This window comes from Gluconobacter sp. NFX36 (assembly GCF_049887835.1).
GTDB classification, from domain to species: Bacteria; Pseudomonadota; Alphaproteobacteria; order Acetobacterales; family Acetobacteraceae; genus Gluconobacter; species Gluconobacter japonicus_A.
In genome coordinates this window covers 1-49,995 of the sequence record NZ_JAGEKJ010000017.1, presented here as the reverse complement: position 1 = coordinate 49,995, position 49,995 = coordinate 1, and the positions used below count along the sequence as shown (strand labels likewise).

General features: G+C 58.6%; 40 protein-coding genes and 1 pseudogene. 21 read left to right on the top strand and 20 right to left on the bottom strand.

What is annotated here, in order from left to right:
- The 4 genes and pseudogenes from J4P41_RS13700 to J4P41_RS13685 form a co-directional block, all read left to right on the top strand.
- Positions 1-215 (top strand): hypothetical protein (locus tag J4P41_RS13700; RefSeq protein ID WP_426067576.1); only part of this gene is annotated, 215 nt, incomplete at its 5' end.
- On the top strand, positions 157-1,029 hold the full coding sequence (locus tag J4P41_RS13695; protein ID WP_426067575.1) for a quinone oxidoreductase family protein: 873 nt from the start codon (positions 157-159) through the stop codon (positions 1,027-1,029). The genes J4P41_RS13700 and J4P41_RS13695, both read left to right, overlap by 59 nt.
- Positions 1,030-1,312: 283 nt before the next feature.
- Positions 1,313-1,880 (top strand): annotated as a pseudogene (locus tag J4P41_RS13690) (IS5 family transposase).
- Positions 1,881-2,005: 125 nt separating this feature from the next.
- Positions 2,006-2,932, top strand: coding sequence for a LysR substrate-binding domain-containing protein (locus tag J4P41_RS13685; protein WP_426067574.1), 927 nt, complete (start codon positions 2,006-2,008; stop codon positions 2,930-2,932).
- A 12-nt stretch (positions 2,933-2,944) separates the two neighbouring features.
- Here the strand turns inward: J4P41_RS13685 and J4P41_RS13680 are convergent, their stop codons facing one another.
- Positions 2,945-3,676 (bottom strand): class II aldolase/adducin family protein, encoded by a 732-nt coding sequence (locus J4P41_RS13680; protein WP_426067573.1) that lies wholly within the window; start codon positions 3,674-3,676, stop codon positions 2,945-2,947.
- Between the two features lie 261 nt (positions 3,677-3,937).
- Here J4P41_RS13680 and J4P41_RS13675 point away from each other — a divergent pair, with 261 nt between their 5' ends.
- The 3 genes from J4P41_RS13675 to J4P41_RS13665 are packed head-to-tail and all read left to right on the top strand — an operon-like array spanning position 3,938 to position 7,103.
- Positions 3,938-5,179 (top strand): flavin-containing monooxygenase, encoded by a 1,242-nt coding sequence (locus J4P41_RS13675; protein WP_426067572.1) that lies wholly within the window; start codon positions 3,938-3,940, stop codon positions 5,177-5,179.
- Positions 5,180-5,194: 15 nt separating this feature from the next.
- On the top strand, positions 5,195-6,373 hold the full coding sequence (argE, locus tag J4P41_RS13670; protein WP_426067571.1) for an acetylornithine deacetylase: 1,179 nt from the start codon (positions 5,195-5,197) through the stop codon (positions 6,371-6,373).
- A gap of 52 nt (positions 6,374-6,425) precedes the next feature.
- Positions 6,426-7,103 carry a DUF1028 domain-containing protein gene (locus J4P41_RS13665; protein WP_426067570.1) on the top strand — a complete coding sequence of 226 codons (678 nt, stop codon included), beginning with the start codon at positions 6,426-6,428 and terminating at the stop codon, positions 7,101-7,103.
- Positions 7,104-7,118: 15 nt separating this feature from the next.
- On the opposite strand, the gene J4P41_RS13660 is transcribed toward J4P41_RS13665, so the two are convergent.
- The 8 genes from J4P41_RS13660 to J4P41_RS13625 all read right to left on the bottom strand — a co-directional run bounded on the left by J4P41_RS13660 (position 7,119) and on the right by J4P41_RS13625 (position 17,640).
- Positions 7,119-8,732 (bottom strand): GMC family oxidoreductase, encoded by a 1,614-nt coding sequence (locus J4P41_RS13660; protein WP_426067569.1) that lies wholly within the window; start codon positions 8,730-8,732, stop codon positions 7,119-7,121.
- Between the two features lie 5 nt (positions 8,733-8,737).
- Entirely contained in the window at positions 8,738-11,095 is a 2,358-nt protein-coding gene (locus tag J4P41_RS13655; protein WP_426067568.1) for a TonB-dependent receptor, read from the bottom strand.
- A gap of 71 nt (positions 11,096-11,166) precedes the next feature.
- Positions 11,167-11,580: a RidA family protein gene (locus tag J4P41_RS13650; RefSeq protein WP_023941591.1), complete on the bottom strand. Its 414-nt coding sequence runs from the start codon at positions 11,578-11,580 to the stop codon at positions 11,167-11,169.
- A 146-nt stretch (positions 11,581-11,726) separates the two neighbouring features.
- The gene (locus J4P41_RS13645; protein WP_426067567.1) at positions 11,727-13,118 is read right to left on the bottom strand and encodes a purine-cytosine permease family protein; all 1,392 of its coding nucleotides are present in this window, start codon (positions 13,116-13,118) and stop codon (positions 11,727-11,729) included.
- Positions 13,119-13,146: 28 nt separating this feature from the next.
- Complete coding sequence (locus J4P41_RS13640; protein WP_426067566.1) at positions 13,147-14,493, bottom strand: hypothetical protein; 1,347 nt, start codon at positions 14,491-14,493, stop codon at positions 13,147-13,149.
- Positions 14,490-15,818 carry a histidinol dehydrogenase gene (gene hisD, locus J4P41_RS13635; protein ID WP_426067565.1) on the bottom strand — a complete coding sequence of 443 codons (1,329 nt, stop codon included), beginning with the start codon at positions 15,816-15,818 and terminating at the stop codon, positions 14,490-14,492. Before hisD ends, J4P41_RS13640 begins: the two co-directional genes overlap by 4 nt.
- Positions 15,819-15,853: 35 nt before the next feature.
- Positions 15,854-16,621, bottom strand: coding sequence for an SDR family NAD(P)-dependent oxidoreductase (locus J4P41_RS13630; protein WP_426067564.1), 768 nt, complete (start codon positions 16,619-16,621; stop codon positions 15,854-15,856).
- A complete protein-coding gene (locus J4P41_RS13625) occupies positions 16,615-17,640 on the bottom strand; it encodes a zinc-dependent alcohol dehydrogenase (RefSeq protein ID WP_426067563.1) in 1,026 nt (341 codons plus the stop codon). The genes J4P41_RS13630 and J4P41_RS13625 overlap by 7 nt, the downstream gene beginning before the upstream one ends.
- A 265-nt stretch (positions 17,641-17,905) precedes the next feature.
- On the opposite strand from J4P41_RS13625, the gene J4P41_RS13620 reads away from it, so the two are divergent.
- Genes J4P41_RS13620 through J4P41_RS13600 form a run of 5 tightly spaced genes read left to right on the top strand, consistent with a single transcriptional unit; the run spans position 17,906 to position 24,556 of the window.
- The gene (locus J4P41_RS13620; RefSeq protein ID WP_426067562.1) at positions 17,906-19,291 is read left to right on the top strand and encodes a purine-cytosine permease family protein; all 1,386 of its coding nucleotides are present in this window, start codon (positions 17,906-17,908) and stop codon (positions 19,289-19,291) included.
- Entirely contained in the window at positions 19,288-20,895 is a 1,608-nt protein-coding gene (locus J4P41_RS13615) for an amidohydrolase (RefSeq protein ID WP_426067561.1), read from the top strand. Before J4P41_RS13620 ends, J4P41_RS13615 begins: the two co-directional genes overlap by 4 nt.
- On the top strand, positions 20,882-22,030 hold the full coding sequence (locus tag J4P41_RS13610) for an alpha-hydroxy acid oxidase (protein ID WP_426067560.1): 1,149 nt from the start codon (positions 20,882-20,884) through the stop codon (positions 22,028-22,030). The genes J4P41_RS13615 and J4P41_RS13610 overlap by 14 nt, the downstream gene beginning before the upstream one ends.
- Before the next feature lie 60 nt (positions 22,031-22,090).
- Complete coding sequence (locus J4P41_RS13605; protein WP_426067559.1) at positions 22,091-23,575, top strand: aldehyde dehydrogenase; 1,485 nt, start codon at positions 22,091-22,093, stop codon at positions 23,573-23,575.
- Positions 23,576-23,614: 39 nt separating this feature from the next.
- Entirely contained in the window at positions 23,615-24,556 is a 942-nt protein-coding gene (locus tag J4P41_RS13600; protein WP_426067558.1) for a 2-hydroxyacid dehydrogenase, read from the top strand.
- 12 nt (positions 24,557-24,568) lie between these two features.
- On the opposite strand, the gene J4P41_RS13595 is transcribed toward J4P41_RS13600, so the two are convergent.
- Entirely contained in the window at positions 24,569-25,942 is a 1,374-nt protein-coding gene (locus J4P41_RS13595; RefSeq protein WP_426067557.1) for an aminotransferase class III-fold pyridoxal phosphate-dependent enzyme, read from the bottom strand.
- A 44-nt stretch (positions 25,943-25,986) separates the two neighbouring features.
- Here J4P41_RS13595 and J4P41_RS13590 point away from each other — a divergent pair, with 44 nt between their 5' ends.
- Positions 25,987-26,841 (top strand): helix-turn-helix transcriptional regulator, encoded by an 855-nt coding sequence (locus J4P41_RS13590; RefSeq protein WP_426067556.1) that lies wholly within the window; start codon positions 25,987-25,989, stop codon positions 26,839-26,841.
- A gap of 8 nt (positions 26,842-26,849) precedes the next feature.
- Here the strand turns inward: J4P41_RS13590 and J4P41_RS13585 are convergent, their stop codons facing one another.
- Complete coding sequence (locus J4P41_RS13585; protein ID WP_374195568.1) at positions 26,850-27,119, bottom strand: 2OG-Fe(II) oxygenase; 270 nt, start codon at positions 27,117-27,119, stop codon at positions 26,850-26,852.
- A 1,187-nt stretch (positions 27,120-28,306) separates the two neighbouring features.
- Here J4P41_RS13585 and J4P41_RS13580 point away from each other — a divergent pair.
- From J4P41_RS13580 to J4P41_RS13570, 3 genes are all read left to right on the top strand, one after another.
- Positions 28,307-30,697 carry a TonB-dependent receptor gene (locus J4P41_RS13580; RefSeq protein ID WP_426067555.1) on the top strand — a complete coding sequence of 797 codons (2,391 nt, stop codon included), beginning with the start codon at positions 28,307-28,309 and terminating at the stop codon, positions 30,695-30,697.
- A 65-nt stretch (positions 30,698-30,762) separates the two neighbouring features.
- The gene (gene hutU, locus J4P41_RS13575) at positions 30,763-32,439 is read left to right on the top strand and encodes a urocanate hydratase (protein ID WP_426067577.1); all 1,677 of its coding nucleotides are present in this window, start codon (positions 30,763-30,765) and stop codon (positions 32,437-32,439) included.
- A gap of 67 nt (positions 32,440-32,506) precedes the next feature.
- Positions 32,507-33,709, top strand: a complete 1,203-nt coding sequence (locus J4P41_RS13570; RefSeq protein WP_426067554.1) for a hypothetical protein — start codon at positions 32,507-32,509, stop codon at positions 33,707-33,709.
- Here J4P41_RS13570 and J4P41_RS13565 read toward each other — a convergent pair.
- Together J4P41_RS13565 and hutC are read right to left on the bottom strand one after the other, a co-directional pair.
- Positions 33,648-35,156, bottom strand: coding sequence for an HAL/PAL/TAL family ammonia-lyase (locus tag J4P41_RS13565; protein WP_426067553.1), 1,509 nt, complete (start codon positions 35,154-35,156; stop codon positions 33,648-33,650). The genes J4P41_RS13570 and J4P41_RS13565 overlap by 62 nt on opposite strands.
- A gap of 93 nt (positions 35,157-35,249) precedes the next feature.
- The gene (hutC, locus tag J4P41_RS13560) at positions 35,250-36,035 is read right to left on the bottom strand and encodes a histidine utilization repressor (RefSeq protein ID WP_249197610.1); all 786 of its coding nucleotides are present in this window, start codon (positions 36,033-36,035) and stop codon (positions 35,250-35,252) included.
- A 64-nt stretch (positions 36,036-36,099) separates the two neighbouring features.
- Between hutC and J4P41_RS13555 the strand changes: the two genes are divergently transcribed.
- Entirely contained in the window at positions 36,100-36,684 is a 585-nt protein-coding gene (locus tag J4P41_RS13555) for a HutD/Ves family protein (RefSeq protein ID WP_426067552.1), read from the top strand.
- Between the two features lie 3 nt (positions 36,685-36,687).
- Here J4P41_RS13555 and hutG read toward each other — a convergent pair whose 3' ends face one another.
- On the bottom strand, positions 36,688-37,491 hold the full coding sequence (gene hutG / locus J4P41_RS13550; RefSeq protein WP_426067551.1) for an N-formylglutamate deformylase: 804 nt from the start codon (positions 37,489-37,491) through the stop codon (positions 36,688-36,690).
- Between the two features lie 19 nt (positions 37,492-37,510).
- Positions 37,511-38,881, bottom strand: coding sequence for a formimidoylglutamate deiminase (locus J4P41_RS13545; RefSeq protein WP_426067550.1), 1,371 nt, complete (start codon positions 38,879-38,881; stop codon positions 37,511-37,513).
- A 132-nt stretch (positions 38,882-39,013) separates the two neighbouring features.
- Here J4P41_RS13545 and hutI point away from each other — a divergent pair, with 132 nt between their 5' ends.
- On the top strand, positions 39,014-40,243 hold the full coding sequence (gene hutI, locus J4P41_RS13540) for an imidazolonepropionase (RefSeq protein WP_426067548.1): 1,230 nt from the start codon (positions 39,014-39,016) through the stop codon (positions 40,241-40,243).
- 388 nt (positions 40,244-40,631) lie between these two features.
- Here the strand turns inward: hutI and J4P41_RS13535 are convergent, their stop codons facing one another.
- Both J4P41_RS13535 and J4P41_RS13530 read right to left on the bottom strand, forming a co-directional pair.
- Entirely contained in the window at positions 40,632-41,597 is a 966-nt protein-coding gene (locus J4P41_RS13535) for an alpha/beta hydrolase (protein ID WP_426067547.1), read from the bottom strand.
- Positions 41,598-41,617: 20 nt separating this feature from the next.
- On the bottom strand, positions 41,618-42,538 hold the full coding sequence (locus J4P41_RS13530; protein ID WP_426067546.1) for an MBL fold metallo-hydrolase: 921 nt from the start codon (positions 42,536-42,538) through the stop codon (positions 41,618-41,620).
- A gap of 77 nt (positions 42,539-42,615) precedes the next feature.
- On the opposite strand from J4P41_RS13530, the gene J4P41_RS13525 reads away from it, so the two are divergent.
- Positions 42,616-43,584, top strand: coding sequence for a LysR substrate-binding domain-containing protein (locus J4P41_RS13525; RefSeq protein WP_426067545.1), 969 nt, complete (start codon positions 42,616-42,618; stop codon positions 43,582-43,584).
- Between the two features lie 55 nt (positions 43,585-43,639).
- On the opposite strand, the gene J4P41_RS13520 is transcribed toward J4P41_RS13525, so the two are convergent.
- Positions 43,640-45,184, bottom strand: a complete 1,545-nt coding sequence (locus J4P41_RS13520; protein ID WP_426067544.1) for an FAD-dependent monooxygenase — start codon at positions 45,182-45,184, stop codon at positions 43,640-43,642.
- A gap of 278 nt (positions 45,185-45,462) precedes the next feature.
- Positions 45,463-45,915, bottom strand: a complete 453-nt coding sequence (locus J4P41_RS13515) for a MarR family winged helix-turn-helix transcriptional regulator (protein ID WP_426067543.1) — start codon at positions 45,913-45,915, stop codon at positions 45,463-45,465.
- 67 nt (positions 45,916-45,982) lie between these two features.
- On the opposite strand from J4P41_RS13515, the gene J4P41_RS13510 reads away from it, so the two are divergent.
- Both J4P41_RS13510 and J4P41_RS13505 read left to right on the top strand, forming a co-directional pair.
- Positions 45,983-47,497: an FAD-dependent oxidoreductase gene (locus J4P41_RS13510; protein WP_426067542.1), complete on the top strand. Its 1,515-nt coding sequence runs from the start codon at positions 45,983-45,985 to the stop codon at positions 47,495-47,497.
- 322 nt (positions 47,498-47,819) lie between these two features.
- Positions 47,820-48,800 carry an MFS transporter gene (locus J4P41_RS13505; RefSeq protein ID WP_426067541.1) on the top strand — a complete coding sequence of 327 codons (981 nt, stop codon included), beginning with the start codon at positions 47,820-47,822 and terminating at the stop codon, positions 48,798-48,800.
- A 490-nt stretch (positions 48,801-49,290) separates the two neighbouring features.
- Here the strand turns inward: J4P41_RS13505 and J4P41_RS13500 are convergent.
- Positions 49,291-49,995: hypothetical protein (locus J4P41_RS13500; protein WP_426067540.1), on the bottom strand; the 705-nt coding region annotated here is incomplete at its 5' end.

Sequence of the window (49,995 nt, the reverse complement as noted above, 5' to 3'; positions counted from 1 at the left end):
GGCGATGGACCGTGATCTGCTCAAAACGCAGAGCGAAAGTCACCCCGGAAACCCTCAATCAAAGCGCCAAAAAACTAAAATCATCAGACAAGCGCATCAACAAACAGTTCTTCGATCCCTCCACCTTTGTCTCGGCCAGGTTATACTTTGATCAAAATGCATGCCGCGACGGTCAATCAACTTTCGGGGCAAATTCGTCGAGGTCTTTTCAATAAAGCCAAGGCGCCTCTGGTTCTGAGCAATGACGGCGCAGGTACAGTAGAGGGTAGCGACCTCTTTCAACCTGGAACGCGTGTTGCAATTTACGGCGGTGGCCAATTAGGGATCACGGAAGACGGTTTGCAACAGGAATATGTATCCGTCAAAAACAGTCATGTTTTCGAATTGCCTGACACGATCAGTTTGGACGAAGGCGCGGCGCTCCCTATCAATTATGTAACTGCATACCAGGCTTTAACACGCGTTGGACGCATTGAACCGGGGCAGACGGTCCTGATTTCAGGAGCAGCCGGAGCAGTCGGTCACGCCTTGATCCAGCTTTCGCGAGCTTTGAGGGCGAGGCCTGTTGCAGTCGTTTCCAGTCCCCTGAAGGCAGAAGCTGCCCGTAAAAGTGGGGCGGCGGCGGTTGTAGATCTCTCAACTGAGATCCTGTCGGATGTTGTATTTTCCCTTACGGCGGGCCAGGGAGCCGACCTCGCATTCGATCCAGTTGGCGGCTCGCTGCTGAAGGAACTGATAAAATCAGTGCGTGAGCGGGGTTCAGTTGTGTCCATTGGATTTGCTGGCGGCGCTGAGGCCTGTCTGGATCTGGCTGAAGTCGTCATTCATGAAAAGCGCCTGCTCGGATACGACGCTTGGCTGGAAACGAACGAGGCCGTGTCCAATGCCTTCAGCGCTATTCGGGCTTTTATTGAGGTGGGGGCGGTTCGCCCGGTCATCGATAGCGAATGGAAACTGGAGGAATACGAGGAAGCTTACAAGCGTCTCGCATCCCGACAGGCTATTGGGACTATTCTTCTCAAAGCGTAAAAGTGGGGTTCTCTAAGGTCTTTGAAGTTGATCTTGTTTTTTATCAGAATAATTTAAGCACGTCTGCTATCGGGAAAGCTAATCAGAAGTATGTATGTCCGGTATGAGGGCAGCTTAGGGGGCAAGCGGAATGTCTGCTAACAGCTGCATGAATATTATAGCTGACGTCCATAGCGGCGGCGTTTCTCGAACCTAGGTCACGTTGACAAAAGATCTATACGATCAGCTTGAGATCTGATTCACTTCCTGCCTGTAGGGCTAGGAGTAGAGAGAACAGGCATGAATTGGTCCGCTTCTGCCTTCTGAGCGTGGACGTTGGGCGCGCCCGTCCGGAGATAACCGCCGTTTTCTCAATGGTATGCTGCACATCCTGCGTACTGAAGCCCTTGGCGGGACATACATGAGCGCTACGGGAAATGGAATTCGGTCTGTGTCCGGTCTCGCCGCTGGGCCGAACAGGTTGTTTGGGATGCCCTGCTGCAAATCCTTGTAGACCTTGGCCTGGCTGATGACTGGTAGCATAGCTCGACAGCACCGTGGTTCGTGCCCATTCACAGGCCACTGGCGCAAAAGGGGGGGGCTCATGCGGAAGCTTTTGGTCGATCACGCGGCGGCTTTACGAGCAAAATCCACGCCCGATGCGACAATCAGGGACGTCCTCTTGGCTTTGTCCTCACCGGCGGGCAGGTCTCGGACTATAAAGCCGCAACCGCATCGAGCGGATGTTCAACCACCTCAAGCAGATGCGCCGCATTGCGACCGGCTACGACAAGACCGCCTTGTTCTTCATGAGTTTCCTCAATATCGCCGCAGCAAGGCTCTGGATTGGATCTTGTGTAAACGTGACCTGAATTGATCAGATTATGCTCTAGCTAGGACGCCCAAATATAGTCGAGAGTGAAATTTTTTTGTATTCGTTCCAATCATAACGATATTCCGGTTATGCGTCCCGCGTCGAATGAGTTAGGCTGTCATAATGCGTTATACACTCCGGCAGTTAGAGTACTTTGTAGCGGCCGGGGAGGCCGGCTCCATCCGGCATGCGTCCGAGCGCCTTTCGATTTCCCAGCCTTCCATCTCTACGGCGATTTCCCATCTCGAGCTTGAACTGAACGTCCAGCTCTTCATCCGTCACCACGCACAAGGCTTGTCCCTTACAGCCGTGGGACAGATTCTGATGGAAGAGGCCAAGCGCGTGTTGGGGATGGCTGAAAATCTTTATTCTTTGGCTGCGGAAACCACGGATCAGGTGAGGGGGACGCTCTCGGTGGGTTCGATGGTCACGCTTGCCCCCATGATCATGCCTGAACTCGTCCACAGTTTCTGTACGCGCTACCCTGCCGCCGAAATCCGTCAGGTGGCGTCTAATCACGAATGGCTGGCCGAAAAACTCAAACAGGCCGAAATTGATATCGCTATCACGTACGACCTGCATCTTCCTCCCGGGATCGAGTTCATTCCTCTGGCCAGCCTTCCGCCTCATGTCCTCGTCAGTGAAAACCATCATATGGCGCAGCGTTCGTCCGTGGATCTGGCCGAGCTTGCAGCCGAGCCGATGATCTTCCTCGACCTCCCTCTCAGCAGGCAGTATTTCAACGCCCTCTATCACCAGGAGGGCCTGCAACCCAATATCTACGCCCGCTCCGCCGAGCAGGAAGTGGTACGGACCATGGTTGCAAACGGCTATGGCTATACGCTGGCGAATGTCCGTCCGTGCTCCGATATGGCCCTCGACGGCAAGAAGGTCGTCCGCGTGCGGCTGTCAGGCGATCACCGCCCGATGGTCATTGGCATGGCAACATGGCAGGGCGTCCGTAAATCGCGCCTGCTGGACCTTTTCGTCCACCATTGCCGCTCCTCGATTTCCGACACGGCAATCCCCGGTATGAAGCCTCTGGCCTAGGACCGGCCCTGATTATTCGGCGTAATCGGGCTCTTCTCGCTCAAGGATAAGCTTCATTTCCTCAAAATGTCTGATGGAAAAATCCCGGATCTTTTCCCAGTCCCGCGCCGTTCTCTCCGCCACGTCGTCCGACAGAACGGAAAGTTCACGGCCTGTGGAGTAGGCAGTTACAAGGATCTGGCACGCGCGTTCGATTGTGTACATGTCGTCGAACGCTTCTCCAACCGTCTCCGCAACGATCAGCACGCCGTGATTGCCCATCATCAGTCGCGTTCTGTCTTTCAGAAGAGATGCCAAACGCGCGCCTTCCGCCTCGCTGTCTGCCATGCCTCCATATTGGGTGTCCACGGCAACCCGGTTGAAATAGCGGGCCGTGTTTTGGTCGATTGGAAAAATCGTAGGATCACGCAGCGTAGAGATTGTCGTGCTGTAGATCGGATGCAGATGCATCGCGACCTGCGCCGCCGGATTCAGACGATGCAACTGTCCGTGAATTGCCCACGCAGTCGGGTCCAGATCGCAGGCAGCCAGACTGTCGGCATTGTTCGTATCGACCAAAACCAGATCGCTCGCCCGGATACGCGAAAAATGCCGCCATTTCGGATTGATCAGAAAGCGCGATCCATCTGGTGAAACCGACATACTGAAATGGTTTGCGACGGCCTCATGCATTCCAAGCCGGGCCGCAAGACGGAAGGCGGCGGCAAGATCAATCCGTGCTTTTTTCTCGTCATGTGCGGTCATGAAGGCGATCCCTGAGAAAGATGGTCTGAAATATCAGTCTTCCCGATGTTCTAAAGAGTCGCCGATGGACGGCAAAGACGGATTTATCAAATGCATCCCCCCGTTTTTCCGATGCAGCACACCGGAAAACTCTTAGGAAAAGACTAAGCAACGATAATTAATTCGATTGTTTCTAGAGGCATATCGTTTCCATACAACAACGGAGAGGTCTTCCTGAGTTGTGGAAGAATTCTTCTGTCAGTCCAGTAGGAAATGTCCAGCATGACAACGGAAAACGTCGATACCCTCATCATTGGCGCGGGCCAGGCCGGCGTGGCGATGAGCGAACACCTGGGCAAAAGAGGGGTGCCGCATCTCGCTGTGGAGCGCGGAAACATTGCTCAGAGATGGCGTGCCGAACGCTGGGATTCCCTTGTCGCTAACGGTCCCGCCTGGCACGATCGTTTTCCGAACCGGACATTCGACAAAACAGCGCCCGACGGCTTCGCCCCCCGTGCCCAGATTGTCGACTATTTCGAATCCTACGCCACCCAGATCAACATGCCCATTCGCTGCGGCGTCGAAATACGGCACCTTCGCAAAGCCGCAGACGGCATCGGATTTGAAGCGCAAACGGCAGATGGTATCATCAGGGCCCAGAACGTCGTCGTCGCAACCGGACCGTTCCAGAAGCCGTCCTTCCCCGACATCATCCCTGCAGAGTTCGATGTGCACCAGATGCACTCGAACAGTTATAAAAATCCTCAGCAGATTGCCGACGGAGGCGTTCTGGTCATCGGGGCAGGGTCGTCCGGCGCACAGATTGCGGACGAACTGCGCGCTTCCGGTCGGGACGTCTGGCTGTCCGTCGGTCCGCATGATCGTCCGCCCCGTCGTTACCGTGGCCGTGATTTCGTCTGGTGGCTTGGCGTGCTGGGATTATGGGACATGAAAGTTCCCAGCCCCGATACGGAACACGTCACCATCGCCGTCAGCGGCGCTCATGGCGGCCACACTGTCGACTTCCGTGACCTCGCCGCCAGCGGCATGACTCTGCTGGGCCGAACCGAGAGCTTCGAGAATGGCTGCCTGCATTTCGCTCAGGATCTCCGGAAGAATATCGAAGGCGGCGATGCCAACTACCTGTCGATGCTCGATGCCGCAGATGTCTATGTCACGGCAAACGGTCTGGATCTTCCCGAAGAGCCCGAAGCCCGTAACATAGGCGCCCTCCCGGCCTGCGTTACAGATCCAACCCTGAGCCTCGACCTGAAAGCAGCCGGGATTAAAACCGTCATCTGGGCCACCGGCTACAAATTCGATTTCAGCTGGATCGACATCGACGTTCTCGATGCCCGCGGCGCCCCCCGTCACGACCGTGGCGTCTCCGTCGTACCGGGCCTCTATTTCCTAGGGCTGGCCTGGCTGTCACGGCGCGCCTCTCCCTTCATCTGGGGCGTATGGCACGATGCGGACTATCTCGGACAGCATATCGCAGACCGCCGTCTGTCTCTGGCAGGCTGACGGCGGAGGCGCCCGGTGTCCGTTTCCGAAATCGAGAGCATCCTCTCGTCACTCATCGGCTTTCCCAGCGTCTGCGGACTGCCGAACGGAGAGATCATAGCCTGGATCGAGGCGCATCTTCTGGCCTGCGGGGCGCAGGTGCGCTGCATCCCCGGAGACGCCACCAATGGGGTCCCGGGTCGCTACAGCCTGTTCGCCACGATTGGCCCGAAGGTGGCAGGTGGCATCGTCCTGTCCGCCCATGCGGACGTGGTCCCCGTCACCGGCCAGAACTGGTCGTCGGACCCGTTCGTCCTCACACAGCGCGAAGACCGGTTGTATGGCCGGGGGAGCAGCGACATGAAAGGCTTTCTGGCCTGCATGCTGAACCTTGCCCGCAAGGCTAGCGCGGACGACGCGCCGCCGCTCAAACGCCCGCTTTACCTCGCTATTTCCCATGACGAAGAACTCGGTTGCCTCGGGGTCCGCTCACTGATCGAAGGCATCCGCGAAGACGGCGAATTCGACGATCTGGATGCACTCGGCTGCATCGTGGGCGAGCCGACAGGCATGCAGGTTGCCGTCGCCCATAAAGGGAAAATCGCGTTCGAAATCATCTGCCACGGACAGGCTGCTCATTCCGCAAACCCGTTCCTTGGAAAAAGCGCCATCACCCTCGCAGGCGACATGGTCGCGGCGCTCTCGCGGTTGCAGGACCATATTCGTCAGACCGAACAGCATGACGCACGCTTTGGCGTTCCATTCTCCACCGTGCAGGCAGGCCTGATTTCCGGTGGAGCCGCCCTGAACATTGTCCCGGACCTCTGCACGATCACAGCTGAACTGCGCCTTCTGCCTCGCTATGAAGGCGCCCCCTATCTGGCATGGCTGGAAGACGCCGCCCGTCAGGCTACGGAAAAACTCGGCGGCGGCGAGATCGAACTGCGGATCACGAATGCCTATCCCGGCCTGAACGCTACTGCCTCGAGCGATATCTGCTCCGTTGCCCTGCACGAAGCCGGGCAGAATCAGGTTGGCGTCATTGATTTCGGCACTGAAGCGGGGCTTCTGGGGGAACAACTCGGACTGGACTGCATCGTCTGCGGTCCCGGTTCCATCGCGCGCGCCCACAAGGCCGACGAATACATTACCCTGCCCGAACTGGCCGACGCAGAACGCTTCCTTGACGGGGTGCTCGACCATCTCAGACGATGAGCGGCCCAGATGAGCGGCACAGACGCCGCGCGCTTCATGAAAGACACCGCCCATGACCTTTTCCATTGTCGCCCGCTGTGAGCGCACCGACCAGTTCGGGATGGCGGTTTCGTCGTCTTCTCCCGCCGTTGCCAGTCGCTGCGCCTTCGCTAGAGCAGGCGTCGGCGTCGTCGCCACCCAGAACATCACCGATCCCCGCCTCGGCCCCGCGGGGCTGGATCTGCTGGAGCGAGGTGCAACCGCAGCGGAATGCCGGGACATTCTGATCCGCGGCAACGTATTTGCGGCATTCCGGCAGCTCGTCGTCCTCGATCGCACCGGCAGCACCGCACTCTGGGCCGGAGAGCAGGTTCTGGGCTGCCACGCCGAGATTGCCGGAACCAATGTCGCTGCCGCAGGCAACATGTTGGCCAGCGTGGACGTCCCGGCTCTCATGAAGGACGCCTTCAACACCTCCAGCCGGTCGCTGGACCTGGCCGAACGGCTGATCCTCGCCATGGAAGCCGGTCTCTCAGCAGGCGGGGAGGCCGGTCCGGTCCATTCCGCGGGGCTGATCGTCGTGGAAGAACAGAGCTGGCCGCTAGTGGACCTGCGTGTGGACTGGAGCAACGCTCCGCTCACCGATCTGCGGAGCCTGTGGACACTCTGGCAGCCTCAGATGCGCGACTACGTCACGCGCGGCCTCAACCCGCTTTCCGCACCTTCGTACGGTGTGCCGGGGGACCGTTAAGGCCCCCCGTTTTTCTCAAACGGCGTCTTGCAGAATCATCCGCGCCGCCTTTGCTCCGATCATCATGCTCGGGGCGCTGGTGTTGCCGCTGATGAGCGTCGGCATGATCGACGCATCCGCCACCCGTAGCCCCGAAATACCGCGCACCGTCAGGCGCGGAGTTACAACCGCATTGTCATCTACGCCCATGCGACATGTACCGGCAGGATGAAAGACCGTGGCCGCACTTCGCCGCAGATACTCCAGGATCTGAGCGTTGTCCGCCACGTCCTCGCCGGGTGCGACTTCCGTGCCACGGGTTCCGTCAAAGGCGCCCTGGGCCAGAATGTGCCGTGCCGCACGGATGCCTTCACACAAAACGTCCAGATCGTGCGGGTCCGATGCGAAACTGAAATCAATGACCGGCTGGTTTGAGCCATCCGTCGCCAGCCGGATGCTGCCCCGGCTTTTGGGCCGCAGAACACAAGTATGGATCGCAATCCCATGCCCCCATTCAAACAGCCGCCCACGCGGACTGCGATAACCGGGCACGAAATGAAACTGGATATCCGGCACGCCATCGCGGGCGAGGGACGTGCGCGCAAATCCCCCGGCTTCGACATAATTCGTGGTCAGCCACCCCTTGCGCCCGAACAGGAACCTGAACGGAGACATCAGCACGGACGGCAGCGACCGACCGGAAAATCCCAGTGTCCGATGATCGCTCGAGCGCACCGTAACCAGCCCGTCCAGATGGTCCTGAAGGTTCTGGCCCACGCCCGGCAGGTGATGCACCGGTGAAATCCCCGCCGCGATCAGATCCGCGCTGCGCCCGATCCCGGACGCCATCAGGATCTGTGGAGAGCCGATCGCCCCTGCACACAGCACGATTTCCCGCTCTGCTCGCAGCAGCCGGGTTGTGCCGTCCTGAACGACCACGACGCCCCGCGCCATCCGGTCCTCGATCACCAGATTGCGCACCTGCACGCCCGACATCAGGCTGAAATTCGGCCGCTTCAGGATCGGATGAACGAATGCCCGATACGCACTCAGCCGATAGCCATTGCGTTGCGTCACGTCATACAGGCCCACCCCTTCCAGCGTCGGGCCGTTGAAATCGGTATTCTCCGGCAACCCCGCGCTGACACCGGCCTGAACGAAACGGCGCGACAGCGGATTGACGTCGCGCGGCGTCGTGACATCCAGTTCGCCTTTGAAACCGTGATACGCCGGATCAAGCTGCCGGTGACAGTGTTCGAGGTCTCGGAACTCGGGCAGAACGTCGTCCCATCCCCAGCCTGTACAGCCCAGAGCCTGCCAGTGATCGTAATCCGTGCGGTCGCCCCGGATATAAATCATGCTGTTGAGCGTGGTTGACCCGCCCAGCGCCTTGCCGCGCGGCACATGAATGCGCCGCCCCGCTAGATGCTCCTGCGGGGTTGAGTGGAACTGATAGGCGAAGCGCCGGCTTTTGTAGAGCGTTATCGTCCCGGCTGGAATGCGGATTCTCGGCGTATGGTCGCTGCCCCCCGCTTCGACGAGACAGACGCTGAAACGCCCATCGGCGCTGAGGCGGTTGGCAAGCACGCACCCCGCAGAACCGGCGCCCACGACGATGAAATCGAAAGACCGAGAGAGATCGTTCTGCATGATCTTCAGAACCCCGTGGAAACGGTCGCAAGACAGGCGAAGGACGGCGCCACATAATAGCTGGACGTTCCCGCAACCGGCCCCGTGCTGTAAACGCCAGACAGATAGTGGCTGTCGCCCAGATTGACGATGTTCAGACGGATGCTCGGCTTCTTGAAAAATCCGATGTCATGTGTACGGGCGCCCAGCATCATGTCCACCTGCTTGTGACCTGGAATGCGTTCGTCATTCATGAATGTGCCGTATTCCTTGTCGACATATTTCATGGATACGCTGCCGAAGAACGTGCCGTCATCGTATTGAACGCCAATCGCCGCCATCCAGCGCGGTGCGGACGTTGCGATCTTGCCCTTCGTGGCATAGGTCACGCCGCCCATCGTGATGTTGTTGTCGTTGGTCGCATAAAGATATTCCGCCGACACATACGGAGAGAAGTGATGCCAAGGCGTAAAGCCCAGTTCCGCATCCACGCCCCGCGACGTCATTCCGCCCGCATCAAGGAAGTACGGAACGGCATTGATGTACTGGTTGATGGCGTGGTGAACGAAGTTATAGTTGAACAGCGTCACCGACCCCGTGACCCAGTTGTTGTGATATCGTGCGCCCAGTTCCTCGGCGATGCTGTATTCGTCCTTCAGATGCGTGTTCGCCGTCTGGTAAAGGCTAGCATCATACGGGCTGTTATACTGGTTGTAGAACGCAGACCCCATCGGAACGCGGAAACTCGTCGTCGCATTGGCGAAAAGCTGGATGTTGTCATTCACCTTGTAGCTGAGTGACATGCGCGGGAGCGGTTCGGCCGAGTTGTAGCCGACGGCATATTGCGGGCCGGGCTGCTGGAGCGTCCCGTTGCGCGCGGTCATGACTTCCTTGAACCCGACATTGATATGCAGCCGATCATTGAGCAACCGCACTTCGTCCCCGACATATAGCCCGACCATCTGCGTGATCGTATGATATCGCCAGCCATTGAGAACGGTCCCGTCCGTCAGCTTGAGCAGCGAGTTTGAAACATTTCCCGCTGCGTCCAGCCCGGAGAACGGCTCGCTCACATTCATGTCGCTGTAACCGTACCACGCACCTGCCACCAGATGATTGATGCCGGAATCGTAATGTAGCGCCGCATTCAGCCCAGTATAGCTCTCGCGTCCATACCAGTCCCATTTCGCGGCGACATTGCCATCCTGGGAATAGGTGTTGCCCGCAAGTTGGCCATTGATGGGCTGCGTGCCGTCATAATAGGTACCGCTCGTCGGGATCGTATAAACGCCCAGCGGATAATTTCCCGATCCGTGATAGAAATACGGCGTAATATCCAGCGAAAGCTTGTGGGTCAGCGCCAGATGGGACTGGCTGCTCAGGAAATAATCCGTCCAGTTCGTCTGGAACCCCTTGTAATAGTTGGAATCGCCGAACTTGTAGGTGCCGTCCAGATTGATCCCGCCGCCAAGCCCACTCTTGTTCCAGGCTGCCAGCGAAGGCGTGCTGTACCAAGCCGTGTTCTCGTTGTTATAGGTGAAAGACAGGGATGTATAGCTCTCCGGTGCCCAGTCCTTGATCGCCTTGAAATCCATATGTCGGCGGAGGTTCCGCCCTGGCCCACGCCAGGCCCGGCTGGTCAGGTTCGAAAACGACGCAAAAGCCCGCAGCCCCGTATGTCCGATCTCCCCGGTATCGTACCGCAGAAATTGCCGGTTCATCTGATGCGACCCATAGCTCACATCCACCTGTCCGGAACGCGTATATTCCGGATTGCGGATCCGCACGTTCATCGTACCACCCGCAGAATAAACGGTCGGAATTTCAATATCCGGCGCGCCCTGCTGGAGTTGGACACTCTCCATGTTCTCGCTGTCTACCCATTCCGACGAGTTCGGGGTGTAATTGTCTGGGTCGTTCATCGGCGCGCCTTCGAAGATGTAGCCGATTTCCTGCTGGTTGAGGCCGCGGACGCTGACGGAGGACTGATCGGTGACACCGAAAGGGTCTCCCATGGCGACGTTGGCGCCGGGGGAGAGGGTGACGAGGGCCAGGGTGTTGGAGGCCGGAGACTGTTTGGCGATGAATTCGTGCGAAACGGTGCTGACGGAGCGGGCCGCAGTTTCGCGTTTGATCAGGCCGCCGCCGGGCCTGTGGCGGCTGACAGAGACGCTGATCGTCTCTCCGGGACCAGTGTTGTCCACGGCGGTGCGTTTTTGACGCGCCGGGGCTGGGGCGGACATTGCAGCATAGGGCTGGGTGCTATGAGCAGGGGAATGATGTTTGCCTAGGGCCGCAAAGGCTGTTTTCGTGCCTCCTCCCAGCAGAAGAATTGTCGAGGAGAGAAGCAAACAATGGCGTGAAAACAGGGATTTCGTCTGCATGGCGGTACCTCGGCATGAATGGCCCGTGCGGCGCGGGACGTACGTTAAGGGAGGAGGGCTTGGGGTGTTGGTCAGCCGGGGATGACGGCGATAACGTCCACTTCGATCAGCCACTCGGGGCGGGCAAGGGCGACGACGACCAGTCCTGTGAAGACGGGGAAGACCCCTTTGAGGTGCTGTCCGAGGACGCGATAGGTGGCTTCGCGGTAGCGGATGTCGGTGAGGTAGACCGTGACCTTGCAGATATGGGACAGGTCGGAGCCGGATTCCTTCAGGAGAAGGGTGATGTTTTCCATGACCTTGTGGGCCTGTCCGACTGGATCGCCGACGCAGACGTTTTCACGCGTGTCGAGGTCCTGCGGGACCTGTCCGCGGACATAGACGGTGTTTCCTGCGACGACGGCCTGGCAGAGGTCGTTGTCGAGGTTTTGCTCGGGATAGGTGTCCTTCGTATTGAAGGGGCGGATTCTGGTGTGAATGGGCATGGAATTGTTTCCTCAAACTCTTCGCGCCTAATGCGAGTTTGGTGCGATAGAGGAATGGTTGCAATTCGGTGCGATGAGTTAAAGAACGGATGTATGGGGAAGCGCTTCGGAAAAACCGAAGAAGACGTCCGCAGCGAGCTGGGACGTCAGTTCCGATGTCGTGCCAGTGCCAGATAAAGCACGCCAGGGACGAAAATTCCGATGATCCACGAGATGTCGATACCGCCAAGGTCGCGGGCGAGCGACCCGGTATAGAGGCCGTTTGACAGAAATGGAATCTGTACGATGACGCCGATGGCATAGCACAGCAGAGCCGGGCGGTTGGCGCGGCCGTAAACGCCGCCATCATGCCGAAACAGAGAGGGAATATCGTAAGCTCCGTGCCGGACCAGATAGTAATCGACGAGGTTGATGGCCGTCCACGGAGACAGGACTGCCAGAAGCAGCGCGATGACGTTGTCAAGGATTTGCAGTACGTTTCCGCTCAGATTGATCGTGATGACGGCGCAGCATAGACAAAGCGTGAAGGCGGCGACGGCGCGGGAGCGGCTGGTCGGGGCCCAATTAGATCGGAACGTCTGCAGAAAGGTCAGGGATGAGAGGGCGGCGCAATAGATCTGCATAGTGCAACTCACCAGCGTCGAGATCATGATGATCGCGAACAGTACGATTGGCAGGAGCGGAGACCAGGGCCTGACGGCGTCGTACATGCTTCCTGAAAAGCCGGTGCTACCGAGATAGGAGCCGATGAAAGTCGGGAAGGAGGTGCCAATGACGCTGCCGGTCAGGCAGACGAGAAACGCCGTGCGCTCTCCGGTCGAGGAGGGGAGATAGCGGGTGTAATCGGAAACATAGGGGGCGTAGGCGATTTGCCACAGGACGCCGAGCGACAGAGCCGTCAGGAAGTCGTGGAGGGTGGGGGACTGCCAGAACGGCAGGGCGAGATGACCGCCGGATGCGGACATGTAGGCTAAGGCTAGCAGAACGAACGTGATTGCGGCGATGGGAATGAAGCCGGAGATAAACCGTTCGATTACGTTATGACCGATCGCACACAGGGCGCCGATGACGATGACGGAAATCCAGATGGGGAACTGGCTGACGGAGGGGCCGAAGACCTGCACGATCTGTTCGCGACTGATGGCGAAGAAGGTCGAGGTGAAGCCGACATACATCAGGATGATGATGGCAATGATCAGCAGGCTGCCGGTGGAGCCAAACTGACCGCGTGTCTGCTGCATCTGTGGGATGCCGAGATGGGGACCCTGTGCGGCGTGGAGGGCCATGAAGACGCCGCCCACCAGGTTGCCCGAGAGAATTGCGAGGAGGGACCAGCCGAGGGAGAGGTGGCAGATGGTCGGGTATAGCAGGCCCGTCATGACGGCCATGATGTTCTGGTTGGCGCCGATCCAGACCATCAGCAGCGACCAGGCGTTGCCGTGACGGCGGTCTTCAGGAATGGGAAAGATCGTTTCGTTTTCAACGGCAAAGGCCGATGTTGCAGTTTCCTGAACGGTCTTGTTGTGGGACGGGTTCATGAAGGCAGGATCTTTCCCGTTTTCTGGTTCAGAGATCGTTCCACTCTGGCACTGTATTGACAGGGTCGATAGCCCACAGAAAGCGCGAGAGGGTATCCGCGCCTTCGGGTTCGGCACCGCACATCAGGGCGATTGCCAGACCGGTCAGGGAGGAGGCGGGTGTGTGGCGGCCTATGGGCTTTTCTTCCGACCTGGCGCAGAGATCCATGACGAGGGTGGGGCAGCAGAACAGGCCAGAGCGGATTGTTTCGCGCCAGTTGTTGGGGAGTGCATCACGCTGCGCCAGACCTTCCAGCAGGGGGCGCCACAGGAGGCGGGCCTTGTCCTGAAGGAAGGCCTGTCGCAGGGGCGGAAGCGACCAGTTTGTCTTGATGAACGCCGTTCCGTTGCTGATCCGGATTTCGGGGCAGGTTTTCAGCTCTGCGGAATGATAGAGCCAGTCCGCATGGGCGAAAATGTTGTGAAACGTGGCCTTGATTTCTGCGAGCAGGGCCGGAATGTGGCGTCCGGCGAAAGCGGGGTCGAACAGGGTCAGACTGGTGGTTTCGGGGTTGAACCAGACATTCGCGTTATGGGCGTCTCCATGGGCTACCACGCCGCCGTTTTGGGCAAGCGTTTCGGGAGATAAGTTTTCGAGCGCGTTGTAAAAGCAGTCTTTCAGGGTGCGGTCGTAGCGAATGCCGTCGATCACCCAGTGCAGTTCGAGAAGTTCGCTTCCGGTCAGGGTTGCGTCCGGAAATGTGAAAGTCCGTTCGGGGGCAAAGAATTTCTTTGCGCGGCTGCCGAGCGTGCCGGGCGGTTGGTTCGGGGTGGTGAGGCGATGATAAAAGAGCTGGTGGATGGGTTCGTCCGCGCTCTGTTGGCCGGTGATCGGGTGCCATGAGCGCAGGTAGAGCGTGGCGCTCAGGGCGTCCAGGTCCTGCTGGGCGTATCTGAGGGACGGGGCGTCTGCGCCGGGCAGGGGCGTGTCTCCGTCAACGGCGCGGGCGGCATCGGCGAGCTTTGGGATGGTTTTGAGCGGGTAGAGCAGGATCTGCCGCCCGACACGGCGGCAGACATGGGCGGGCATATCGACCGGAAATCCTGCTTCGAGCAGGATTTCGCCCCTGTAGAATTCCTGAAGGACGGAGTCTTCGTTTTCTTCATGGTGGAATTTAAAGAAAAACCGTTCCCCGGTGTCACGGATCATGAATCCGTTGACGGAGTTCAGGCTGTAATCGTCTGCGCCGAGTGTAACGTCCGTGATGTGGAAGCCGAATTCTTCCGCGATCATGCGCGACAGGAGGTCCGCAGCCAGAGCGGGATTTCCGCTCCGGACCGCGGCAAGGATGCCTGCCGCGCTAACGGGTTCGGCGCTGGCTGCTTCGGGTTTCATCGGGGTTGGATCTTCGGCATGGGGCGGGCTGAGGAGACGGCACGGGCATGGCCCGAGAAGTTTTCGTACCGGGCGAAACGTTCCGCATGGCGCGCGGCTTCGGGGTACGCTTCGGGCGAGACGCGTGCGAAGGACATGCGCTTCATGAAGTCATGGACCGAGAGCGGGGAGTGTGTGCGGGCGGCGCGGTTCGTGGGGAGTACGGCGTTCGGGCCGAGGACGTAGTTGCACAATGTGACGGGTGAGGCGGTGCCGAGGAGGACTTCGCCTGCGTTGCGGATGCGGCCGAGATTCGCCATCGGATCGACTGTCAGGATTTCGAGATGTTCAGGTGCGTAGGCGTTTGTGAAATCGACGGCGGCGCTGAAGTCTTTGGTCAGGATCACGCCGCCATGGGCGCCGCCCAGAACTGTGCGGGAGAAATCGGCGCGCTTGGGGTCCATTTCGGCCCAGTGCGCGGGCAGGGCGGCGATGACGCCTTCGGCCACGCGCCGGCTGCTGGTGACGAGCCAGGCGGAGGAATCCGGGCCGTGTTCGGACTCGATGATGAGGTCCAGCGCGGCGAGAACCGGATCGACGCTGTCATCGGTCAGAATGATGCTTTCGCTGGGGCCTGCGGGGATGCCGGGGTCGATCCGGTCGGACAGCAGGCGTTTGGCGGCCACGACATACGGGCTGCCGGGGCCGACGATCTTGGCGCAGGCGGGTACGGCTTCTGTTCCGAAGGCCACGGCGGCGACGGCCTGTGCGCCGCCGCATTTATAGACTTCCTCGACCCCGATGAGGCGGGCGGCCACGAGGGTTCCGGCGTCGACGGTGCCGTCGGGGGAGGGAGGTGTGACGATGATCAGGCGCGGGACGCCCGCCACTTTTCCGGGGATGGTCGTCATGTTCACGACGCTGGGGAAGCTGCCCTTGCCGCGCGGGACGTAACAGGCCACGGAGTCGATGGGTATGTTGCGGTCTCCGGCCCAGATGCCGGGCTGGACCTCGATCATCCAGCTGTCTTCCGGCTTCTGTGCTTCATGAAAACGGCGGATGTTCCTGATGCCGTATTTGATGGATTCGAGGACGTCTGGTTCGATGCTGGCGAAGGCGGCGTCGAACTCTTCCGGCGTGGCCCGGATGCTCATTTCGGGGGCGGTCACGCCGTCGAAAGCCTGTGCGAAATGACGTAGGGCGGCGTCGCCTTCGGTGCGGACGCGCTCGATGATCGGTTTGACACGCTCGAAAAACACCGACAGGTCGCTCTCTGTTCGTTGCAGCAGGGCTTCGGGGATTGTCCCGGTCTGGGTCAGATCATGGAAGGTGATGTTTTCAGACATCGGGTCTCTCTTTTCGGGGCAGAAGGTTGGAGGGATCAGAGCGCGGCGAGTGTTCCACCGTCCACGTACAGAACCTGTCCCGTGATGTAGGCGGAAGCTGTGGAGCAAAGGAATTGTAGGGGGCCTGCGAGGTCATCAGGCAGTCCGAAACGGGCGAGAGGGATGCTCGACAGCATCTTTTCCCGCCATGCGTCGTTGCGGAAGAACGTGTCGGTCATGTCCGTATGGAAGTAGCCGGGCGCCAGGGCGTTGACCCGGATGCCCCGAGGCGCCCATTCGACGGCGAGGCTGCGTGTCAGGCCAAGGATGCCGGATTTCGATGCGCTGTAGGGGACGGCTTTTGCGACGCCCGCAGCCGAGGTGAGGGAGGCGAGGTTGATGATGCTGCCTCCGTCCGGCATCAGGCGGGCGGCCTGCTGGGCCACGAAGAACGGACCTTTCAGATTGGTGTCCAGAAGGCGGTCCCACAGGGCTTCGTCCACGTCGTCGCAGGCACGGAGGGTTTCGTCACCGGCATTGTTGACGAGGATGTCGAGCGTTTGGCTTTCGTGGGCGATCCGGGAGAAGGCCTCGCGGATCGTGTCGAGTTTGCTGACATCCATGACGAGCGGATGCAGGGTCAGACCGTTGGAGAGGGCTTCGGAGCGGGCTGCCTCAAGGGTGTCGGCGTTGCGTCCGGAAATCCAGACGTTTGCGCCGCAACGGGCGAGGTGCAGGGCCATGGCTTTGCCCAGGCCGCGTCCGCCGCCGGTGATGAAGGATGTTTTGCCTGCCAGCGAGAAGAGGGGGGAACTCTCTACCATGTTCCGTCCGTACCGTTGGGGGCGATCAGGGTTTTCAGGCGTTTTTCCGAGCCTGAGAGCAGGTGGGTATAGAGAGCTGGAAGATCTGTGAGGGCTGCGGCCGGAGTGATCAGGCGGTCGAGAAACGGAATGAGGCCGGGGAGCCGCTGGATGGCCTCGAGCATTTCATCTGCAAAGGCGCTGACGCCTCGGATGTCGAGTTCCCGTTCTACGACCACGTTGAGGTCGATCCGGGGCGTGTGATGGAAAATGCCGGCCAGCACGAGCCTGCCGCCCGGAGCGAGGCGCTGGCAGGCCATTTCCACAACGGGAGCGGCTCCGGTGGCGTCGAGAATAAACTCGGGGCCTTCCGAGCCGAACATAATGTTCCAATCTTCTGCGTCTAGAGGGAGAGGGGTCGTGCCGATGGTTTCGGCGAGGAGTGTCTGGCGCCCGATACTGCGTTCAAGCATATGGACGTCATGGCCCTGCTGCCGAAGCAGGAGGGCGGCCAGTCCTCCAATCGTGCCACCGCCGCAGATGACGACCGGAGAACCTGGTGTCGGCGCGAGGCGGTTGACGGCGTGGAGGGAGACGGAAAGAGGCTCGACGAGGGCGCCATATCTCAGTGGGAGTGTGTCGGGGAAAGGCAGGACTTGAGTGGCTGGGAGAATCACCTCCTGTGCAAACCCGCCGTCGCAGCTTTCTCCGACGAAGCTGAGGTTCCGGCAGAGGTTTCTTCGTCCTGACCGGCAACGCTGACAGGTTCCGCACCCGACTCTTGAATCCGCGATGACGTGTGTGCCGACTGTCAGGGAGCCGCAGTCGCCGCTGGTTTGCGTGATTGTTCCGGAAAATTCATGCCCCGGTGTGATAGGACAGCGGGAAAGCCATTGGCCGGTCCGGAAATTATGCAGGTCGGACCCGCAAATCCCTGCCGCCTCGACCCGGATGCGGACACAGCCATCCGGTAGGTCCTGCGATATCGGGACAGGAAGAACCTGAATGTCTCCGATGCCTGAAAAACGGGCAGCAAGCACGAAATTCTTCCTTTCCCACCAGACTGAGGTCGGGCCTCATCTTCCTTTTCGGTATAGATATAATGAAGTCGGAATGAAAAGAGCGATCCGAGGGATCTGCGCGTAGCTTTTTCCGGGGTAAGGCTTCAGGAAATATGCATCAGAAACACATTACCAATCCGGAAAAATGTGTGTTTTATAATGATCTGATGTTGCAATAAAACGTGGCAATATCAGCATCTTTCCGTATGGCGGATTGACTGGCAGAAGGACAGAGGGTGGCACGATGGAGACCATTGGCACACTTGAAGCAGAGACGATCTACCCCATTTCTTCGGATCGTCGTCATGGGAGTGCCCGAGACCTGTTTACGGTCTGGTTCGGGCCGAACCTCATGATGCTGACGGTCGTGACCGGGGCGTTGGCGACGACGGTTTTCGGGCTGTCTCTGGTTCCTGCGCTACTGGCGCTTCTGGCGGGCAATCTGGTGGGCGGCATTTTCATGGCGCTGCATGCGGCTCAGGGGCCTCGATTAGGTGTGCCGCAGATGATCCAGACGCGGGGGCAGTTCGGGCTGTTCGGGGCGGTTCCTGTGACAGCGGTGATTGTGCTGATGTATGTCGGGTTTGCGGCCTCAAATCTTGTTCTGGGAGCGGAGGGGCTTCAGTCCTGTTTTCCGGGGCTGGGGCGGTTTCCGGCCATTCTGATCATCCAGATCCTGTCCATTGTTCCTGCCATTCTCGGATATCATGTGATCCATGTTGCGGCGCGTATTCTGACGCTGCTGTGCGGGGCGGCCGTGATGGTCTGTCTGTGGCAGATCATGGGCGTGCACCCGGCGGTGCACGACGTGACGGTGCCGTCATGGGGCGGGACAGGTATTCTGCGCACCCTGTCACTAGCGGCTTTATGGCAGATTGCGTATGCGCCTTATGTTTCGGATTCGTCACGATATCTTCCGGCCGGGCCGAAAAGTGAAAAATATGCGTTCGTGGCATGTTTTTCAGGGTCCGTTTCGGGGTCGATGCTGGCCATGGGGCTGGGGGCCGCGATCGGGATCGTGGCAGGTGGGGCGCATGTCATTCAGACGCTTACGGCGATCTTGGGCGTAACCGCAGTGCCGGTTCTATTGGCGCTGTCCATCGGTATCGCGGTGGCGAATGCCATGAATGTCTATTGCGGGGCGCTCTCGACGCTGACCGTAGCGCAGACGTTCACGCCGGACCGTCATTACGGAAAAGGTGCGCGGCTTGTGGTGACTGTAGGGCTTCTGTCGTTGGCTTTTGGTATGGCCACGCTTATGGCCGACCAGTTCATGACGGTTTATAGCGAGTTTCTGGAGCTTCTGATGTCAGTCATGATCCCGTGGACGGCGATTAACCTGACAGATTACTATATTCTCCATCATGGAGATTATGATGTGGCCTCTTTCTTCAAGAAAGACGGCGGGATTTACGGGTATTACAACATGCCAGCCTTGTTCTGTTACGGGATCGGGGTTGCGGTTCAAATTCCGTTTCTGGCGACCAATCTTTATATGGGAAGTGTGGCCAGAATGCTGGGAGGCGTGGATGTTTCCTGGGTGGTGAGCCTCATTCTGACGCCAATGATCTATATCGTTGCGGAGCGGACGTTCCGGCGGAAAGTTCTGCCTGCGGGAGAGCGGGCATGACGCTTTTATACAATGCGCGGATTGCGCTTCCGGGCGATGAGCGATTTGAAGGCGCGGTCCTTCTGCGCGATGGGCGGATTGCGGCAATTGGCGAGCGTCAAGCGTTGCTCGATGGCTGCGGGGCGGATGTGGAGCAGGTGGATCTAGGGGGCGCCTGTGTCCTTCCGGGGTTTGTGGACAGCCATCTTCATCTGTTGATGGGGGCGGAATATCTGTCGAATATCGGCCTGCGGGACGCCAGAACGATGGCGGAAGTCGTGGGGCGGGTGGAGGCGTTTGCCGCTGCGCATCCGGAGCGGGAATGGCTTGTAGGGCTGGAATGGAGCTACGGCTATCCGGATCTGCCGCCCGAAGGTTTTGACCGTGCGATGCTTGATGCGGTGGTGCCGGACCGGCCGGTTTTTCTGAGGTCCGGCATGGCGCATGCGGCCTGGGCCAACAGCAGGGCGCTCGAACTTGCGGGCATTGATGCGTCCACGCCGAACCCGGAGGGCGGGGAAATCGTGCGCCGTCCGGATGGGTCTCCGACGGGGTGGCTCAAGGAAGAGGCGGGTAAGCTGGTCGGGGCGCATGTGGTGCCCATGGATGAGGCGCTGGTCCGGGATGGGCTGGAGCGCGTTCTGAAGGAAATGGCGCGTTGCGGGATTACGCGGGTTGAGAGTGCGGCCTATGACGAAGGGCTGTTTCCGGCACTTGCGGAGATGGAAGCCTCCGGTGCACTGACCTGTCGGGTTGGGGTGATGGTTGAGATGCCGCCACCGGAGCTTTCGGAAAAGCGGTTGGCCGAGATCGTGGAACTGCGTCGACGGTATCATTCGCCAATGTTGAGTCTGGATGGAGTGAAGTTCTTTCTGGATGGCGTTCTGGAATCGCACACGGCCAGCATGCCGCAGGGCTATGCGGACCGACCGGACGAGACAGGAACGCTGGTCTGGAAACCAGAGGCCTATCAATCCGCTGTGCGGCGGGTATCCGAGGCTGGGTTTCAGATCTGGACGCATGCGATTGGCAGCGGGGCGATCCGGCTTGCGCTGGATGCCTATGCGCAGGTTCCCGAAGCGACGCGCTCCCTACGGCATCGCGTCGAGCACGTGGAAATTCCGTTTGCTGGGGATATTCCCCGGTTCAAAGAGTTGGGTGCGGTTGCCTGTCTTCAGCCTGTGATGGTTGCGCCGTCCGATGAATGGATGGGGATGGACGGGGTGTGGGCGCAGCGGGTGCGTGAGAGCGAGCAGGAGCGGGCGTTTCCGAACCGCTCGCTTCTGGATGCGGGCAGTGTCGTGGCGTTCGGGACGGACTGGCCGATCGTGTCGCTGTCGCCACTTCGGGGGATCAGCAAAGCTGTGACCCGCCGAAGCCTCGCGGGAGGCGCGGCCTTCATTCCGCACCAGTCCATCAGCGTTGACGAGGCCCTGTATGCCTATACGGCGGCGGGGGCTTTTGCCTGTCATCGTGAGGGGCAGGAAGGGAGCATCGAGGTCGGGAAACTGGCGGATCTGGTGGTGCTGAGTGCGGACCCGATTGATGTGCCGCCCGAGCGGATTTCGGAGATTGCGGTTCTGATGACCGTTCTTGGGGGGCGGGTCGTTTATGACGCGCGTTGATGACGGTGTCTTTTCCCATGTTGCGGCGTCCGCGCGGCGGCGTCTTCCCCGGCTGTTTGCGGATTATGTCGATGGGGGCGCGCATGGGGAATGGACCATGGCGCGGAACCGCGAGGCTTTTCGTGAATGGGGGATTGTGCCGCGTGGGCTGAAGAACGTCGAGACCGTGGATGCAGGTGTGCGCTGTTTCGGGCAGGAGTGGGGAGCGCCCTTCATGCTCGCACCAGTCGGTTTTGCGGGGATGCTACATCCGGACCGCGAAGTGGGCGCCGCGCGTGCTGCGCTGCGCTGCGGGGTGGGGATGGCCGTTTCCACTTTCTCCATTGATCCGATGGAAGCGGTTGCGAAAGTGGGTGGGGCGCCGCTTGCGCAGATCTATGTTTTCCGGGACCGGGGCCTGACGCGGGACATGCTAGCCCGTGCGGCGCAATGCGGCATGGACGGTATTATCGTGACGATTGATACGGCTATTACGCCGGTGCGGGAGCGGGATGTGCGGAATGGATTCCGCCATCTTTCGCGGCCCACTTTGATGCAGATGGCGGGCATGATGGCCCATCCGCGCTGGTGTCTGGGCATGGCGAGGCGCGGGACGCCGGCAATTGGAAATCTGGCCGCCTATACCACGGCGCAGGGTATCATGGGGCAGGCCAAGGATATGGCTGCGCAGATCGACCCCACGCTCGACAAGGCCGGGCTTGAATGGCTCCGGAGCGAATGGAAGGGACGGCTTGTTGTGAAGGGCGTCATGCATCCGGAAGATGCAGGGAACGCCATTGCGGCAGGTGCGGATGGGGTGATCGTCTCCAATCATGGTGGACGGCAGATGGACCCGTCTCCGGCGACGCTGGATGTTCTGCCGCAGATTGTGGACGCCGTTAAGGGCAGGGGCGATGTCGTCCTCGACAGCGGCATTCGCCGGGGCGGGGACGTTGTGACGGCGCTGGCGCTAGGGGCGACGGCCGTTTCCATCGGACGTCCGTGGGCCTGGGCGCTGGCCGCAGGCGGTGCGGCCTCCGTGGAGAAAGCCATCCGCGCGCTGTCGCAGGAAGTGGTGGATATTCTGGGCCTGGCCGGTCTTGAAGATATCGCCGCCCTGCGCAAGCGCGGGCCGCAGGCTCTGTGGAAATTATAGTCCGACATGTTCGGGCCTGAGGGCCCGCAAGATGTTTGAAGACGGAAGAGAGCATACCGGATGACGAAAAATACCGAGTTTTACACGAAGCGTGCTGCCGAACTGTCGTTGCGCAACGATTGCTGGGTTGACGGACGGTTTGTTCCGGCTCTCTCCGGTCAGCGGTTCGAGACCATCAATCCGGCGACAGGCGCCGTTTTGGCGCAGGTGGCGCGGGGCGACACCGGGGATATCGACCGGGCCGTTGTCAGCGGGCGGGCCGCCTTTGGAAGTGGGGTCTGGTCCGGTCTGACACCGGCGGAGCGCAAGACCGTTATGCTGCGCTGGGCGCAACTTGTGCGGGACAATCTCGAAGAACTGGCCCTTCTGGACACGCTGGATGTTGGTAAGCCGATTTCCGATACGCTCACGATTGATGTGCCGGGGGCTGCGGCCATTCTGCAATGGCATGCTGAGGCCATCGACAAGCTGTATGACGAGATTGCACCGACGGGCGGGCGGGATCTTGCGATGGTGCGCCGGGTGCCGCTTGGGGTTGTAGGTGTGGTGGTGCCGTGGAATTTTCCGCTGGATCTCGCGATCTGGAAAATTGCGCCGGCTCTGGCTGTGGGAAACTCAGTTGTTCTTAAGCCTGCCGAGCAGTCTCCGCTGTCCGCATTGCGCCTTGCGGAGCTTGGGTCCGAAGCCGGTCTGCCAGCGGGCGTTCTGAATGTCGTGACGGGGTTAGGGCATGAGGCGGGGCGCGCTCTGGGGCTGCATCCGGATGTGGACTGTCTGGCCTTTACCGGTTCGACGGAGATCGGAAAGCTCTTTCAGGGCTATGCCGGTGAGAGCAACATGAAGCAGGTCTGGCTGGAGACGGGCGGGAAGAGCCCATGTCTGGTATTTCCTGATGCCGATTTGGAGGCTGCTGCGGACAAGGCAGCCTGGGGTATTTTCTTCAATCAGGGGCAGGTCTGTTCGGCGAATTCGCGTCTGTTGATACATGAAACGATCGCGCAGGATATGATCGGGCGGCTGAAGGCCAGAGCCGAGGCTCTTGTGCCCGGTAATCCGCTGGACCCGTCTACGCGGCTGGGGCCGATGGCGACGGTGGAGCATGCGGACCGTGTTGCCGGTTTCATTGAAGCCGGACGTCAGAGCGGCAGGCTTGTGACGGGGGGAGGGCAACTGACCCATGGGGCATCGCGGGCCTATATCCAGCCGACGGTTTTTGCGGATGTTGCGTCGGACGCCACGATTGTGCGCGAGGAGATTTTCGGGCCTGTTCTGGTTGTCCAGACGTTCCGGGACGAGGATGAGGCGGTGGCTCTGGCCAATGATACGCCTTACGGTCTGGCGGCGTCCGTCTGGACCCGGGACATCACGCGGGCTTTGACAGTTTCGGACAGGCTGAATGCGGGAACGGTGTCGATCAATACCGTTGATGCGCTGTCTCCGATGACGCCGTTCGGGGGAATGAAGCAGTCCGGTTTCGGACGTGACCTCTCGCTTCATAGTTTCGATAAATATTCTGCTCTGAAGACGGTCTGGATCAAATACTGATCCGTTCGGGCGCGTGTTGGGGTTTTGCGGAGAAATCTGATGGTAACGCTTGCAATCAGTGCAGAAGGGCCGGGCGTCTGGGAGAGCTGGCGGAATGCTTTCCGTGAGGTGGCGCCCGGTATCCGGACGGTGTCGTGGTTTGATCCGGCGTTTGATCCGTCCAAAGCCGATTATGCGCTGGTCTGGGACCCAGCTCCTGGAGAAATGGCGAAAATGCAGCATATGCGCGCCATTTTCTGTAGTGGGGCGGGAGTGAACCACCTGGTGGGTCGGAAAGATTTTCCGAAGGATGTCATGCTGGTCCGTATGGGGGGAGACCAGACGGCGGTTCTGATGGCGGATTATGTGCTGTGGGCGATCGTTTCGCTGCTGCGTGATGCGCGGACCTGGGCCTTGCAGCAGGAGAAGAAAATCTGGCGTCGCAATCTTGAATACCGCACGAGTGCGGAGACCACGATCGGGATTCTGGGATATGGCAATCTGGGGTCGGCTGTGGCGCAGCGCCTGTCAAAGGCCGGGTTTCAGGTTTCGGCGTGGTGTCGCCGGGTGCGGCCGATTGAGGATGTTCCGCTGTATTTCGGAGAGGACGGCAAGGTCGATTTTCTGGGAAAGACAGATATTCTGGTTAATCTTTTGCCAAGTACGCCGCAGACGCGCGGTCTGATTGATGCGGAGTTGCTGTCCCATCTGAAGCCGGGGGGCAGTCTGATCAATGTGGGGCGTGGCGAGCAGGTGGTGGCGGAAGACCTGATTTCAGCGCTCGACAGCGGGCGGATGCTGGGGGCTGTGCTGGATGTTTTTGCGCAGGAGCCACTGCCGCAGGATGCTGTTTTCTGGGAGCACCCGAAAGTTTTCGTGACCCCCCATGTTGCGGCCGAGGCGTCCTGCAAAATGCAGGCGGCTTATGTCGCCGGGGCTATCGGCGAGATCGAGGCGGGGAAGACTCCCGCCCTGACCTATCATCCTGACTGGGGATATTGAGAACGCTTACCTTCAGGCTTTTGAAAGGTCGTGCATGACCTCCGTAATGCTTTCGCGGAGGATGTCTCCAATTCTGGCGATCTGCTCTTCCGACAGGATCAGTGGTGGGGATAGAATCAGGATATGTCCAAGCGGGCGGGCGACGAGGCCTTTTTCCTGAGCCTTGCGCGCGACCAGCATGCCAATGTTGAGCTTGGCATCGAAGAGGGTTTTGCTGGTCCTGTCCCTGACGAATTCTATGCCCATCATAAAATGGCTGCCGCGGACTTCGCCGACGATGTCGAGATCTTCCAGCGTGCGTAATGTGTTTTCAAACAGCTTGCCCGTGACGCGTACCCGTTCCGGGATCTGTTCGGCTTCCATTAGGGCGATATTCGCCAGACCGGCGGCGGCGGCGGCCGGATGGCCGGCATAGGTCATGCCGTGGGTGAAGACGCCCTCCGGCCCGGACACCACATCGTAGATTTCGTCGGTCATGATCGTGGCGGCGAGGGGCTGATAGCCGGAGGTGACGCCTTTTGCGATGGTGATCATGTCCGGCTGGGTATCGAAAACCGCTTCGGAAGCGAAGAAATGTCCGAGACGTCCGAACGCCGTGACGACTTCATCGGCTACAAACTTGATATCGTATTCCCGACAGACGTCCTGAACGCGCCGGTGGTATCCTTTGGGCGGAACGATGACGCCGCCAGCTCCCATGATGGGTTCGCCAATGAAACAGGCGATGTTTTTGGGGCCAAGGCGTTCGATTTCATGGCGCAGGTCGGCGATGAGCAGATCCGTGAAGTCCGCCTCTGTCATCCCGTCGCCTTCGCGCCAGTAATGCGGTTTTTTCAGGTGATGGACGATCCCTTCGGCTTTTGACCAGCCTTTGGAATAGGCGGGGGTGGTCATTGCGATGGAGAGATAGGTCGAGCCGTGATACGCGCCGTGGCGGCTCAGGACGAGTTTCTTTTCGGGTTTTCCTAGACGCTCGTAATAATGATGCAAGATGCGCACGGCGCCGTCATTGGCATCCGACCCTGAAGTGGAGAAATGGACGTGATTCAGGTTTCCAGGCGCCAGTTGCGCCAGTTTTTTGGCCAGTGCGGCGGCTGTGGGGTGCGTGAAGGTGTAGAAGGTGGAATAAAAATCCAGCGTTGAGAGCTGGTTGGAAATGGCGTCAATGATCTCGGGGCGTCCGTGACCCACGTTGACGCACCACAAACCGCCAATGCCATCAATCAGTTCCTGACCGTTACTGTCACGAACCATGACGCCCTTTGCTGCAACGATTGCGGTGCGGGCATGGGGTTTCTTTAGACTGTCAAGATCCGCCCAGGACTGGACGAGATGGGTATCTGCCGCGAGAATGTCTTCGGTGGTGTAGGGTAGTGCAGACGGCATGTTCAGGTCCTCCATCTATAAGGGCTGTGCGGGTGCAGCTGCTGATGTGTGATGGTAGGCTCTGTGTGGATGGGACGTATATTGCCCTGAAGGGGTATAGCCGGATGTTTTGTCAGCAGGAACAGCAGCTTGGGGCGGTGATTTCAGCGCTGATGACTCCTGCGTTCGAGCAGTATCTTGTGGCGTGGCTCGAGAGTTGTGTCCCGATCGATAATCTGACGATCCTTTCCTATGGGAGAGATGGTCGGCCGAAGTGCCTGTTGACGCACTCAAAAGAAAAAAATGTCCATGCCCGCTTTGACAGTGCGTATTGCACGGGGATCTATCTGCTTGATCCGTTTTTTGTTGTGGACAGGGCCGGGGCGCCTTCGGGACTATATTGTCTTGAGGATGTTGTTCCCGATCATTTCGCTGCGTCGGACTATTACCTGAAATATTACCGGGATACGCATATTCTGGACGAGATGACGTATCTGGTCCGGATATCGGCGGATGTTTCCATTCATATCTGTCTCGGGCGCGATACGAGTTCGGGAGAGACATTTGTTGCGGCGGAGTGGGAAAAAGCTCTGGCCATTCAGCCTGTTGTAGCGGCGCTGGCGGGGAGACACTGGTCAGGGCTTGAAGCTGCGCCGATCGCACATGCGCAGGATACCATGACGGAGTTTCGCGAGCAGTGTGAAAAGACGTATGGCATCGTGCTGACGGCGCGGCAGTCACAGACGGCTTTGCTGATTTTGCGGGGACATTCTTCACGTTCGATTGCAAGGCTCATGGGAGTGAGCGTGCAGACGGTGAAAGTGTTTCGCAAACAGATCCATACGCGCTGTGCCGTCTCCTCGCAGGCGGAGCTTTTTGCGATGATGATGCCTGTTCTGGTCAGGCTGGGTGAGCAATAACGCTCCGGTTAGTAGACGAAGGGTAGGCAGGCGTATCTCCGGCCGGATGTGACGGGTTGGACTGCATGCAGGAGCGCGCAGGAAAATATGACGGCTCCGCCAGCATTGGGGCGGAAGGTCTGTGGGCCGAATTCGGGGAAAATCAGTTCTCCGCCGGCGTAGTCGTCATTGAGGGTGAGGGAGACGGCGAACTGGCGGTGGGCGGAACTGGGGACGGTATTGTCCCGATGCGCGTCGAAAAAGCCTTTATCCGTGGCGTCGTAGGAACTGATGAGCATTCTGTCCATCTGGGTAGCCGTGAATCGGAAAGCCCGGAAAATCTCGGGGACGACACGGCGGATGATACGGTTTTGCAGCTCCGTGACGATGCCCCGGTCGCGCAGGGACGTGTCCCGCCTGCGTTTGAAATCCGGGGCGACGGTGCGGACCAGATGTCCTGCGGCATTGGAGGTCAGGATGGGAGAGGGCTGGGGATTGTGGGTGTCGTGATACCGGATCAGGTCCTGGCAGAAGGCCGGTTCCAGAACGTGGTCCAACATAAGAACCGGGACAGGCATGCTGCGCTGCGGGGCGGTGGCTTTCTGGAGTAACGTCGCGAAAAGCGTTTCTTCCAGACCGGGGCGGTGGAGTTGCGTGTGGACGACATGCATCATCGGGTCGAGTTCTATCCAGCCCGGTGGCGTGTTTTCAGCAATTCCGAACGTCCGGTGGCAGATACGATCGATATCGTAAAGGAAACAAACCGATCTGAGATCGGACCGGTTTTTTAGAATGGCCGTGTCGACCCCGTCGAGGGTGACGCCTAGAAACAGGCAGTCCCTGCGATTCAAGACCTCCGGATATCGGGAGAGGTGCTGGAGGACGCTTTTGACCTCGGGGTCAGTTGATGAGGAAAAGAAAAACAGCAGGATTCTGCGTCCGCCCATCATGTCAAAGGACAGGCCCCCGGAGTTGGTGCTGGCTTTCTGTATGAAAGGCGGTATGGGGTCACCGGTTTCAGCCGTGGTCCAGGACATGCGCGCTCTCGGGAAGGGGCAGATATGGCGAGCATGCCCAAGAGAGGAGCTTATCGCAAGATGTATTTGCCTATACAACTCTCATAAGAGAGAAAGAGAAGGTCTTTGCGAATCCTGTAAAAGTTAGTTCATTCTAAAATTTTCTATAAAAAAATATAAATTTATTCAATGATATAAAAGATTTTCTTTAGCGAGTGCCATGATGGGTGAGGTTGACGGCGTGTCGTTGATGGTCGGTGGAAAATTTGTCGGGTTAGGGCATGAGATGGAGCGAAGAAAATTTTTCGAAGGTGGAAATATATTTTTAAGTTATTGTTATTGCTTGAATATTACTCTTTTTCTGAAGAAAAATTAGACATATCTTTGTCGTGTTGGTGAAAAAGATAGGTTGCATATGCAACCAGACATGACATTGTGGTTTCGATACGAAATGATTTCGAGCAGGTATCATGCCAATCGCAAAACGCCGTCGTGCTTGTGTAGCCCTTTCCACCATGACGTTTCTTGCGTCGACCTCTCTGGCTGGAGCTGCACCGGCAACATATGCGCGTTCGCTGTTGCGGGCTCATACTGCTGGAGCGTCAACGAAGCGGAAGCCTCATCCAGTCAGTGCGCGAGGGCCGGAGATTATTTCCGTGCATGCTGCGGGGGCAAACGGGGCATATGGCAAGGTCCGGCATATTGCGGGCGGGGGGCTGATGGCCGTTCAGACGGGCGGCGACATGCGCAGTACCGTGACTTCGGAATATATCAATAAGCAGGCGTCGACGACGACGGCCTATCAGGCTGTTTCTCTGGCTCCGGGCGCTAATCTTTCCCAGAGTGACCCTTACGGTTTTGCGGCCAATTCGATGCTGAGCGTACGCGGGTTGGGGGGCAACGAAATCGGGCAGGTCTGGGAAGGAATGCCGGTCAACGATATCGAGACCTATAATGGCTATCCGACATACTGGGCGGATGGTGAAGACATTGATTCCGTCAGTCTGACGCAGGGGTCCTCGTCCATCACGGCGCCGGTGGTCAATGCTTCGGGCGGGCAGGTGACGACGCTGATGCGCGATCCGTCTCACAAGATGGGCGGGTTGGTCGATTACAGTTACGGCACGCTGAACCTTCAAAGGTTCTTCGGACGTTTCGATACCGGGGATATCGGGAATACGGGTCTTTCGGCCTATGTGTCGTTTTCCAACGGAACGGCCAAGAATTCCCTGGGGCCGGGGCGTCAGATGCGTCGGCATATCGACTTCGGCTTCAAGAAGGAATTTGCAAACGGCGATCGGATGAAGCTGGTCGGATCGTATGTTGACATGAATTACATGTACAATCCGAACCCGACGCTTGCCGACTGGCAGACTTCGGGGCGGAGTTATTCATGGAACGGGACATTTACACCCGGAAGCTCGGATTACTGGCGGCAGAACCGCTGGAAATGGGAGCAGATCATGATGAGTCTGCCCTCCGACTTTACGCTTCCGAGGAAGGTGAAGCTCAATGTGACGCCTTATTTCCTGTATGCGATGCAGAATTCTCCGGCGTCTTCCACGCTGTCGTCTGACGGCAACTATTACGGAACGGAACCTGTTTCCGTGACCATTCCGGATGCCCAGGCGTCGGGCGGGAGTGTGAGAAGCGATTACGTAGGCGTGCAGTCCGTAGGCGGGTTCAACGCGTCCCTGTCCCGTCAGTTCGGGGTGCAGAAAGTGACGCTGGGATACTGGTATCAGTATAGCGTTGATGATCTGTCGATGCCGTTTTCGTCGGTCGATGCTTCAGGCAATCCGGCTTCGGCCTGGAGCCTGCGGAACGTGACCATGAGCAATGGTCAGCCGTATCTGGCGGAGAAGGAGCATACCGTCACGCAGACGAATGCGCTCTACTTGCAGGATGAGATTTCGCTTCTCAATGATCGTCTGAAGATTGTGGGCGGCATCAAGACGCTGATGATGAGCAAGGCCGGGACCAATGGTCTGCCGGGCACGCAGTATCATGTCGGGGCCAATAACTTCCAGCCGCTGCCGCGCGTTTCGGCGACGTACAAGATTGATTCCCACAATCAGGTCTTCATCAATGCCAGCACCAATACATTGATGCCGATTGATGACACCCTGTACAATTCCTATTCGGGTGGGGCGATTTCAACGCAGGGCAATCCGGGGATCAAGCCTGAATATTCGATTTCCGAAGAGCTGGGATATCGCTATCAGGACCGGATCATTCATGCCAGTCTGGCCCTGTTCAACTACAACTTCACGAACAGGCAGGTGTCCAGCCTGCGTTACGTCAATAACGTTCCGGTCTATTCGACGATCAACGGCGGCGGACAGACGTCGCGCGGTGTGGATTTCGAAGCGGGGCTAATGCCGTTTCATGGCTTTTCGCCTTATGTGTCGGTCGAATATCTTCATGCGACGATCGACAATAATATTCAAGTCGGAAACGATTATCTGCCGACGGCAGGGAAAACGGCGGTTCGCAGCCCGTCGTTTCAGGGATCTTTCGGTCTTGTCTATGATTACAAAAATTTCTTCGGAACGTTCTCGTTCAAATACACAGGGTCGCAGTATTCGACCTTCATGAACGATGAAAAAATGCCCGCTTACAAGACGTTTAACCTGTCTCTAGGGTATCGTCTGCCGAGCGTCGGTTTTGTCAAACATCCGGAAATCCGGGTCGCGTTCATCAACCTGACGGATGAGAAAGTCCTGTCCGGTATTGCGTCGCCCCAGCTGAATGCTCAGACCACCCGTGGCATTTACGGGACATCCATTGATGGAAGCTCTCCCGGATATTACATCGCGCCGCGATTTACGACGGCGATGACCGTGGCTGCGGGCTTCTGAACTTTTCCAAACCTCTTTCTGTTTCTCTGAAAATGGAGACCTTACTCATGGTCAATTCTCCTTCCGTGTCGTCCCGTCTGTCGAATGATCGTGTGATCCGTGCCGATCATGGTGCCGAGATCAGTGCAAAGTCGTGGCAGACCGAAGCGGCCATGCGGATGCTGATGAACAATCTCGATCCGGACGTGGCGGAGAAGCCGTCGGAGCTTGTGGTTTATGGTGGGATTGGAAGAGCAGCGCGGAACTGGGACTGCTATGACCGGATCGTGGAAGCCCTGCGAGAGCTGGAGGATGAAGAGACGCTGGTCGTTCAGTCTGGCAAACCGGTTGGTGTGTTCCGGACGCATGCCAATGCACCGCGTGTTCTGATTGCGAATTCCAATCTCGTACCGCACTGGGCGACCTGGGAGAAATTCAACGAGCTCGATCGAGCGGGGCTGATGATGTACGGCCAGATGACGGCCGGATCCTGGATCTATATCGGAAGTCAGGGGATTGTTCAGGGGACGTATGAGACGTTCGTTGAGATGGGGCGCCAGTATTACGGTGGCGACCTCAAGGGCCGCTGGATTCTGACGGGTGGTCTGGGGGGGATGAGCGGTGCGCAGCCGCTGGCTGCCGTGATGGCGGGGGCGTCCATGCTGGCGGTGGAATGTGAGCCGTCGCGCATTCAGAAGCGTCTGGAGACGGGCTATCTGGACCGGCAGGTGCAGGATCTGGATGAGGCGTTGCAGATCATTCATGAGGCCTGCGCCAAGGGTGAGGCGGTTTCCGTGGGTCTTCTGGGTAATGCAGCTGAAGTCTTTCCGGAGCTGGTGCGGCGTGGCATCCGTCCGGATGGTGTGACGGATCAGACATCCGCGCATGATCCGCTGAATGGATATCTTCCAGCTGGGTGGTCGCTGGAGAAGGCCGAGAAGCTGCGGATTACGGACCCGGCGGCGGTTGAGAAAGCCGCGCGGGAGTCCATGAGGCTTCAGGTCGAGGCAATGGTGGCGTTTCATCGAATGGGGGTGCCGACCTTCGATTACGGCAACAACATCCGCCAGATGGCGCTGGAAGAAGGGCTGGAAGATGCCTTTGCGTTTCCGGGATTTGTGCCGGCCTATATCCGTCCGCTGTTCTGCCGGGGGATCGGTCCTTTCCGCTGGGCGGCGCTGTCGGGCGATGCGGAGGACATCTACAAGACGGATGCGAAGGTCAAGGAACTGCTGCCGGACGACAAGCATCTGCACAACTGGCTCGATATGGCGCGGGAGAAAATCCAGTTCCAGGGTCTGCCATCCCGGATCTGCTGGGTGGGTCTCGGGGACCGTCACCGGCTGGGGTTGGCGTTCAACGAGATGGTGGCCAAGGGTGAGCTGAAAGCGCCGATCGTGATCGGACGCGATCATCTGGACAGCGGTTCGGTGGCTAGCCCCAATCGTGAAACGGAGGCCATGCGCGACGGGTCCGATGCCGTTTCCGACTGGCCTTTGCTGAATGCGCTGCTCAATACCGCGTCGGGCGCGACATGGGTGTCGCTGCATCATGGTGGTGGTGTTGGAATGGGCTTTTCGCAGCATTCGGGCATGGTGATCGTGGCGGATGGTACGGACGATGCCGCCACCCGTCTGGAGCGTGTGTTGTGGAACGATCCGGCGACAGGTGTGATGCGCCATGCCGATGCAGGCTATGACATTGCCGTGGCCTGTGCACATGAAAAGGGCTTGAACATGCCCATGATTACGACCAGAAAATAATATTTCGGAGGCGCATCTTTTCGGGGGCGCGCCTTTTTTTGCTTCTGACAGGATAACTGCGATCATCATGACAGGAATACAGGCTGTCCGTTATCTTCCGGGGCGGCAGCTTCTGCTTCTAGCGCTGGGGCTCAGCATCTGCTCCGGCTGTGCGTATCTGGGCTCGTCCGTCATGCCCTTTCAGATTGATGCGCTGATGTCGGGGCTGCATCAGTCCGCCAGTCGGGCGGGGATGTTCGGCTTTTTCGAAATCATGTCCTTTGCGGTTTTCATGGTGTTGCTGTCCCGTCTGACGGGACGCGTTTCGGTGGTCATGACGGCGTTTCTAGGTGCGGGGCTGGCGGTTCTGTCGTCCCTGCTGACAGCGACGGGTCTGTCTTCTTCGGCGTGGACGTGGGGCTGTGCGCTTCTGTTTGGTCTGGGGGAGGCGCTGCTGGGGCGGTCCTATGTCTGTGCGGCGTCGGCGAGTGAAAACCCTGACCGGATGTATGCCATTTCCAATGGCGGGGGGCTGATCGTTCTGGTGGCGGTGATCGACGCCATCCCTTACGCCACGCGCAGCTTTGGTGAACTGGGGGTTTTTGTCGGGATCGCGGTCATTGTTACGCTGATTGCGCCGTTCATGGTGACGCTGCGCCATGCGCCGCCATTGCCGGTCCGTCAGAGTACGAAAAAAAAGCGTCTGACGCGTGGCGGGGTAGCGCTGCTGTTTATCTGGGTCGGGTCGTCTCTGGGATCAAGCATGGCGTGGTCCTTTGCCGAGCGGGTCGGACGGGCCATTCATCTGTCAGCCGATTATATCGTTTTTCTCTCGACGGTGGGGATCGTTTCCAGCGTTCTGGTCAGCTTCACTGTCGGTGCGCTGGCGCAGCGGCTGCGGCGGGAGATCATTCTGCCATTAACATTGATCGGGACGGGCGTCGGCGGCTTGCTGGCATGTTCGGCTTGGGATCCTTGGAGCTATACGGCGGGCGTCGTCATCTACTGGAACTGTTCCATGCTGTCTTATGCGTGGCTGCTGGGAAGTGCGGCCGCGCTGGATCATACGGGTAGGGTCGGGACGTTCTGTGGCGGTATGGACCGCATGGGATATGCTCTGGGAGCACCGCTGGGAGGGCTGATTATCGATCATGCCTCTTTCACGATGCTTGGCATTGCCGGGTGTGTGGCCTGTGTGGTCAGCCTTCCGTTCGGGCTGCCTGTTCTCCTCAGAGAGATCCGGGCGTCCGGCCCGGAGGGGCGGCCTGCATCAGGGCTTCAAGCTGGGTGATATCGTCCGCTAGCGGGTGATCTTCCTCGTAAAGGGGAAGGATGGCCCGCACGCTGTTGTAAAGCTCCAGCGTGCGGGGGGCGACTTTCCCGGTGAGACCGGCGAGGTCCATGGCCTGACAGAGGGCCAGAAGTTCGATCGCGAGAATGGATCGTGTATTGGCGACAACGTCCCGTGCCTTGAGGGCCGCTGGTGTGGCGTGGACGAGGATGTCTTCCTGAAGACCTGAGGTAATGCCGCCATCCAGACTGGCGGGGAGGGCGTTGCGGCGGTTGGCACTGACAAGCGAAGCCGCCGTGTATTGCGCGATCATGAAGCCGCTTCCCGTGCCGGAATCGCTAGACAGGAAGGCCGGGAACGGGCTGAGCAGGGGGTTGACCATGCGGTCCAGACGACGTTCGGAGACTGCACCCAGAGAGGCCAGTGCGATGGCGGCTTCGTCCATGACGCGGGCAATGCTGGCGCCGACGGCATGGGCTTCGGAGAACGCGCCGATGCCTGTTTCGTCCTCAATGATGGCGGGGTTGTCGGACAGGCTTTGCAGTTCCTGTGTGACGGTGTGGCGGATGCCGGTCAGCGCGTCATGGACCGATCCATGAATATGGGGGATGGCGCGCAGGCTCAGAGCGTCCTGTGTGCGCTGGCCTCGGGCGTCTGCGATCCGGGCGGAATCTGCCAGATTCTGGTTGAGGGCCTGTGAGACGGCGCGATGGCCGGGCAGGATACGGAGGTTTGCTGAGCGTGGATCAAAGGCGCGCTGTTGTCCGCCAAGGACGTCAAAGGTTGCGGCGGCGATCCTGTCTGCCCAGTGGAGGCAGGTGGCGGCTTCTTCCGTGACGAGGCTGGCAATTCCGGTGGCGCAGGAGAGGCCGTTGACCAGACACAGCCCTTCCTTGGCTTCAAGAACGAGCGGGATGAAACCGAGCTGTTCCAGCACCTCGGCGGCGGCCTGTTCCGTGCCATTGGTCCGGAGCATTCCGTGACCGATCAGGGTCAGGGAAATATGAGCCATGTGTGTGAGATATCCGACCGATCCGTCCCGTGGCACGATTGGCAGGCAATCGTGGTTGAGGAGGGCGACGAGGCGATCGACGATCTCCGCGCGGAGGCCGGAATAGCCCAGGCAGTACTGGTTGACGGCGCAGGCCATGATGGCGCGCGTTGCTTCGGCGCTGAGGGGAGGGCCGAGCCCCGTGGCGTGGCTGAAGAGGATCTTGCGGGAGAGGGTTGACTGTTTTTCCGGTGTGATCCGCGTGTCTGATAGTCCGCCGACGCCCGTATTGAGGCCGTAGGCGGCGGACTCGCTCTCAACAAGAACACGGAGGCGCCGGTTGGCGTCGTTAAGCCGCTGCCGCGCCCCCTGCGACAGCTGGATCGTTTTTCTGTTCCGGGCGATGTCGCAGATGTCCTGCGGAGAGAAAGGCTGATCGAGCAGGAGTTCGGTCACGGCGGGTCTCTTGGTTGTCTATACAAGAAGGAACTTTAGATGCGTCGTGTCGGGGGCGTCAATCCGCCGGGCGTTGTTTTCAGGGGGTTGTCTTTAGGGGCGGTAGCGACCACCGAAGCTGTAGCGGTTACCGGAATAGGTGAAGATGCCCTTCATGACGACGCGGCCGTCGACCCAAGTGCGGCGCATCAGTTGCAGGCAGGCTTCCGGTTCGTCGAGTTGCAGAAGGGTGCAGATGTCCTGTGGGGGCGTGACGGCAAAGACCACATGTTCGATCTCTTCCGGCCCGGCGATGCCGTAAAGATGGCGGTGCGGATTGATGCGGGTGAAATCCTGTTCCAGATAATCCGGGGCGAAATGCGGAGAGACGTAGCGCTCTTCAAGCTGAAGGGGCACATCGTCTTCGTAATGGACGATCAGGGAGCGGAACAGGCGTGTGCCGGGGCGTTGTTCGAACGCCGTGGCCAGATCGCTGTCGGCCCGCACCGTCTCCACGGCGATGACTTCGGCGCGGTGCTGGTGGCCGCTGGCGACGATGTCGTCGATGATATCGCGGATTTCCAGAAGTTCGACGCGTTTGGCGGGCTGGGCCACGAAAGTGCCGACCCCCTGTGCGCGGCGGACGATCCCTTCGGCTGTCAGTTCCCGCAGCGCCCGGTGGATCGTCATCCGGGAAATGCCGAGCTGTTCGACGAATTCATGTTCGGAGGGGAGGCGGTGGCCGACTTTCCATTCCCCGCAGTCGATCCGTTCGATGATGAAGGCTTTCACCTGCTCGTAACGTGCGATGGTCTTCGTCTTGTCCAGGATCTGCGACACGGCGCCCGCTGCCTTTTCTTCTCTTGAGGACTGGTCTGCCCTCTGTGGGCGGGAGAGCATTTCTGATCCTGCCGGGTTGTTGTACTTACATATGAGACACACCCCTAAGCAGGCGTATGACCATATGAAGCCGGATCCGGAAAATGACAATCTTTTCCCGCTGTCCCGTGGGCCGCAGCCAGTTGAAAACCTCGTCGCGCAGGCGTGGAAAAACGGTGGTGGCCTGACGCGGGTCATTGTTTCTGGCGAAGAGTGGCGTCTGAGCGTTGCGGAGATTACGCAGGATAGCGCTTTCTCGCGGTTTCCGGGAATTTCGAGGCAGATTGCGCTGCTGACGGGGCAGGGCGTGCGACTTCGTCTTTCGGACGGGACTGAGCGGAAGGTTGCCCGGGTCGGCGAGATTCTGACGTTTTCCGGCGATCTGGATGTGGAGGCCATTCTTGTGGACGGGCCGGTTCAGGTGGTGAACCTGATGCATCCTGCGGACCGCCCGTGGCGGATGGAGGCGGTTCAGGGCGGGGATGCTTCGGGTTTTGAAGTGTCTGCGGCGCGCGCGGTGGTTGTCGCGCAGGGGTGCTGGGTGTTTGAGGGGGCGTCGGGGCAGCCCCGGACCTGCGTGGCCGGGGCGTATCTGGTGCTGCCGGAAGGGAGTGGCGGGCGGCTGGAATCGGACGGGGACGGCCTTTTGTATTGCGTTGCCCCCGGTTGATGTTCAGGAGCTTTCGGGGTGCCAGTCTGCGGCTGTTGCCAACAGGGGTTCGATGGCGGCCGAGAGGCTGGTGGAGGCCTGAAGGTCGATGGGCCAGGGGTCCTGTTCTGAGGCCAGATAGGTGGACTGGGCGATTTCGAGTTGGATGGCGTGGATGTTGTCCGCTGGCTTGCCGTAATGGCGCGTTGTGTAGCCGCCTTTGAATCGGCCGTCGCGGACATGGGTGTAGGCGGTGAGCGTTTCTGCGCGGGCGATAAGCGTTTCGGCCAGTGAGGGTGCGCAGGAGGCCCCGCTGTTGGTGCCGAAGTTCAGGTCCGGCAGGCGTCCTTCGAATAGCCTGGGGATTTCGGAGCAGATGGAATGGGCATCCCACAGGATCGCCCATCCGAACTGTTCCCGGAGGCGCATCAGTTCGGCCTGTACGGCGTCGTGATAGGGCTGCCAGTACTGGTCTGTCCGTACGGCGATTTCGTCGGCATCCGGCTCCTGACCGTCCTGATAGATGGGCTGTCCGTCAAAGCCCAGCAGCGGCACCAGGCCCGTGCTGGGCCGCCCGGCATAGAGGGCGGCGTCATCCCGACCGCGGTTCAGATCCACGACATAACGGGAGAAATTTGCGCGCAGGATGCCGATCCCTTTTGACAGTGCGAAGGCATAGAGATGCTCCATGTACCAGTCGGTATCGGGCAGTTTTCTGCCGCGCGGGGTCATACGCTCTTCCATGCCCGGCGCCAGACGGTCGCCCGCATGGGGGATCGTGATCAGGATCGGGAGGGTGCCGGGGGTAAAGGAGAAAACGGTCGTCATGGTTCTGATCCGGAAAATCTCAGGCAGCCATCAGGGTGCGCAGGGTTGCATGAAAAGCCCTTGTCAGGCGGGCTTCGTCGGGGTGGTGGCCATCGGTGATGCGCCATTGTCCGGCACACATGACGTGGAGGACGGGGGGGCTTGAAGTGGCGAAAATGGCGGAATCGAGAATGTCGTCGTTCTGAAGATCGGGCAGGGACAGGGCCTGTTCGTCGAGGACGCACAGATCGGCGCGGGCGCCGGGTTGCAGACCGCTGAGGGGCAGGCCGGTGGCCTGCGCCCCCCCGGCGAGGCTCTGGCGGTACAGCCATGCGCCGATCGACCCCTTGTGGTCCGGGGGGAGGGCCACGCAGCGTTTCTGGCTTTGCAGACGCAGGCCATATTCCAGAAGACGGAGCTCTTCCCATGGGCTGAGCAGGACATTGCTGTCGCTGCCGATGCCGAAGTGCCCTGACTGAGCGACATAGGCTTCGAACGGGAAAATGCCGTCTCCCAGATTGGCTTCCGTGATCGGGCAGAGACCGGCCACGGCCTCGGAGCGGGCGATGGCGGTGACTTCCGCGGCCGAGAGATGGGTGGCGTGGACGAGGCACCAGCGGGCATCGACGGGCAGATGACACATCAGATGTTCTACGGGGCGCTGTCCCGTAACGGAGAGGCAGGTTTCCACCTCGCGCTGCTGTTCGGCGATGTGGATATGGATCGGGGCGGCGGGGCCTGCTGCGTGGAGCAGGTCGCCGAGGGTGTGGATGTCCACGGCGCGGAGGGAGTGCAGGCCGATCCCGGCTGTCACCAGTTGTGAGCCGCGCCAGTCGGATTGGAGGTCGGACAGGATGCGGGCGATCGTGTCCGGGGTGCTGGCGAAGCGTTTCTGGGTGTCGTTCAGCGGGCTGCCGTCAAACCCGCCACGGGCGTAGAGGGTGGGAAGGAGCGTGATGCCGATGCCTGCATCGGTGGCGGCTGCGGCGACGCGTGAGGACATTTCGGCCGGGGACGTATAGGGGCGTCCGTCGACAGCGTTGTGCAGGTAATGGAACTCGGCAACCTGCGTATAACCGGCCTTAAGCATCTGCATATACAGGAAGGCGGCCACGTCCTGCATCTGCTCCGGGGAGATGCGGTGTGCGAGCTGGTACATGCGCGTGCGCCATGTCCAGAAGGTGTCGTCCGGGTTCTGTCTCCGCTCCGCCAGCCCTGCCATGGCGCGCTGGAAGGCGTGGGAATGCAGGCTGATCTGCGGAGGCACGACCATGTCCAGAAGCTGCATATCCGGGCCAGGTGTACTGTCGGGGGTGAGGGAGGCGAACGTCCCGTCAGCGGCGATGGTGATCTGGACGTTGCGGCGCCACCCCTGTGGCAGGAGGGCCTGTTTTGCAAACACTTCGGTCATCACGAAATTCCAGGTTGCAGGAGGGGAAGCGCTTTGGGCAAGCAGGTTCCGTTATCCGGCCAGGATCATAATGGGATTGACTGATATGTATATACATATATCACCATAACCGGAACAATTCGGAGAAGAACCATGTGGGACGTCCTTTGGCTCAATGTCCATCTTGCGACGGGTGATGAGGCTCTTGTCACGGCCGGGGATGGGTATGGATGTATCCGCAATGGTGCCGTGGGCGTGCGCGACGGGGCGATCTGCTGGATTGGCGCGCAGGCGGATCTGCCGGATGTGCCGGAAAATCTGGCCATCCGGATCGAAGACGGGCGTGGCGGCTGGCTGACGCCGGGGCTGATCGATGCACATACGCATGTCGTGTTTGCGGGCGATCGCAGTCGTGAGTTCGCGGAAAGGCTGAACGGGGCGTCCTATGAGGAGATTGCGCGCAAGGGCGGCGGTATTCTCTCGACGGTTGCGGCGACGCGCGCGGCATCGGAGCAGGAGCTTCTGGAGGCGTCCCTCAAGCGGGTGCGTACGATGATCCGCGAAGGCACCACGACTCTGGAAGTGAAGTCAGGCTACGGACTGACCCTTGCGGACGAACTCAAACAGTTGCGGGTGGCGCGGGCGATCGGTGAGCAGCTGCCGGTCCGTGTGCACAAGACGTTTCTAGGCGCGCATGCGGTGCCGCCCGAATATCAGGGACGTGCGGAAGCGTATGTGACGTTTCTGGTCGAGGAAGTTCTGCCGGTTCTTCATGAAGAAAAGCTGGTTGATAGCGTGGATGCGTTCTGCGAGACGATCGCCTTTTCACCCGCCCAGACGGAAATCCTGTTCGATGCGGCCCAGAAGCTTGGACTGCCCGTCCGCATCCATGCCGAGCAGCTTTCTCTGGGCGGAGGGACGGTTCTGGCTGCGCGGTATCACGGGTTGTCTGCGGATCATCTGGAATATGCGGATGAGCAGGCTGTCATGAGCATGGCGCGTCATGGGACGGTTGCGATGCTGCTTCCCGGCGCATTCTATTTCATCCGCGAAAAGCAGCTTCCGCCTGTCGCATTGCTGCGTGAGCATGGCGTGGGTATCGGTCTGGCGACAGACTGCAATCCGGGGACGTCCCCTGTTCTGAGCCTGACAGCGGTCATGAACATGGGATGCACGCTGTTTCGTCTGACGCCCGAGGAGAGTTTCCGGGCGGTGACGTCTGTGGGCGCGCGGGCTCTGGGATTGGGGCAGCAGGTGGGTATGCTGCGTCAGGGGATGCGGGCGGATATGGCGTTGTGGGATGTAACGGGCCCGCATGAACTGTCTTACTGGGTGGGGGGGCTGCGCCCCTCGCGACTGATTCATGCAGGGGTATGTATTTAGGATCTGTCCGAGTATTTGCAGTACAATTTAGGAATAGATAATCCGAGGGAAAATCTAAAAATCTGTAACAATTCCACAGATTTCTTTCAAAAATGAACGGCAGCGAAAATTCAGTTGTGAATTGCCTCAGACATGCAGAAACTCCTGAGACAATGCTTTGTCGGGATGACGGCAAGGAGGGGTAGACTGTCTGCTTCTGGGTATGAACCTTTGGAAGCAGAAGTCACCACCCATTCCGGGACCAAATATCTAGTTGTCATGTGCACTATGAAGAGGTCAGTGTCTTGTTTGAATCAGCCAGACAAATCGCCTTGAGTTGAGCGTCAAGTCCACTCAAACGGGCCAGAAGCGCTTCAACATCAAAGAGATCGGACAACTTGCTGGGACCTTATTTGCTGGAATGATTGTCCGTCCGTAGAAATAGCAGAATAGCTTCAAGCACCTGCCATCGGTTCTTTTCCATAATCACCATATGCGTTCCTTCCCCAATCTCTGTCCATCGTCGGTACGAGGCATTGAGAAAGCGTTGAAACAGGTTTCCCATCTGTTGAATGGTCACATCGAGATCCCACTCAGCGTGAAGGAGAAGAACCGGGACCGTGATCTCTTCGGGGTTGTAAAGAGATTTTCCAGTGGACCAGTAGTCACGTATGTCCTGAATCACCCCCGCAGGTGCCCGGATCACTCCCTCATGTTCTGCTGGATCACTGGCAAGAATAACTGCGGCCCACTGTTCAAACCATCCTACCGGAAGGATCTCTTCGCGTTTCTGCTCAGGTGCACCTTCCAACCAGCGCTGACGGAAAGTCGGAACATCGAAACGTCGATAAGCGTGTATGGGGCCGCCAGGATCCAGACGTGAAACGCCGTCATTGATCCATTGCGGTGCAATCAGCGTCAGGTTCTCTACCTTGTCATTGTGCGTTGCCGTATACGCGCCGGTGATCGTGCCACCCCAGGACATTCCGATCAGGCAAAGGCGCGGGAGGGCAAGCGTCCCAAGAAGATAATCAACAGCTGTAGTTAGATCGCGTATTGCTGTTTCGGTCCTGACCTGAGGCGGAGCATCTTCAGGCGTACCTTCCATTCCAGCAGGCCGTGTTGACCCTCCGAAACCTCGCACATTGAGTGCGTAAACGTCGAACCCTTCCTGGGCGAGGATATCCATGAAGGCCCCCTCTCCAACAGGCACATCGAAAAGACTTTCGGACGGGAGTGTCGCACCATGCATCAACAGGATCGTCCGCTGCGACCCGAATATCTGGATATCCGAACGCCTTTTATGGCGTAGATGAAGCCAGATATCGGCCGTATCACTCGGAATGAACAGGTTTTTCGTAAGCAGATTTGTCATTTGGCGTCCTCCGCGTCCGACTATGCAAATTCCCACGCAAATCCTGCTGCACGGCGTCTGACATAGCCAGCACCTGTTTCGGCGAAGTGACTGGTAAAGCAAAGGCTCCCGGTGTCCGCTGCTTCTTCAAGAAACCACCGCCGCGAACGCTCGGCAGGCTGAACGAACTCACAGTAAACGGACCGTAGATCCGGACGATAAACCTGTAGAGGATGATGCATGACATCTCCTGTAAACCACGCCTCCGCACCGTCTGACCGCAGCCGGATCGAGGCATGATCAATGCTGTGGCCGGGGGTAGGATGAAAGGAGAAGCCCGCAAGAACCTCTTGACCGTCGATTATAATCGTTTCTCCAAGCCCAGCTTCGATGACGGGGAGCATGCTATCTGCATAGACGCGCGGTAGCGGGCGATGATCTGGGCGCCCCAATATCTCCGGGGGCAGATCCGGTGCAGGGTCAATACGGTCATTGCTTGCACCGTATCGGGCCTCGATGGCCGAGAAGATATGACGGGCTTTCGGAAAGGTCGGCACCCATTTTCCGTGGTGCAGGCGCGTATTCCATCCGACATGATCTGCATGAATATGCGTATGCAAGACGACATTAACCTGCTCCGGCTGTACGCCTGCTGCCGCAAGATGTTCGAGAAATGGTGTATGCAGATGGTCCAATGCTGGCGCGGCCGGTAACGGCTTGTCGTTGCCGGTGGCGGTGTCAATCAGAAGATTGAGGCCAGCAACCTGAACAAGCCACGCATGTGTTCCTTGTGAGAGCGTACCGGTCACGGGGTTAAAAGACCCTGACGTCAAGGCCGAACCAAAGACTGCAAGTGCCTCTGCATCAATGTCCGGATACAGTTTTTGGGGATCTGCATTGTCCCAGTGAAGTTCCGGAATGCGCATGATACGGGCGCTACCTACTTGAAAAGCGGCTGTCATGATTGAACCAATGCGATTGTTTTGCGTCGCATCAGAAGTTAGGGTGCGTCTAAACATCACACAAATCGATCTGAAACATGAAGCCCATTGATCATTTCAATCTTAGGTCTTTCGACCTTAACCTTCTGATTGCTTTTGACGCACTTGTTTCAGAGCGTGGCGTCACAAAAGCGGCGCATCGCCTTCGTATCCAGCAGCCAGCAATGAGCCATGCACTCGCCACTCTCCGGATGTTGCTGGGGGATGATGTGCTCGTCAGAACAGGCGCTGTCATGCAGCCGACCGCCAAAGCATCCGCCATGATGCCGCATGTTGGTGACTTGTTGAGGCAGGCTCAGAACATTCTGATGCCCGAGAAACAGTTTGATCCTGCAACGGAGCAGCGGATCTTTCGTTTTGGCTTTTCGTCCGAACTTGAAGTTTTTCTGATGCCAAAACTGATGGCCTATTTGCAGCAGAATGCACCCGGAATACGACTGCTGTCACGTGGTTCCCCGCGGAGTGAGGTCTATACGTTGCTGGACACGGGAGCGTTGGATATCGCAGTTGGTTGTTTTGATTTCGGGTTGGAACGCCATTGTGGTGTATCGTTGTACAAGCAGTCTCTTTCCTGCTGCTTCAACCCGGGCCTGATCAATCCGGATGCTGTGCTTACAGTTGAGCGTTATCTTAAACTGCCCCATGTACTCATGACGCTGAAAGATGACATCCAGGGATGCCTGTCAGAGGCGCTGATGAAGATTGGTCAGGAACTCAATGTGGTTCTTGCTGCATCGGATTTTCTGACGGCGCTTGCGGCTGCGGCGGCCGCACCTGTTCTGGCCACGCTTCCCAGCCGGATAGCTCAGCAGCATGCCGCGCATTTCGGTTTAACGATCCGTCCCGTTCCACTGGATTTGCGTATCCCGGCAGTATCGATGATCTGGTCGGCCCGCAGTGATCGTGATCCCTCTGCAGGGTGGCTACGTGATGCTGTTACGTCAGTATTGGATGATCATGTCAGATCAAACTATTTGATGGACAATGAAAGCAACATAGGCGGATAAGGTCGCGATCATCCATACAAGACGTACTAAAATATCTGATTTGTTATATTCTCCATTATGAAACCGGACCTTCCGCACGCGGCGATAAAAGCCATTGCGACAAGGCCTGTTCAGCTTCGGAGCAATCCGAGGGGTGACCACTGGCCCATACGACGAAGCCGTCAGGACGAATGAGCAGGGCGCATAAGCCTAGACGATCATTTACACCGACGTCGATATAGGAAAGTCGGTGTTGATAGCGAACGGCGAGTTCATGCAAGCATAAACTTCTGCCAAAATCGAGCAGCACCGCTTTCCCTCGTCGAAGATGTTCGTTCAGGCGCGTCCCGTCGTTCAGCCCGAAATCGGGTGCACTCCGCCCCACCAGAGGATGATCATCACCCAGGTTGTAGCGCACGCCAATCCCCCACACCCGTTCGGCCATATAGGTTGCCCCATCCCGCGTCGTGGCCAAGTCATGCATAATGGCTCGCAATGCACGGGAACCCTGATTCGGCCGCATCAGCGTGACCTGCGCGCGGGACCAGTCAAGGACCTGCTCGGCTACCGGACGTCTTTCATTATGGTAGCTATCCAGCAGGGCGGGAGCGGCGTCCCTGCGGATTGTTGACGCTAGCTTCCACCCCAGATTTATCGCATCACCGAAACCGAGGTTAAGGCCCTGCCCACCCAGGGGCGAATGAATGTGTGCTGCGTCACCAGCCAGAAGCAAACGCCCCTTTCGGTAATCAGAGGCGAGAAAAGCCCGATCGGTCCAGGTCGTCGCAAGGCCGAGCGCCCTGACCTCCACTTCGGTGCCGGAGATGCGCCGCAGGACCGTTTGTATGTGATCGCGTGTGATCGCTTGGCTCCTGTGACAGGCGCCTCCATCGAATTCGACCATTCTGATCATGTCAGGGGAATCAAAGATGTAGGTTCCAGTCGGCGTGTCGTGATGACCTGCGGGGAGGATGTGCGGCTCTGCAAGATCCACCCTGGCGAAATAGCCCGTGAACTCGGGGTCCGTCCCCGTGAAGCCGAAGCCTGCAGCTTTCCGGACCCTGCTCCGTCCGCCATCGCAGGCAACAAGCCAGTTTCCTCGAAAGATCGTCTCACCCGCCCGGACACTGACATCGTTAGCCGTAGCGTGAATTTCTGAGACACATATCCCGTAACTGATCACAGCCCCCAGTGTCAGGGCGCGATCTTTCAGGACCGCTTCAATACTTTCCAGATCGGCAGCCATGGGGCTTATCGCGGACGGCAGACGATAAGCCCACTGTGTTTGATCAATCTGATCCATAAAAAAGTCGATGCCCGCGAAATGTCCGGCAGGCTGGCGTGTCTGCCTCATCCACGACGCAGCCGATGCGATGTCCTGTTCCGGGATACGCGCTTTGAGGGGCATCAGCAGGCCACGCCGGTCAAAGATTTCCATCGTCGCGACGGAAAGGCCGCGTAATCCGAAAGGAGCGCGCTTCAAGGGTGTGCTGGCATCGGCCGCCTGTTCAAGAACCTGCACCGAACACCCAGCCAGCGCCAGTTCGCAGGCCAGAAAAAGACCAACGGGCCCTGCACCAATAATCAGAACATCGCAGATTGCAGAGAGGGGATCAGACATTTTTCTACTCCGGAGTCATCGTCCGACCGGAGCGTTTCTCGGACCTGAGCCCCGCTGGGACGAACGGCGGGGCGCTTGCAGCCCCTTTCGTTCGTCGCGGGGGTCTCAGGCACGAAGCCAAAGACCAGAGCTTCCATTACTGGAAGGACTTGGGCTTACCAGACCAAGCCTGCCTTTTCCGACGCACTCTTTCTAGCGCTGCGGCTCTCCCGACACAATAGATGTTGCCGAGCAGCGGGGCCCTGTACGGGACGGCCCGACATGCCTGTTGCCAAACATCACCGCATCAGGTCATCAGCGAAGCGTCGCAGAAGTGTCCGCAACTGATCGAGGTCTTCGTTAGTCCAGTCGACAAGAATGCGGTTGGCCAGCCTCTCGCGCGCCGCATTGAGGATGCGAACCATGTCCCGGCCTTTTTCAGTCACCGTCGCTTCTCGAACACGCTTGTCCGCCGCCGAAGGATGGCGCTCGATGAGGCCCAGTTCCTCCAGCTTGCCCATCTGTCGGCTGATGGTCGTATGATCGCGGCCCGTCCGATCCGCGAGTTCGACCACGCCGATCGGACCGTAACGCCAGACGCGCGCCAGAAGCGGAAACAGGGCCCGATCCAGCGGAATACCCGCTTCTTCGATCAGACGATCATCCCGACGCGGCCGGTTGATTTCATCGACCAGATCGATGATCGCGGCATGGAGTCCCCGCAGGATTTCAGAATCATGTGCATTATTCACGTTTTTCGTTGCTTTCGATGCGGAAACCATATATGTGAATATTACACATTGATTCGCGGAGCTGCCAGTGTCTTTCGATACAGACGTCCTGATCTCGGGTGCGGGGGCTGCGGGCCTGACACTAGCCATTGACCTCGCCCGACGTGGAATGTCGTTCCGACTGATCGAGCAGAACACGCAGCCGTTCAGCGGGTCGCGCGGCAAGGGCATCCAGCCCCGGACGATGGAGATTTTCGAGGATCTCGGCATCGTCGATCGTATGGCTGCGGCAGGCGGACCCTATCCGCCGCTGTGTCAGTATCGTCCTGATGGAACCCATAAAATGTCGCTTCTGACGGAAGCGGACGTTTTTCCGACACCAGCCGAGCCCTATGCGGCACCACTGATGCTGCCACAGTTCGCCACCGAAGCCGTCATGCGGGAGCGGCTTGCCGAACTGGGCCATCATCCACATTTTGGGACACAGTTGGTCGGTTTCCAGCAGGACAATGATGGCGTTATGGCGAGGATCGAACAGCAAGGCGGCGAGCAGGTTATCCGCGCCCGATTCCTCGTCGGGACCGATGGTGGCCGCAGCTTCGTGCGCCATGCATTGGCGATCGATTTTCCGGGAGAAGCACTGGGCGTGCGTGCGATCGTTGCCGATGTGCGGCTGGAGGGGTTGGATCGGTCTGTCTGGCATCGTTTCCAGTTCGGTGCACCGGCGACGCAGGTGATGATCTGCCCGCTGGCAGGCACGGACCTGTTCCAGATTCAGGCTCCTGTGGCTCTGGACGAAGAGGTCGATCTATCTCCGGCTGGGCTGACCGCGCTCATTGAAGAACGAACTGGTAGAGGGGACATCACGGTCCGTTCGGTGTCCTGGTCCTCGGTCTATGCGATGAGTGCCCGTCTGGCCGATCGCTACAGGGTCGGGCGCGTCTTCATTGCGGGAGACGCCGCGCATGTTCACCCGCCGACCGGCGGTCAGGGCCTCAATACCAGCGTTCAGGACGCCTATAATCTCGGCTGGAAGCTTGCGTCCGTGCTCTCGAGGGCACCGGAAGCACTGCTCGACAGCTACGAGGCGGAGCGTCGGCCGATCGCATTGAACATGCTGCGTCTCTCGACGCGACTGCTCGGGGAAGTCAAGCAGGGCACCATGCGACGCGATCGCGAAGCGCGTCAGCTCGACCTCGGCTATCGCGGTTCATCATTGAACGTGCCCAGTTCGGTGAGCGGCAAAGTGCAGGCGGGCGATCGCGCCCCTGATGCGCCCTGTCGCGGACAGGCGGGGCAACCGACACGGCTGTACACGGTTTTTCAAGGGCCACACTGGACCTTGCTCGGCTACCAGTCGCACGACCGGGCGCCGGCCAGCGCGGGTGTCCGGATCGTCACCATTGGCGCGGGGCATGAACTCGTCGACGATGGTGGCCATATCGCTGAAGCATACGGGATCGAACCCGGTCATTGGGTGCTCGTACGTCCGGACGGTTACATCGCCGGAATTATCCCTTCTGACGAGTTGGAGGAGCAGCTTTTGCGCTATCTGGCCCATGTGCTGCCATCTAGCCCGACCGATGCGTTCGGAGGGGCATGATTGGAGGGGAAGCAGGCTGTGCGATATCTGGATCAAAAAAACAGGTTAGCGACCGTGATCTGCTCGCCCTTTTTGATTGCGGCATATGAGGTGTGACAAGAGTGCACAATGCCTTCAAAGGAATTTTTATTTGTTCTCGCTGAAAAGTCCTCAAGCCGATTCAATTCGTGCGCAATATTCCACACGCATAGCATTTCTTATTGCAGGCTTCGCAGGAGCCGCGTGGGCACCGATTATTCCTTATGTAAAATTTCGATGTGGTCTGAGTGATGCTCATCTAGGACTTTTACTGCTGTGCCTTGGTGCAGGCTCGATCGTATCCATGCCGGCAGCTGGAAGTCTGTCGGGTCGCTACGGTTGTCGTGGGATCATTGCCATTGCAACCCTCGCTATCTGTGCTGCTCTTCCAGTTCTGGCCTCTTCTGCTTCGATACCTCTTTTGGCGACTGCACTGGTCGTGTTTGGAGCGGGCGTTGGAACCATTGATTGCGTCGTTAATGTTCAGGCCGTCATTGTTGAGCGTGCATGCAAACGGACAATGATGTCCGGTTTTCATGGCCTTTTCAGTGTGGGAGGTCTGCTTGGAGCGGTAGCTGTCAGTAGCCTGCTCAGTCTTGGTTTCTCTCCAACCATCACGTCTGTATCTGTAGCAGCCTTGTTAGTTCTGAGCGCTATTCTTGCTCTGCCAGGGCTACTTACGGGGCGGACCAATTCGGAAGAAAGTGCTTCGTTTGTATTGCCCCATGGCGTCGTTTTCGCGATTGGCATGATGTGTTTCATTGTATTTCTGACTGAAGGTGCAGCCATAGATTGGAGTGCTGTTTTTCTTGCGACCTCTCGCCATATTGATGTGCGGTACACAGGATTAGGGTATGTTGCATTTGCATGCACTATGACTTTGGGCCGACTGTCCGGAGATTATCTTGTAAATCGTGTTTCGGGGCGTTTCCTAGTTACAGGCGGCAGCTTATTAGCTGCGTTTGGAATGACCCTGATTACAGTCGTACCTATATGGCAGCTCACTTTATTTGGTTATGCCCTCGTAGGAGCAGGATGTGCCAATGTTGTTCCGATCCTTTATTCGGCAGTGGGACGACAGCGTTATATGCCCGAACACCTTGCTGTCTCTGCCATCACAACCCTTGGATACTCAGGAATTCTGGCCGGTCCTGCCGCTCTCGGGTTTATCGCTCAGATCACTGACCTGTCACTTGCACTTGCCATTGTGGGAGGTCTTTTGGCTGTAGTTTCTGTTATGGGAATGCTGATCCCTCCGACACTGCTGCGAAACAGCTCGTCTTAGTTCTCCGTCCGAAATCCAAATGATCCAGTCCGATCTTCATGACGATATGTCTCATTCCAAAAGTTTAGGTTGAGATCATCAGGCGTAAATTTGGCCATTTTTGATTGTCAGATCATCGTCGTAAGAGAGGCGTTCCCTTGCCAGTCTTGACCGGTCTGCACCGGAACGGCGTCTCCGCGGTCTTGGTGGACCATCCATATCCAATCTTGCAATGTCTGCTTCGCAAACAGAAGCACAGAGATTTTTGCGCCCGAGATGAAGGCGCAAATAGCAGGTACGCTTACGCCTCATCGCAGACACCAGAACGTAACGTCATGCTTCCTCGAAGCGGACATAGCTTATGGCGTGTGAGGAAATAAGTCTCAGTCAATCTTTGAACGGTTCAATTCGAAGGCGGCCCTGACCCTAAGGCGACTTAATAGCAGCACTGCTTCGATCAACTTCTCCCCCAAAGAAAACCGAGAATAGTCATACGGCAGGCGCTATCAGTTCATGTGGAAATCTGTAGTTGCATTATCGAAACCTCCTCGGATCTCAGCTGCTGTGCTTCGATGAAGGCTGATGCGCTATGAGCCATTTTGAGGGCTTGTAGAACATAATGGTCTTGTAACAGTTGTGCTGAAACCCATGTACCTCGGTCATCTTGCCCATAATGGCCAGCGTTTTGCACTTTTGACAGCAATCGTGCGACGTTGCCGCGGGAAACACCATAATGCTTTGCCATTGCACTGGCACTGCCAAGATCAACATAGACGCAACCGGTGTCCGATGGCATCTCTTTCTGTGCTCGCGTCATTTCGTTGAGAACGGAGATTCCAATCGTTGTGTTGACCAGGGGTGCAATCGACGGAGGGGGTGCGTAATAGACCGGGTCATTGAGCATTTTCCGCGCAAAAATCGGGTGCATATGGGTTAGAATACGCGGATCTGCACTCGCGATGTCAGCACGCCCAGCATCATCGATTAGATCCAGCCCCTGCAGGCTGATCTGAAGATAGAGATAAAACATTTTTTCAGAAAATTCTGTCATGGCATAGGCCCGCACACGCTGGTCCGCTTTGGACAGCAAGGTGGAGGGTTCGAAAAACCTTCTGGATTTGAGGGTTCCTCTGTGATTCCATCTCTCCTGCGTTGATTGGGGATGATGGCAGATGAAGCAGCCTGGTTTCTTTGATGTTGAAGAGCGGCTGGCCCG

Bases quoted from the DNA above. Each gene is read 5' to 3' on its own strand.
- J4P41_RS13530 (WP_426067546.1), bottom strand. From the start codon at position 42,538: ATGACAGCCGCTTTTCAAGTAGGTAGCGCCCGTATCATGCGCATTCCG.
- J4P41_RS13600 (WP_426067558.1), top strand. From the start codon at position 23,615: ATGGTAACGCTTGCAATCAGTGCAGAAGGGCCGGGCGTCTGGGAGAGC.
- J4P41_RS13585 (WP_374195568.1), bottom strand. From the start codon at position 27,119: ATGCTCATCAGTTCCTACGACGCCACGGATAAAGGCTTTTTCGACGCG.
- hutG (WP_426067551.1), bottom strand. From the start codon at position 37,491: ATGACGACCGTTTTCTCCTTTACCCCCGGCACCCTCCCGATCCTGATC.
- hutC (WP_249197610.1), bottom strand. From the start codon at position 36,035: ATGCTCTCCCGCCCACAGAGGGCAGACCAGTCCTCAAGAGAAGAAAAG.
- J4P41_RS13605 (WP_426067559.1), top strand. From the start codon at position 22,091: ATGACGAAAAATACCGAGTTTTACACGAAGCGTGCTGCCGAACTGTCG.
- J4P41_RS13595 (WP_426067557.1), bottom strand. From the start codon at position 25,942: ATGCCGTCTGCACTACCCTACACCACCGAAGACATTCTCGCGGCAGAT.
- J4P41_RS13615 (WP_426067561.1), top strand. From the start codon at position 19,288: ATGACGCTTTTATACAATGCGCGGATTGCGCTTCCGGGCGATGAGCGA.
- J4P41_RS13655 (WP_426067568.1), bottom strand. From the start codon at position 11,095: ATGCAGACGAAATCCCTGTTTTCACGCCATTGTTTGCTTCTCTCCTCG.
- J4P41_RS13640 (WP_426067566.1), bottom strand. From the start codon at position 14,493: ATGAAACCCGAAGCAGCCAGCGCCGAACCCGTTAGCGCGGCAGGCATC.
- J4P41_RS13685 (WP_426067574.1), top strand. From the start codon at position 2,006: ATGCGTTATACACTCCGGCAGTTAGAGTACTTTGTAGCGGCCGGGGAG.
- J4P41_RS13630 (WP_426067564.1), bottom strand. From the start codon at position 16,621: ATGGTAGAGAGTTCCCCCCTCTTCTCGCTGGCAGGCAAAACATCCTTC.
- J4P41_RS13570 (WP_426067554.1), top strand. From the start codon at position 32,507: ATGACAGGAATACAGGCTGTCCGTTATCTTCCGGGGCGGCAGCTTCTG.
- J4P41_RS13695 (WP_426067575.1), top strand. From the start codon at position 157: ATGCATGCCGCGACGGTCAATCAACTTTCGGGGCAAATTCGTCGAGGT.
- J4P41_RS13645 (WP_426067567.1), bottom strand. From the start codon at position 13,118: ATGAACCCGTCCCACAACAAGACCGTTCAGGAAACTGCAACATCGGCC.
- J4P41_RS13535 (WP_426067547.1), bottom strand. From the start codon at position 41,597: ATGACAAATCTGCTTACGAAAAACCTGTTCATTCCGAGTGATACGGCC.
- J4P41_RS13650 (WP_023941591.1), bottom strand. From the start codon at position 11,580: ATGCCCATTCACACCAGAATCCGCCCCTTCAATACGAAGGACACCTAT.
- hisD (WP_426067565.1), bottom strand. From the start codon at position 15,818: ATGTCTGAAAACATCACCTTCCATGATCTGACCCAGACCGGGACAATC.
- J4P41_RS13620 (WP_426067562.1), top strand. From the start codon at position 17,906: ATGGAGACCATTGGCACACTTGAAGCAGAGACGATCTACCCCATTTCT.
- J4P41_RS13680 (WP_426067573.1), bottom strand. From the start codon at position 3,676: ATGACCGCACATGACGAGAAAAAAGCACGGATTGATCTTGCCGCCGCC.
- J4P41_RS13545 (WP_426067550.1), bottom strand. From the start codon at position 38,881: ATGACCGAAGTGTTTGCAAAACAGGCCCTCCTGCCACAGGGGTGGCGC.
- J4P41_RS13610 (WP_426067560.1), top strand. From the start codon at position 20,882: ATGACGCGCGTTGATGACGGTGTCTTTTCCCATGTTGCGGCGTCCGCG.
- J4P41_RS13665 (WP_426067570.1), top strand. From the start codon at position 6,426: ATGACCTTTTCCATTGTCGCCCGCTGTGAGCGCACCGACCAGTTCGGG.
- J4P41_RS13555 (WP_426067552.1), top strand. From the start codon at position 36,100: ATGAAGCCGGATCCGGAAAATGACAATCTTTTCCCGCTGTCCCGTGGG.
- J4P41_RS13580 (WP_426067555.1), top strand. From the start codon at position 28,307: ATGCCAATCGCAAAACGCCGTCGTGCTTGTGTAGCCCTTTCCACCATG.
- J4P41_RS13520 (WP_426067544.1), bottom strand. From the start codon at position 45,184: ATGTCTGATCCCCTCTCTGCAATCTGCGATGTTCTGATTATTGGTGCA.
- J4P41_RS13505 (WP_426067541.1), top strand. From the start codon at position 47,820: ATGCCGGCAGCTGGAAGTCTGTCGGGTCGCTACGGTTGTCGTGGGATC.
- J4P41_RS13525 (WP_426067545.1), top strand. From the start codon at position 42,616: ATGAAGCCCATTGATCATTTCAATCTTAGGTCTTTCGACCTTAACCTT.
- hutI (WP_426067548.1), top strand. From the start codon at position 39,014: ATGTGGGACGTCCTTTGGCTCAATGTCCATCTTGCGACGGGTGATGAG.
- J4P41_RS13675 (WP_426067572.1), top strand. From the start codon at position 3,938: ATGACAACGGAAAACGTCGATACCCTCATCATTGGCGCGGGCCAGGCC.
- J4P41_RS13660 (WP_426067569.1), bottom strand. From the start codon at position 8,732: ATGCAGAACGATCTCTCTCGGTCTTTCGATTTCATCGTCGTGGGCGCC.
- J4P41_RS13590 (WP_426067556.1), top strand. From the start codon at position 25,987: ATGTGTGATGGTAGGCTCTGTGTGGATGGGACGTATATTGCCCTGAAG.